The sequence below is a fragment of the Methylobacterium sp. Leaf88 genome (assembly GCF_001422795.1).
Taxonomy (GTDB): Bacteria; Pseudomonadota; Alphaproteobacteria; order Rhizobiales; family Beijerinckiaceae; genus Methylobacterium.
Genome location: NZ_LMMK01000024.1, coordinates 111407 through 165958, shown reverse-complemented (window position 1 = coordinate 165958; position 54552 = coordinate 111407). Strand labels below are relative to the sequence as shown.

Annotated in this window: 53 protein-coding genes and 1 riboswitch (1 of these 54 running past the window's edge); of the genes, 30 read left to right on the top strand and 23 right to left on the bottom strand. The window is 72.4% G+C overall.

Annotation, left to right across the window (positions count from 1 at the left end):
• Both ASF20_RS15115 and ASF20_RS15110 read right to left on the bottom strand, forming a co-directional pair.
• Window positions 1-809: the 5' portion of a malonyl-CoA decarboxylase gene (locus ASF20_RS15115; RefSeq protein ID WP_056275340.1), read on the bottom strand. The gene continues 598 nt to the left of window position 1, outside the view; only the first 809 of its 1407 coding nucleotides appear in the window; it begins with the start codon at window positions 807-809; its stop codon lies off the left edge, out of view.
• Between the two features lie 152 nt (window positions 810-961).
• Window positions 962-1162, bottom strand: coding sequence for a hypothetical protein (locus ASF20_RS15110; RefSeq protein ID WP_056214779.1), 201 nt, complete (start codon window positions 1160-1162; stop codon window positions 962-964).
• Between the two features lie 494 nt (window positions 1163-1656).
• On the opposite strand from ASF20_RS15110, the gene ASF20_RS15105 reads away from it, so the two are divergent.
• Complete coding sequence (locus tag ASF20_RS15105; protein ID WP_056275337.1) at window positions 1657-2847, top strand: MFS transporter; 1191 nt, start codon at window positions 1657-1659, stop codon at window positions 2845-2847.
• A 7-nt stretch (window positions 2848-2854) separates the two neighbouring features.
• Here the strand turns inward: ASF20_RS15105 and cobD are convergent, their stop codons facing one another.
• Window positions 2855-3859 carry a threonine-phosphate decarboxylase CobD gene (cobD, locus tag ASF20_RS15100; RefSeq protein WP_056275335.1) on the bottom strand — a complete coding sequence of 335 codons (1005 nt, stop codon included), beginning with the start codon at window positions 3857-3859 and terminating at the stop codon, window positions 2855-2857.
• A 12-nt stretch (window positions 3860-3871) separates the two neighbouring features.
• Between cobD and cbiB the strand changes: the two genes are divergently transcribed.
• Together cbiB and ASF20_RS15090 are read left to right on the top strand one after the other, a co-directional pair.
• On the top strand, window positions 3872-4873 hold the full coding sequence (gene cbiB, locus ASF20_RS15095) for an adenosylcobinamide-phosphate synthase CbiB (RefSeq protein WP_056275689.1): 1002 nt from the start codon (window positions 3872-3874) through the stop codon (window positions 4871-4873).
• Window positions 4870-6012: a DUF3616 domain-containing protein gene (locus ASF20_RS15090; protein ID WP_056275333.1), complete on the top strand. Its 1143-nt coding sequence runs from the start codon at window positions 4870-4872 to the stop codon at window positions 6010-6012. Before cbiB ends, ASF20_RS15090 begins: the two co-directional genes overlap by 4 nt.
• Here the strand turns inward: ASF20_RS15090 and ASF20_RS24170 are convergent.
• The 5 genes from ASF20_RS24170 to cobU all read right to left on the bottom strand — a co-directional run bounded on the left by ASF20_RS24170 (window position 5999) and on the right by cobU (window position 9500).
• Window positions 5999-6136 carry a hypothetical protein gene (locus ASF20_RS24170; RefSeq protein WP_156648088.1) on the bottom strand — a complete coding sequence of 46 codons (138 nt, stop codon included), beginning with the start codon at window positions 6134-6136 and terminating at the stop codon, window positions 5999-6001. The genes ASF20_RS15090 and ASF20_RS24170 overlap by 14 nt on opposite strands.
• Before the next feature lie 67 nt (window positions 6137-6203).
• Entirely contained in the window at window positions 6204-7658 is a 1455-nt protein-coding gene (locus ASF20_RS15085) for a cobyric acid synthase (protein WP_200927237.1), read from the bottom strand.
• Window positions 7655-8371, bottom strand: coding sequence for a hypothetical protein (locus ASF20_RS15080; protein WP_056275330.1), 717 nt, complete (start codon window positions 8369-8371; stop codon window positions 7655-7657). Before ASF20_RS15080 ends, ASF20_RS15085 begins: the two co-directional genes overlap by 4 nt.
• The gene (cobO, locus tag ASF20_RS15075) at window positions 8371-8970 is read right to left on the bottom strand and encodes a cob(I)yrinic acid a,c-diamide adenosyltransferase (RefSeq protein WP_056275327.1); all 600 of its coding nucleotides are present in this window, start codon (window positions 8968-8970) and stop codon (window positions 8371-8373) included. Before cobO ends, ASF20_RS15080 begins: the two co-directional genes overlap by 1 nt.
• Window positions 8967-9500: a bifunctional adenosylcobinamide kinase/adenosylcobinamide-phosphate guanylyltransferase gene (gene cobU, locus ASF20_RS15070; RefSeq protein ID WP_200927236.1), complete on the bottom strand. Its 534-nt coding sequence runs from the start codon at window positions 9498-9500 to the stop codon at window positions 8967-8969. The genes cobO and cobU overlap by 4 nt, the downstream gene beginning before the upstream one ends.
• Window positions 9501-9585: 85 nt before the next feature.
• Window positions 9586-9779: riboswitch (cobalamin riboswitch) on the top strand.
• Between the two features lie 37 nt (window positions 9780-9816).
• Between cobU and ASF20_RS15065 the strand changes: the two genes are divergently transcribed.
• From ASF20_RS15065 to cobJ, 9 genes are read left to right on the top strand one after another with little or no spacing between them, the layout of a single operon-like run.
• Window positions 9817-9993, top strand: coding sequence for a CbtB-domain containing protein (locus tag ASF20_RS15065; protein WP_055947494.1), 177 nt, complete (start codon window positions 9817-9819; stop codon window positions 9991-9993).
• Between the two features lie 27 nt (window positions 9994-10020).
• Window positions 10021-10791, top strand: coding sequence for a CbtA family protein (locus ASF20_RS15060; protein WP_056275324.1), 771 nt, complete (start codon window positions 10021-10023; stop codon window positions 10789-10791).
• On the top strand, window positions 10784-11224 hold the full coding sequence (locus ASF20_RS15055) for a DUF1636 domain-containing protein (RefSeq protein ID WP_244476444.1): 441 nt from the start codon (window positions 10784-10786) through the stop codon (window positions 11222-11224). Before ASF20_RS15060 ends, ASF20_RS15055 begins: the two co-directional genes overlap by 8 nt.
• Window positions 11221-12255, top strand: coding sequence for a cobalamin biosynthesis protein CobW (gene cobW, locus ASF20_RS15050; protein WP_056275317.1), 1035 nt, complete (start codon window positions 11221-11223; stop codon window positions 12253-12255). The genes ASF20_RS15055 and cobW overlap by 4 nt, the downstream gene beginning before the upstream one ends.
• 9 nt (window positions 12256-12264) lie before the next feature.
• Window positions 12265-15618 (top strand): cobaltochelatase subunit CobN, encoded by a 3354-nt coding sequence (cobN, locus tag ASF20_RS15045; RefSeq protein WP_056275314.1) that lies wholly within the window; start codon window positions 12265-12267, stop codon window positions 15616-15618.
• Window positions 15615-16955, top strand: coding sequence for a hypothetical protein (locus ASF20_RS15040; protein ID WP_056275311.1), 1341 nt, complete (start codon window positions 15615-15617; stop codon window positions 16953-16955). Before cobN ends, ASF20_RS15040 begins: the two co-directional genes overlap by 4 nt.
• On the top strand, window positions 16952-17584 hold the full coding sequence (locus ASF20_RS15035) for a precorrin-8X methylmutase (protein ID WP_055947476.1): 633 nt from the start codon (window positions 16952-16954) through the stop codon (window positions 17582-17584). Before ASF20_RS15040 ends, ASF20_RS15035 begins: the two co-directional genes overlap by 4 nt.
• Complete coding sequence (locus ASF20_RS15030; protein ID WP_056275308.1) at window positions 17584-18375, top strand: precorrin-2 C(20)-methyltransferase; 792 nt, start codon at window positions 17584-17586, stop codon at window positions 18373-18375. The genes ASF20_RS15035 and ASF20_RS15030 overlap by 1 nt, the downstream gene beginning before the upstream one ends.
• The gene (gene cobJ, locus ASF20_RS15025) at window positions 18372-19148 is read left to right on the top strand and encodes a precorrin-3B C(17)-methyltransferase (RefSeq protein ID WP_056275307.1); all 777 of its coding nucleotides are present in this window, start codon (window positions 18372-18374) and stop codon (window positions 19146-19148) included. Before ASF20_RS15030 ends, cobJ begins: the two co-directional genes overlap by 4 nt.
• Before the next feature lie 20 nt (window positions 19149-19168).
• Here the strand turns inward: cobJ and ASF20_RS15020 are convergent, their stop codons facing one another.
• Window positions 19169-19900 (bottom strand): cobalt-precorrin-6A reductase, encoded by a 732-nt coding sequence (locus ASF20_RS15020; RefSeq protein ID WP_156648087.1) that lies wholly within the window; start codon window positions 19898-19900, stop codon window positions 19169-19171.
• Window positions 19901-19928: 28 nt separating this feature from the next.
• Between ASF20_RS15020 and ASF20_RS15015 the strand changes: the two genes are divergently transcribed.
• Genes ASF20_RS15015 through ASF20_RS15000 form a run of 4 tightly spaced genes read left to right on the top strand, consistent with a single transcriptional unit; the run spans window position 19929 to window position 23690 of the window.
• Window positions 19929-21167, top strand: a complete 1239-nt coding sequence (locus ASF20_RS15015) for a bifunctional cobalt-precorrin-7 (C(5))-methyltransferase/cobalt-precorrin-6B (C(15))-methyltransferase (RefSeq protein ID WP_056275679.1) — start codon at window positions 19929-19931, stop codon at window positions 21165-21167.
• 20 nt (window positions 21168-21187) lie between these two features.
• Window positions 21188-21604, top strand: coding sequence for a cobalamin biosynthesis protein (locus tag ASF20_RS15010; protein WP_244476443.1), 417 nt, complete (start codon window positions 21188-21190; stop codon window positions 21602-21604).
• Window positions 21601-22383: a precorrin-4 C(11)-methyltransferase gene (gene cobM / locus ASF20_RS15005; protein ID WP_056275301.1), complete on the top strand. Its 783-nt coding sequence runs from the start codon at window positions 21601-21603 to the stop codon at window positions 22381-22383. Before ASF20_RS15010 ends, cobM begins: the two co-directional genes overlap by 4 nt.
• Window positions 22380-23690: a cobyrinate a,c-diamide synthase gene (locus ASF20_RS15000; protein ID WP_056275299.1), complete on the top strand. Its 1311-nt coding sequence runs from the start codon at window positions 22380-22382 to the stop codon at window positions 23688-23690. Before cobM ends, ASF20_RS15000 begins: the two co-directional genes overlap by 4 nt.
• 15 nt (window positions 23691-23705) lie before the next feature.
• On the opposite strand, the gene ASF20_RS14995 is transcribed toward ASF20_RS15000, so the two are convergent.
• Entirely contained in the window at window positions 23706-24107 is a 402-nt protein-coding gene (locus tag ASF20_RS14995; RefSeq protein ID WP_056214719.1) for a helix-turn-helix transcriptional regulator, read from the bottom strand.
• 481 nt (window positions 24108-24588) lie between these two features.
• On the opposite strand from ASF20_RS14995, the gene ASF20_RS14990 reads away from it, so the two are divergent.
• On the top strand, window positions 24589-24924 hold the full coding sequence (locus ASF20_RS14990) for an antibiotic biosynthesis monooxygenase (RefSeq protein ID WP_056214716.1): 336 nt from the start codon (window positions 24589-24591) through the stop codon (window positions 24922-24924).
• 483 nt (window positions 24925-25407) lie between these two features.
• Complete coding sequence (locus tag ASF20_RS14985; protein ID WP_056275297.1) at window positions 25408-26910, top strand: exopolysaccharide biosynthesis polyprenyl glycosylphosphotransferase; 1503 nt, start codon at window positions 25408-25410, stop codon at window positions 26908-26910.
• 40 nt (window positions 26911-26950) lie between these two features.
• On the opposite strand, the gene ASF20_RS14980 is transcribed toward ASF20_RS14985, so the two are convergent.
• Window positions 26951-27439, bottom strand: coding sequence for a Fur family transcriptional regulator (locus ASF20_RS14980; RefSeq protein WP_056275295.1), 489 nt, complete (start codon window positions 27437-27439; stop codon window positions 26951-26953).
• 132 nt (window positions 27440-27571) lie between these two features.
• Here ASF20_RS14980 and ASF20_RS25290 point away from each other — a divergent pair, with 132 nt between their 5' ends.
• Genes ASF20_RS25290 through ASF20_RS14970 form a run of 3 tightly spaced genes read left to right on the top strand, consistent with a single transcriptional unit; the run spans window position 27572 to window position 29460 of the window.
• Window positions 27572-27703: a hypothetical protein gene (locus tag ASF20_RS25290; RefSeq protein WP_280136505.1), complete on the top strand. Its 132-nt coding sequence runs from the start codon at window positions 27572-27574 to the stop codon at window positions 27701-27703.
• Window positions 27704-27712: 9 nt separating this feature from the next.
• Window positions 27713-28597, top strand: a complete 885-nt coding sequence (locus tag ASF20_RS14975) for an ABC transporter ATP-binding protein (protein WP_056275291.1) — start codon at window positions 27713-27715, stop codon at window positions 28595-28597.
• Between the two features lie 38 nt (window positions 28598-28635).
• Window positions 28636-29460, top strand: a complete 825-nt coding sequence (locus ASF20_RS14970) for a metal ABC transporter permease (protein WP_156389722.1) — start codon at window positions 28636-28638, stop codon at window positions 29458-29460.
• Window positions 29461-29509: 49 nt separating this feature from the next.
• On the opposite strand, the gene ASF20_RS14965 is transcribed toward ASF20_RS14970, so the two are convergent.
• Entirely contained in the window at window positions 29510-30112 is a 603-nt protein-coding gene (locus ASF20_RS14965; RefSeq protein ID WP_274534725.1) for an exopolysaccharide biosynthesis protein, read from the bottom strand.
• Between the two features lie 334 nt (window positions 30113-30446).
• On the opposite strand from ASF20_RS14965, the gene bcsS reads away from it, so the two are divergent.
• Window positions 30447-31166, top strand: coding sequence for a cellulose biosynthesis protein BcsS (bcsS, locus tag ASF20_RS14960; RefSeq protein ID WP_244476442.1), 720 nt, complete (start codon window positions 30447-30449; stop codon window positions 31164-31166).
• Here bcsS and ASF20_RS14955 read toward each other — a convergent pair.
• Entirely contained in the window at window positions 31138-32778 is a 1641-nt protein-coding gene (locus ASF20_RS14955; protein ID WP_082501372.1) for a cryptochrome/photolyase family protein, read from the bottom strand. The two genes, bcsS and ASF20_RS14955, sit on opposite strands and share 29 nt — an antisense overlap.
• A 234-nt stretch (window positions 32779-33012) precedes the next feature.
• Here ASF20_RS14955 and ASF20_RS14950 point away from each other — a divergent pair, with 234 nt between their 5' ends.
• Together ASF20_RS14950 and ASF20_RS23445 are read left to right on the top strand one after the other, a co-directional pair.
• Window positions 33013-33879, top strand: coding sequence for a formyltransferase family protein (locus ASF20_RS14950; RefSeq protein WP_056275288.1), 867 nt, complete (start codon window positions 33013-33015; stop codon window positions 33877-33879).
• Between the two features lie 50 nt (window positions 33880-33929).
• Window positions 33930-34100: a DUF2256 domain-containing protein gene (locus ASF20_RS23445; RefSeq protein WP_181017229.1), complete on the top strand. Its 171-nt coding sequence runs from the start codon at window positions 33930-33932 to the stop codon at window positions 34098-34100.
• A gap of 111 nt (window positions 34101-34211) precedes the next feature.
• On the opposite strand, the gene ASF20_RS24165 is transcribed toward ASF20_RS23445, so the two are convergent.
• From ASF20_RS24165 to ASF20_RS14930, 4 genes are read right to left on the bottom strand one after another with little or no spacing between them, the layout of a single operon-like run.
• The gene (locus ASF20_RS24165; protein WP_056275287.1) at window positions 34212-34796 is read right to left on the bottom strand and encodes a nucleotidyltransferase family protein; all 585 of its coding nucleotides are present in this window, start codon (window positions 34794-34796) and stop codon (window positions 34212-34214) included.
• A gap of 5 nt (window positions 34797-34801) precedes the next feature.
• Entirely contained in the window at window positions 34802-35827 is a 1026-nt protein-coding gene (locus tag ASF20_RS24160) for a molybdopterin-binding protein (RefSeq protein WP_056275284.1), read from the bottom strand.
• Window positions 35824-36525 carry an XdhC family protein gene (locus ASF20_RS14935; RefSeq protein ID WP_056275281.1) on the bottom strand — a complete coding sequence of 234 codons (702 nt, stop codon included), beginning with the start codon at window positions 36523-36525 and terminating at the stop codon, window positions 35824-35826. The genes ASF20_RS24160 and ASF20_RS14935 overlap by 4 nt, the downstream gene beginning before the upstream one ends.
• A gap of 9 nt (window positions 36526-36534) precedes the next feature.
• Window positions 36535-36858: an XdhC family protein gene (locus tag ASF20_RS14930; protein WP_056214682.1), complete on the bottom strand. Its 324-nt coding sequence runs from the start codon at window positions 36856-36858 to the stop codon at window positions 36535-36537.
• A 195-nt stretch (window positions 36859-37053) separates the two neighbouring features.
• On the opposite strand from ASF20_RS14930, the gene ASF20_RS14925 reads away from it, so the two are divergent.
• From ASF20_RS14925 to ASF20_RS14915, 3 genes are all read left to right on the top strand, one after another.
• Complete coding sequence (locus ASF20_RS14925; RefSeq protein WP_056275278.1) at window positions 37054-38205, top strand: branched-chain amino acid ABC transporter substrate-binding protein; 1152 nt, start codon at window positions 37054-37056, stop codon at window positions 38203-38205.
• A 298-nt stretch (window positions 38206-38503) separates the two neighbouring features.
• Window positions 38504-38776: a translation initiation factor IF-1 gene (infA, locus tag ASF20_RS14920; protein ID WP_056178999.1), complete on the top strand. Its 273-nt coding sequence runs from the start codon at window positions 38504-38506 to the stop codon at window positions 38774-38776.
• 428 nt (window positions 38777-39204) lie between these two features.
• Window positions 39205-39492, top strand: a complete 288-nt coding sequence (locus ASF20_RS14915) for a helix-turn-helix domain-containing protein (RefSeq protein ID WP_056275275.1) — start codon at window positions 39205-39207, stop codon at window positions 39490-39492.
• 36 nt (window positions 39493-39528) lie between these two features.
• On the opposite strand, the gene parC is transcribed toward ASF20_RS14915, so the two are convergent.
• Both parC and recO read right to left on the bottom strand, forming a co-directional pair.
• Window positions 39529-41778, bottom strand: a complete 2250-nt coding sequence (gene parC, locus ASF20_RS14910; protein WP_056214674.1) for a DNA topoisomerase IV subunit A — start codon at window positions 41776-41778, stop codon at window positions 39529-39531.
• Between the two features lie 53 nt (window positions 41779-41831).
• The gene (recO, locus tag ASF20_RS14905) at window positions 41832-42572 is read right to left on the bottom strand and encodes a DNA repair protein RecO (RefSeq protein ID WP_056275272.1); all 741 of its coding nucleotides are present in this window, start codon (window positions 42570-42572) and stop codon (window positions 41832-41834) included.
• Window positions 42573-42701: 129 nt separating this feature from the next.
• Here recO and ASF20_RS14900 point away from each other — a divergent pair, with 129 nt between their 5' ends.
• The 3 genes from ASF20_RS14900 to ASF20_RS14890 all read left to right on the top strand — a co-directional run bounded on the left by ASF20_RS14900 (window position 42702) and on the right by ASF20_RS14890 (window position 46226).
• Window positions 42702-43118 (top strand): hypothetical protein, encoded by a 417-nt coding sequence (locus tag ASF20_RS14900; RefSeq protein ID WP_056275269.1) that lies wholly within the window; start codon window positions 42702-42704, stop codon window positions 43116-43118.
• Window positions 43119-43222: 104 nt separating this feature from the next.
• Complete coding sequence (locus ASF20_RS14895) at window positions 43223-43942, top strand: gamma-glutamylcyclotransferase (protein WP_056275266.1); 720 nt, start codon at window positions 43223-43225, stop codon at window positions 43940-43942.
• 286 nt (window positions 43943-44228) lie between these two features.
• Window positions 44229-46226 carry a HAMP domain-containing methyl-accepting chemotaxis protein gene (locus ASF20_RS14890; protein WP_056275262.1) on the top strand — a complete coding sequence of 666 codons (1998 nt, stop codon included), beginning with the start codon at window positions 44229-44231 and terminating at the stop codon, window positions 46224-46226.
• Between the two features lie 402 nt (window positions 46227-46628).
• Here ASF20_RS14890 and dnaE read toward each other — a convergent pair whose 3' ends face one another.
• From dnaE to proS, 4 genes are all read right to left on the bottom strand, one after another.
• Entirely contained in the window at window positions 46629-50138 is a 3510-nt protein-coding gene (gene dnaE, locus ASF20_RS14885) for a DNA polymerase III subunit alpha (RefSeq protein WP_056275258.1), read from the bottom strand.
• Window positions 50139-50548: 410 nt separating this feature from the next.
• Window positions 50549-51262, bottom strand: coding sequence for an ABC transporter ATP-binding protein (locus ASF20_RS14880; protein ID WP_056214652.1), 714 nt, complete (start codon window positions 51260-51262; stop codon window positions 50549-50551).
• A gap of 13 nt (window positions 51263-51275) precedes the next feature.
• Window positions 51276-52580, bottom strand: coding sequence for a lipoprotein-releasing ABC transporter permease subunit (locus tag ASF20_RS14875; protein WP_056214648.1), 1305 nt, complete (start codon window positions 52578-52580; stop codon window positions 51276-51278).
• 8 nt (window positions 52581-52588) lie between these two features.
• Window positions 52589-53914, bottom strand: a complete 1326-nt coding sequence (gene proS, locus ASF20_RS14870; RefSeq protein ID WP_056275255.1) for a proline--tRNA ligase — start codon at window positions 53912-53914, stop codon at window positions 52589-52591.
• Window positions 53915-54552: the final 638 nt, after the last annotated feature.

Genomic DNA, 54552 nt, shown 5'->3' with positions numbered 1-54552 from the left:
GTGGCGGCCTTCAGCGGCAGGGGCTCGCGCTCATGGGCCAGGATCGGCGCGATGGCGGGGGCGATGCCGGCGGTGAGCGCGACCTCGACGAAGATCAGCGGCTCGTCGACCAGGGCGGGATGGAAGAACGCGAAGCAGCGCCGATCCGTCGGCTCGATCCGCCGGCGCAGGTCGTCCCACCCGGTGATCTCGTGCACCGCCTCGTAGCGGATGATCTTCTCGAGGATGTGGGCCGGGGTCGTCCAGTCGATGTGGCGCAGGACCAGGAAGCCGCGGTTGAACCACGAGGCGAACAGGTGCTCGAAATCGCTGTCGAGACTGTCGGCGGCGTCGATGAGGTCGGGGTCGGCCTCCTCCTGACGGAGCTCGCGGCGCAGCCCGAACAGGTCCTCGCGCATCCGCACCAGGGCGCGGGTCCCGTCCTTGGCGAGGTTCAGGCGGCGGATGAGTTCCTGGCTCCGCGGCTCGGCCGCATCGTGGAGGGCGCCCAGGGCCGCCCGGGTTGGATCGGCCCGGTAGGCCGCGATCGCCTCGTCCACGGCGGCATGGTCGGCGGCGAACTCGGTGGCGACGAGGCGCAGAAAACCGGTACGCTCGGGCCGGGCCAGGGTGGCGTAGCGTTCGAGGATCAGCCGGGCCAGGGCCACCCCGGAGGCCTCGCCGCGCCGGGAGATCAGATCCTCGCAGAGCTTGACCAGTTCCTGAGCGGTGACACGGGCCGCCAGGTCACCCCGCCCGATGCCGATGAGATCCCGGCCCCGGTCGCTGATGGTCTGGAGCAGATCGCCGAAGAAAGAGATCGCCGCCATGGCACGCCGCCTGCCCCCTCACTGGCGCCCGACCTGGGCGCACCGGCGGCCCCGCGCGTCGTGGGGTCCCGGCTTGGCCGCTACCTTAGGGCGGCTCCACGCGCAGGACCAGAGACCGTGGCCGTAAAGACGCGCAGGGCGGGGGCGCGGCCCTAATCCTGGCCGGAAGCCGGGGCGATCTCCGCCTGGTCCGCCCGCTCGCGCCAATCCACGACCCCGTGCTGCCGGGCGAAGCGCAGTTCGGCGGCGCGCAGAGCGCGCATCGGATCCCGGGCGCGGGTGATGTCCACCGAGCCGACCGTGAACGGCACACCCAGGATCTGCTTGGCAAAGTTGACGCGGTAGGTCGCCATTCGAAACTCCCTGGACGATGAGCGCGGCCTTGCAGGAGCGCCGACTTGACCTCCGCGAACGCCGCGACTCACCGGGTCCGATTTCAATCAGAGCGCAAGTTGCGCAGAATTCCAAGTGCAGGGTGCAGGAAGGAAAGCCGCAACACAGGTCGCCCATAACATTCGGTATATGGGACGACTGAAATTCCGCGCACATACCCCGCGACGACGTGGCCGAGCGGGTGGCGGCAAGACAAAGCCTCCGTGCGCGAAAGAGTAGGGTCCAGGTCGGGCCGGACGATCAGGGGCGACGAAGACCGATTCCCATCCCTCGTCCCACCGTTCCGGGTTGCCGAAGCCAGTGCGCAGGCCTAACCGGGCAGCGGATGCCCCCGTCGGCGCCCGGATCCCATCGCGGCCCCGGCTCCGCCGCCCCCCGAGATCCCGCGCATGACCCTCCAAGCCTGCCCGCCCCCCTGCCTGTCCGCGCGCGGAGTCGCCGGGGGCCGCCCCGCATGAGCGGCGGAGCACAGGCCGATACGGCCGGACGCCACGGGTTCACGCCGCGGGCCCGGCTCGGGCTGACCCTGATCGCGGGCGGGGCCGTCGCCAACATCTACTACAACCAGCCCCTCCTCGGGCTCCTCGTCGGGGAGTTCGGCGAGCGTGCCGCCCTCTGGGTCCCGACCGCCTCCCTCGTCGGCTATGGGCTCGGCATCCTCGGCCTGGTGCCGCTGGGGGACAGCCTGTCCCGCCGGAGCCTGATCATCGGCCAGACCCTCGGCCTCGCCGTGGCGCTCCTGGCCGCGGCGCTGAGCCCGAACCTCGCCTGCCTGGCCCTGTCCAGCCTCGTCATCGGCATCCTCGCCTCGGCGGCGCAGCAGGCGGTGCCCTTCGCCGCCGAGCTGGCGCCGGACGCCACCCGCGGCAGCGTGGTGGGCCAGGTGATGACCGGCCTCCTCACCGGCATCCTGCTGGCGCGCACGGCCAGCGGCCTCGTGGGCGCGCAGTACGGCTGGCGGGCGGTGTTCTTCGCCGCGGCGGTCGTGGCGCTGGGGATGACCGGCATCGCCGCCGCCACGCTGCCGAAGATTCCGCAGACCCGGCCCCTGCGCTACCGCGCCCTGATGCTGACGATCCTCCACCTCGTGCGCAGCCAGCCGGTGCTGCGCCGGTCGAGCCTGTCGCAGGGGCTGCTCTTCGCCAGCTTCAACGCCTTCTGGGCGACCCTGGCCCTGCTGGTCGAGGCGCCGCCCTTCAACCTGACGGCGGCCGGGGCGGGGATGTTCGGCGTCATCGGCGTCGCGGGCGCCTTCGTGGCCCCGCTCTCGGGCCGCTTCACGGACCGGCGCGGCCCGCGCCCGATGGTGGTGGCCGGCGCCCTCTTCGTGGTCGCGGCCTTCGCGGTGCTGTGGGCGGGCGGCGCCTGGTCCCTGATCGCGGTGGGCCTCGGGGTCCTCCTGATCGACATCGGCCTCAACGCCGCCCTCATCGCCAACCAGACCCGGGTCTACGCCCTCGTTCCGAGCGCCCGCGGGCGGATCAACACCGTGCTGTTCACGGTGATGTTCGTGTTCGGGGCGTTCGGGGCCTTCGCCGGTTCCCAGGCCTTCCTCATGGCCGGCTGGTCCGGCGTCTGCGCCGTCGGCATCCTCCTGGCGGGCGCGGGCTTCCTCGTGAACGTGCTGGAGCCGAGGGGCGCCTGATCGTCCCTTACCGGAGGATCCGCGACAGCCGGCACCAGGCCGCCTTGTCCGGCGGCAAGCCGAAGCGCAGGCGCGCGGGGGTCCCGGCGAAGCGCCGGACATAGATCCCGGCCGCGCCGAGGCGGTCGAACAGGCCGGGCGCGTCGGGAAAGTCGGCGGTGCGGAACAGGCAAGTGCCGCCGATGGGCGTCCCGCCGGCCCGCAGGATCATCCGATCGAGGCGCGCGGCATCCGCGGCCCGGGCGGTGGCGGCCTCCCGCCGCCAGGGCGCATCGGACAGGGCGGCGCGCCCGATGGCCAGCGCCGGGCCCGAGACCGCCCAGGGCCCGAGCGCCTCCGCGAGGGCGGCGACGAGGCCCGGTTCGCCGAGGGCGAAGCCGAGCCGGATGCCGGCGAGACCGTAGGTCTTTCCGAAAGAGCGCAGGACCACGAGGCCCGGGCCGAGGGAGGGCCCCAGGGTCTCGATCGGCTCCAGGTCGGCGAAGGCCTCATCGACGACGAGCAGGCCCCCGCGGCCCGCCAGGTCGTTGGCGAGCGCCCGCAGCGTTCCGGCCTCCCAGGTCCGTCCGTCCGGATTGTTGGGGTTCACGACGACGACCACGTCCGTGTCCCGGGCCGCCCCGAGCCCCGGGACGGTCACGACGGCGTGGCCGGCCCGGGCCCAGGCGGCGGCGTGCTCGGCATAGGTAGGCCCCACCACGGCGACGCGGGCGCGTGTCACGAGGCGCGGCAGGGTCTCGATCAGGATCTGGGTTCCGGGCGCGGCGACGATCCGGTCCGGATCGGCCACCCCGTAGGCGTCGGCGGCGGCCGCGCGCAGGGCGCCGAGGTCGGCGGCCGAAGGCAGGCGCCGGAAGGCGCTGGCGTCGAGGGCCGGACACGGATAGGGCACCGGATTGATCCCCGTGGAGAGATCCAGCCAGGGCTCGAGCGCTTGCGGGAAGAGGCGTCGAGCGGCATCGAGATCGCCGCCATGGGCGATTCCGTCACCCATCCCCGGGCCGCGCGCCATCACCGAGACCGCATGTCCTGGACCGCCCTCACCCATCCGCCCGATACGCTCATCGTCCTGGTGCTCGCCCTCGCCGTCGAGGCGGCAGCCGGCTATCCGGATCGGCTCTACAGGGCGCTCGGCCATCCTGTCACCTGGATCGGCGCGCTGATCGCGACCCTCGACCGCCACTGGAACCGGGGGGCGCCGGTTCGCCGCCGGCTCGCGGGCGTGGCCGGGCTCCTCGTGCTTCTGGGGGTCGTCGGCAGCCTCGCCCTGACCCTCACCGCCCTGGCCGGCGCCGCCGGCCTCCTGCCCGCGCTCCTCGTCCTCGCCCTGCTGGCGGCGAGCCTGCCGGCCCAGCGCAGTCTGCACAGCCACGTCGCCCGCGTGGCGGCCGATCTGCGGTGCGAGGGCCTCGCGGGCGGACGCCGCGCGGTGTCGATGATCGTCGGGCGCGATCCCGAGACCCTGGACGAGGCCGGCATCTGCCGGGCGGCCATCGAGAGCCTCTCCGAGAACTTCTCCGACGGCATCGTGGCGCCGGCCTTCTGGATCGGGGTCGGCGGCCTGCCCGGCGGCGCGCTCTACAAGGCGATCAACACCGCCGACAGCATGATCGGCCACCGCACCCCGCGCCACGAGGCCTATGGCTGGGCCGCCGCCCGCCTCGACGATCTCGTGAACCTTCCGGCCTCGCGGCTGACCGCCCTGCTCCTCGTCGCGGCCGCGGCCGTCCATGCCGGCGCTTCGCCCGGCCAAGCCTGGCGGGCGGTGCGGCGGGATGCCGGCCGCCACCGCTCGCCCAATGCCGGCTGGCCGGAGGCCGCCATGGCGGGGGCTCTCGGCTTGGCGCTCGCCGGCCCCCGAACCTACGGCACCACCCGCGTCGCGGATGGCTGGATGGGCGACGGGCGCACGGAGGCGACCCCGGCCGACGTGGAACGGGCGCTTGCGCTCTACCGCACGGCGTGCGGATTCCTGTTCGGGCTCGCCCTCCTCCTCCTGGTCCTCCTCAAGGTCGCCCTCGCATGATCCGGTCGAAGACGACACGCCTCGGGCGACGGGGAGCCCTGGCGCTGGCCGCCCTCGGCCTCGCCGCTCCGACCCCCGGCCGCACCGCCGAGGGCATGCCGACGCCCTACACCGTCACCCGCGATTTCGACGGCGAGACGAAGGGCGACGGGGCCTACGACCTCAGCGGCATGGCCTGCCGCCCGACCGACGCGGACGGCAGCCGCCTCTGCGTCGTGGTCAACGACGAGAACCGCGGCGCGCAGTTCGCCCGCCTCGCCGGCACCACGCTGACGCCCGGCGCCACCGCCTACGACCTCGGCACGGCGCCCTCGCCGGCCATCCGGGGCACGCCCCCCGCGCAATCCCGATGCAGCGGCGGTCCGGGCAGGTTCGATCAGCTCGACGGCGAGGCCGTGGCCTATGCCGAGCCCTTCTTCTACGTCACCGGGTCGCACGGCTGCACCCGGGGCAAGCGCAGGTACAAACTGTCGTCGATGATCCTCACGCGCCTGCGGCCGAACGCCGACGGCACCGCCGCCGCGGAGACAGTGAGCACCTACCGCCTGTTCGACGCCCTGATGGCCTCCGCGCCCGTGCGCGACTCCGTGCTGCGCGACCTGGAATTCGATTGGAACGCCTTGCCGCCGGAGGGCACGCCGCAGCCGAACGGCCTGAACGTCGAAGGGCTCGCGGTCGTGGGCGGGCGCCTTTACGCGGGCCTGCGGGCACCGAGCCTCGCGGGCAAGGCCTTCCTCGTCTCCGTACCGGTCGAGGCGCTGTTCGCGGATGGAAACGCCGCCCTGTCGGCCGAAATCGGCACGATCCCCCTGGAGGCCGGACCCGATGCGGGCGTCCGCGACCTCACGATCCTGCCCGACGGACGGATGCTGGTGCTCACGGGCTCGTCCCGCAACGGCCTGCCCGTTCCCTTTCGGCTGTCCCTCGTCGACCTGCCCTCCGGCGCCCTGACCCCCGTCGCCACCCTCGCGCCGGTCCGCGGCGAGAACGAGAAGGGCAAGGTCATCGACGGCAAGGCCGAGGCCGTGGTCCCGCTCGGATCGGGCCGGGTCCTCGTCCTGTTCGACAGCCTTCGGAACGGGGCGCCGCACGCCTACGCGGTGCCGATCCCGGAGAGGGGCGCGCCTACGCCCCCCTGAGGCTCGGGCCGGCTTCCGCCGCGCCCCGGCGCGCGGCGTCGCGGCGGAGCGCCGAGAGCACGACGAACATCAGGCTCGCGCCGAGGCCGAGGCCGGGGTCGATCCGGGGCGGGGACGGGATCATGGAGGCTTCCTCGCCGCACCCGTCGTGAGGCAGGCGTTCCGGCGCCAAGCCTAAAACCGTCGGGACGCTACGAGGCCAGGGCGAGCAGCGCGTCGCAGGCGACATGCGCCTCGCAATGATCCGCGAGCCGGTCGAGTACCGCCTCGATGCCGGCCTCGTAGGCCAGCCCGCTCGGGGCCGCCCCCAGGCGACCGAGCCAGGCGCCCCGCTGGCGGTCGTCGGCGAACAGGCCGTGCACGTAGGTGCCGGTGACGCGGCCGTCGGCCGAGACCGCGCCGTCGAGGCGCCCGTCCGCGAGCCGGATCGCCGGACGCGCGGTGTCCGGCCCGGAGGTGTCGCCCACATGCATCTCGTAGCCCGAGAACGGCACGCCGTCCGGCTGGCTCGTGCCGGTCACGGCGGCCAGATGCTTCACCGGCGTCATCACGGTCTCGACGTCGAGGAGCCCGAGACCCGGCACGGAGCGGGGCGCACCCTCGATGCCGTGCGGGTCGTCGATGCGCCGGCCGAGCATCTGGTAGCCGCCGCACAGCCCGAGCACCCGCCCGCCGCGCCGGACATGGGCGCGCAGGTCGATGTCCCAGCCCTCCGCGCGAAAGGCGTCGAGGTCGTCGATGGTGGTCTTCGAGCCCGGCAGGAGCACGAGGTCGGCCACCGGGATCGGCTCGCCCGGGCGCACCAGCACCACCGCCACGTCGGGCTCGGCCCGAAGCGGGTCGAGGTCGTCGAAATTGGCGATGCGCGGCAGCACCGGCACGGCAACGACCCTGCGCCGGGCCGATCCGGAGTCCGAGCCCGCGAGGCCGAGGGCGTCCTCCGCCGGCAGGCGCGCTGCGTCGGGAAAGTGCGGGATCAGCCCGAAGCTCGGCCAGCCGGTCGCCTGCGCGATGGTGGCCATGCCGTCGGCGAACAGGCTGGGATCGCCGCGGAAGCGGTTGACGAGGAAGCCCCGGATCATCGCGGCGTCCTCCGGGTCGATCACCGCCTTGGTGCCCACGAGGCTGGCGATGACGCCGCCCCGGTCGATGTCGCCGAGCAGGATCACCGGCGTGCCGGTGGCGCGGGCGAATCCCATATTGGCGATGTCGCCGGCCCGCAGGTTGACCTCGGACGCCGAGCCCGCCCCCTCCACCACCACGAGGTCGGCTTGCGCCTTCAGGTACGAGAAGCTCTCCAGCACGGAGGCGAGGAGACGCGGCTTCCAGGCCTGATAGTCCCGCGCCCTGGCGGTGCCGACCATGCGGCCCTGGACCACGACCTGGCTGCCGGTCTCGCTCTGGGGCTTCAGCAACACCGGGTTCATGTGCACCGAGAGCGCCACCCCCGCCGCCCGCGCCTGCAACGCCTGGGCCCGCCCGATCTCGCCGCCATCGGCGGTGACGGCGGCATTGTTCGACATGTTCTGCGGCTTGAAGGGCCGCACGGCGAGCCCGCGCCGCGCGAAGACCCGGCACAGCCCGGTCACGATCAGCGACTTGCCGACATCCGAGCCGGTGCCCTGGATCATGAGGGCGCGGGTCATGGCTGCGGGCCGTCCGACGGGGATGCGGCGCAGGCCGGATCGGCGGGCCGCGCGGCGCGACGAAAGGCCAGGATGGCGGCCCCGTAGGTCTCGACCACCTCCGAGAACGGCACGCGCTCCGCCGTGAACAGCACGGCCCGGTGCCGGAACAGATGGTCGGGAATCGCGAGGTCGCCGCAGGTCGACGCCGGGGGCGGCGCCTGCTCCCACCCTTGCGGCAGGGGCTGCCACAGGAGTTCCGCCCCGATGGTCTGCCGCGTCGTGCCGAGGGCCTGGACCGCCCGGCCGAACGGCGTGTCGGTGGTCTCGAGCAGGCGGTTCATCTCCGGGGTCAGGCGCTCGGGCACGTACCAGTTGTCCGCCTCCGACAGGACGTGGTCGCCGCAGGCGAGCCGCACCTGACGGTAGCGGAGGACGGTGTCGGGGCCGGCATTCAGGCGCCGGCGCGTCTCCTCCGAGGCGGGCTTGTCCGCGCCGCGCTGCCGATTCGCCGCGAGCCGCGGCGTCGCGGCCATACCGTGCTCGGCGCACCAGCCTTCGAGGGTCGCGGTGGCGGAGCGGCTGGCGAGCAGCCGGGCGTTCAGGCCCTCCACCACCGCCAGGGCCTCGACGCGGCCGAGATAGCTGGCCGGCCAGGCCGGCGCGGTTTCAGCGCAGGCCGGATGGATGCCCGACAGGACAAGGAGCCCGACCGGGCCGAGGACGAAGCGCATCAGAATTCGATGCCCACCTGCGCCTTCACCCCGGCGGCGAAGTGATGCTTCACGACCGCCATCTCGGTGACGAGGTCGGCGGCCTCGATCAGGGCCGGCTTGGCGTTGCGGCCGGTGACCACGACGTGGAGGTCCGGTCGGCGCGCCCGGAAGGCCGCCACCACGGCCTCGAGATCCAGGTAGTCGTAGCGCAGGGCGATGTTGAGCTCGTCCAGTACCACGAGGCGGATCGTCGGATCGGCCATGAGGTCGAGGGCCTTGGCCCAGGCGTGCTCGGCGGCGGCGATGTCGCGGGCCTTGTCCTGGGTTTCCCAGGTGAAGCCCTCGCCGAGGGTGTGCCAGTCGATCCGGTCGCCGAAGGCCGTGAGGGCGTGCTTCTCGCCGGTGTCCCAGGCACCCTTGATGAACTGCACCACGCCGACGCGCCAGCCGTGGCCCAGCGCCCGCAGCATCAGCCCGAGGGCCGCCGTGGTCTTGCCCTTCCCCGGCCCGGTGTTGACGATGAGGAGCCCCTTCTCGATCGTCTTCTCCGCCACCTCGGCATCCTGGACGGCCTTGCGCTTCTCCATCTTTTCGCGATGGCGGTCGGCGTCGGTCATGGGGTGGCTCCGGGTTGGGGTTTCACGATCAGGGGCAGGCCCGCCACCGTGAGGACGACGCGGTCCGCCTGGGCCGCGAGGCGCTGGTGCAGGCGCCCCGCCGCATCGCGGAAACGGCGGGCCAGCGCGTTGTCCGGCACGATCCCGAGGCCGACCTCGTTGCCCACCAGGACCACCGGGCCGGGGGCCGCCGCGCAGGCCGCGAGCAGCGCGGCGGTGGCGGCGTGCACGTCGGCCTCCGCCAGGATCAGGTTGGTGAGCCAGAGGGTGAGGCAATCGACCAGCACCGGCCCGGTCGCGGCGGCGACCGCCTCGGGCAGGGCGAGCGGCACGTCCTGCGTGATCCAGCCGTCCGGGCGGCGGGCGCGGTGGAGCGCGATGCGCTCGCGCATCTCGTCGTCCCAGGCCTGGGCGGTGGCGAGGTAGAGCCAGGGCCGAGGCTGCGCCTCGATCAGCCCCTCGGCATGGGCGCTCTTGCCGGAGCGCGCGCCGCCGAGCACGAGGGTCAGTCTGGGTGGAGGATGCGGCATGCGGCCTGCTGTGCCCGAAATCGAGGTCCCGGGTCAAAGGCGGGAATCCGATCCGGGCCGCGTTGTCAGCGGATCGGCAACCGCGTAGAAGCGTGGATCGGACGGTGCCCCGGCGACGGGGTGAAAAGGGAATGCGGTGAGGGGGCGACCTCGAAACCGCAGCTGCCCCCGCAACTGTGAGCGGAGACGGGACTGCCATCAGCCACTGGAGCGATCCGGGAAGGCGGCAGGACCAGCGACCCGCGAGCCAGGAGACCTGCCGTCCTCCCGCTCGATGCTTGACGGCCGCCGGCGGGGCGGCCAGGAGATGAACCCGATGTCGACCAACACCCTCGTCCTGACCGGCACCCGCACCAACGAGCGCCTCGGCGCCGTGCTTGTGGCCGCCTTCCTCGGCCTCGGCCTCGTGTTCATGGCAGGCTTCGCCCCCGCGATGGCGCTGCACAACGCGGCGCACGACTTCCGCCACAGCCAGAACTTCCCCTGCCACTGAGCGTCTCCGCTTAAGGCAGACAATCCCATGATCATCCGGCTCGTGTCGGCGGCCCTGGTCGCCGGCTTCCTCGCGGCCGTCGTCGCGACGGGCCTGCAGCTCGCGCTCACCTCGCCGCTCATCATCGCGGCCGAGCGCTACGAGACGCAGGCCTCCGCCGCCCCCGTTCGGCCGACCCCCGCCTCGCTGATCGTCCGCGTCCATGGCGGTCACGATCACGGCACCAAGGATCCCTCGGTGGCGGGCGGCGAGGTCGCGCCCGACTGGCAGCCCGGCCCCGGCCTGCCGCGCATGGCCTTCACCGCGCTCGCCACCCTGGTGGGCGGCGTCGGCTACGCGTTCCTGCTCGGTGCCGTGCTCCTGGCCTGCAACCGCGAGCCCAGCCCCGAGACCGGCCTGCGCTTCGCCATCGGCGGCTTCCTCGCGGTGGCGCTGGCCCCCGCCCTCGGCCTCGCGCCGGAACTCCCCGGGATGGAGGCCGCGCCGCTGGCCGACCGCCAGTTCTGGTGGGTGATGACCGCCGCGGCCACCGCCATGGGGCTCTACCTCATCGCGATCCGGCGGGCGCCGGTCACCATCGCGGGCGGCATCGTGCTCCTCGTCGCGCCCCATCTCGCGGGTGCGCCGGAGGCGAGCCACGCCGCCTCGAACCTGCCGGCCTCCTACGCCGCGCAGTTCGCGGCGCGCTCGCTGGGCATCGCCTTCGTGTTCTGGGCGGTGATCGGGTTGGCCTATGGCTGGGCCTGGGGGCTGTTCGGCAAGACCCGGCCGACCCACGCGCGGCCGACCCATGCCTGACCACATGCCCGACCCGCGGCCTGACACGGACCACGCCGCCGTCACCCTCTACGTCTGCGCCACCTGCCGGACGGCCGGCGACGCCTCGGAGCCGCGGGCGGGCGCCCGCCTGCTCGCCGCGCTTCAGGACGCCGTGAGCGCCGGCGGCCACCCGGGCATCACGGTCGAGAGCGTCGAATGCCTCTCGGTTTGCAAGCGCCCCTGCACGGTGGCGGTGGCCTCGCAAGGCCGCTGGACCTACATCTACGGCGATCTGGACCCGGTCGCGTCGGCCGGCACCATCCTGGACGGCGTGGCGCTCTATGCCGCGACGCCGGACGGCATCGTGCCGTGGAAGGCCCGGCCGCAGGAATTCCGCAAGGGCGTCGTCGCCCGCCTTCCCCCATTCCCGCCGCCCGTCGCGGCGCCCCCCCTTCCGGACGCCGCCGAATGACCCTCGTCGCCAAGATCCCCTGCACCATCGTCACGGGCTTCCTCGGGGCCGGCAAGACCACCCTGGTGCGCCACCTCGTGGAGAACGCGAACGGCCGGCGCCTCGCCATCATCGTCAACGAGTTCGGCGACATCGGCTTCGACGGCTCGTTCCTGGCCGCCTGCGGCATCGAGGGCTGCGGCGACGAGGACATCGTCGAGCTCGCCAACGGCTGCATCTGCTGCACCGTGGCCGACGATTTCGTGCCGGCCCTGAACAAGCTCCTCGACCGGGCCGATCCGCCCGAGCACATCCTGATCGAGACCTCGGGCCTCGCCCTGCCCAAACCCCTGGTCCAGGCCTTCCAGTGGCCGGCGATCCGCTCGCGGGTGACGGTGGACGGCGTGGTCGCGGTCATCGACGGCCCGGCCGTGGCTGCCGGCTTCTTCGCCGACGATCCGGCGGCGCTCGCCGCCCAGCGCGCGGACGACGCCAGCGTCGACCACGACAATCCCCTCGAGGAGGTGTTCGAGGACCAGCTCCTCTGCGCCGACCTCGTGGTGATGAACAAGGCCGACCTCCTCGACGAGGCCGGGCGCGCCAAGGTCCGGGCCGAGGTCACCGAACACCTGCCCCGCGCGGTGAAGATGGTGGAGGCCGAGCACGGCCGCCTCGACCCGCGCGTGATCCTGGGGATCCAGGCGGCGGCCGAGGACGACCTCGACGCGCGTCCCTCCCACCACGGCGAGGGCGAGGACCACGACCACGACGACTTCGATTCGGTGGCGCTGCCGGTGGCGGCCACGGCCTCGGCCGAAGACCTCGCCATCCGCGTCGCGCGCGCCGCGGAGACGGAGGGCGTGCTGCGCATCAAGGGCTTCGCCGAGATTACCGGCAAGCCGATGCGCCTCGTGGTCCAGGGCGTCGGTGCCCGCATCGCCCACCATTACGACCGCCCCTGGAAGTCCAGCGAGCCCCGCGACGGCCGCCTTGTGGTGATCGGCCTCAAGGGGTTCGACCAGGCCGCCGTCGCCGCCGCCTTGGCGGGATAAGCGCCCGCCATGCACCTGATCCGCATCGATACGGTCTCCCTCGACGAGGGCGAAGCCGCGATCGATCTCGGTCAGGCGCCGGGGGACATCGTCTTCCTGTCCTTCACCGATTCGGATCTCTTCGGCATGGCTGGCGCCCACGCGGCGGTCTTCCCGCCGGGTTCGGCCGGAGGCCCGACCCTGCGGCTCGCCAAGCTCGCGAAACTTCGCCACCCGATGTCGGTCGACCTCTACGTCGAGTCGGTGATCGCCCAGGCGCGGATGGTGGTGATCCGCTGTCTCGGCGGGCTCGATTACTGGCGCTACGGCATCGAGCGCGCCAGCGCGGCCGCCCGCGCCGCCGGGGTGGCGCTCGTGGTGCTGCCGGGCGACGACCGGCCCGACCCGCGCCTCGACGCCTATTCCACGAGGCCGGAGCTCGCCCCCGACTTCGACGCCTATTTCCGGGCCGGAGGCACGGCGAACCTGCGCCGCCTGGTCGGGCGCATGGCCGCCGCGATCGGATATCCCGCGGCGGTCGAGGCGCCCCTGCCCCTGCCCCGCGGCTTCGTCTGCTGCCCGGGCTGCGGCCCCGTCGCGGACGGGCAGGCCCGCGCCGCCGGACGACCATTCCAACCCGCCCCGGCCGAGGCGCCGCTGGCGCTGGTCGTGGTCTACCGGTCCAGCGTGCTCTCGGGCGACACCGCGCCGATCGCCGCGTTGGGCGCCGCGCTCCAGGCGCGCGGCCTTGCGGTGCTGGCCGTGGCGGTGTCGAGCCTGAAGGACCCCGCCGCGATCGCGCCCCTCCGGGCGGCCATCGCGGCGCATCGGCCCGCCATCGTCATCGCCGCCACCGCCTTCTCGGCGCGGGAGGATGCCGGGTTCGTCCTCGATGCCGCCGATTGCCCGGTCCTACAGGCCTTCAGCATCGGCGCGGCGCGGGACGCCTGGGCCGCCTCCGCCCGGGGCATGGGTGCGGCCGACCTCGCCATGCAGGTCGCCCTACCGGAATTCGACGGCCGGCTCTCCGGGTTTCCGATCTCGTTCAAGGAGGAGGGTCCGGAAACCGAGGGCTTCGCCGAGCGCCGTGCCGTGCCGCACCCGGAGGGCATCGCGGCCCTGGCCGAGCGTGCCGCCGCCTGGATCCGCCTTGCCCGGCTCCCCCGGGCCGAGCGCCGCCTCGCCCTGGTGCTTTCGGACTATCCCGCCCGCGGCGGCCGCGCGGGCTTTGCCGTCGGCCTCGACACGCCGGAGAGCGCGCGGGCGATCGTCGCGGACTTGGCGCAGGCCGGCTACGGCATCGGCGCATTGCCGGACGCCGAGGCACTGATGCGGGGTCTGACGCAGGGGCCGAAGGACTTCGCGGTAGACCTCGATGCCTACCGGGACTGGTTCGGCACGCTGCCCGAGACCGCGCGCGCGGCCCTCGACGCCGAATGGGGTCCGCCCGAGGCCGACCCGGTCTGCCGGGACGGCGCGTTCCGCTTCGCGAGCGTGGCCCCTGCGGGCGGGCGCCTCGCGGTCTTCCTGCAGCCCGATCGCGGGCGGTCGACGGACCGCAAGGCCGCCTATCACGACCCAGACGCGGTGCCGACCCACGCCTATCTGGCCTTCCACCTCGGGCTGCGCAGCCGGTTCGACGCCCTCGTTCACCTCGGTACCCACGGCACCGCCGAGTGGCTGCCGGGCAAGGCCGTCGCCCTTTCGCCGGATTGCTGGCCGGCCCGCGCCGTCGGGGCGCTCCCGGTGGTCTATCCCTTCATCGTCGACGATCCGGGCGAGGCCGCGCCCCTGAAGCGGCGCCTCGGGGGCGTCGCCCTCGGACACCTGACGCCGCAGACCGGCGTGACGGGGCTCGACCCCGACGCGGCGCGCCTGCGCGCGCTCGTGGAGGAATACTCCGCCGCCAGCGTCCTCGACCCGCGCCGCGCCGCGATCCTGGCGCGCACCATCCTGGACGAGGCGATGTCGGCCGGGCTGCTCGCCGGTGCCGGGATCGACGCCGACACGCCGATGCCGGACGCGCTCGCGGCCCTCGACGCGCATCTGTGCGACCTCGGCGAGGTGACCGCGCGCGACGGTCTGCACGTGTTCGGCCGGGCCGGGGCCGAGGCCTCTGAGGCGGTGGCCGCCTGCGCGGAGGGCGAGCGCCTCGGCCTGCTGCGTGGCCTCGACGGCCGCTTCGTGGCGCCCGGTCCCGCCGGCTCGCCGTCGCGCGGGCGCACCGACGTGATGCCCACGGGCCGCAACCTCGCCACCCTCGACCCGCGCAGCCTGCCGACCCGGGCCGCCACCACCCTGGGGGCCAGGGCCGCCGACGCCGTGGTCCTGCGCTACCTGCAGGACGAGGGCGAGTACCCGGCCCGGATCGTCATGGATCTCTGGGCTTCGCCCACCCTGCGCACCGGCGGCGAAGACGTCGCCCACGCCCTGGCCCTGATGGGCGTGCGCCCGGTCTGGGACCACGCCTCCACCCGGGTCACCGGTTTCGAGGTGCTGCCGCTGGCGCTCCTCGACCGGCCGCGCATCGACGTGACGGTGCGGGTCTCGGGCGCCTTTCGCGATACCTTTCCCGAGACCCTGTCGCTCCTCGCCCGGGCCGCCGAGGCGGTGGCAGCGCGGGAGGAAGAGGATGACGAGAATCCGCTGGCCGCCGCCCGCCGCCGGGGCGAGGCGCCGGCCCGAGTCTACGGCGCGGCGCCCGGGCGCTACGGCGCGGGGGCCGGCGGCCTCGCCCTCGACGGGGCTTGGGACAGCCGCGACGATCTCGGGCGGGCCTATCTCGCCGTCACGTCGCACGCCTATGGGGGCGCGGCGGACAGCGAGGATGCGGGCTTCGCCGCCCGGGTGGCCGGCGCCGACGCCTACGTGCACGCCTTCGACGTCGCCGAGCGCGACCTTCTCGACGGCGACGCCGCCGTGGAGGCGATGGGCGGCTTCTCGGCCGCCGCCGCCCTGACGGGGGCGAGCCCCGCCCTCTACAGCCTCGACGTCGCCACGCCCGAGAGCCCGAAGGCGCGCACCGCCCGCGAGGACGCCGCCCGTCTGATCCGGGGCCGCCTCGCCCATCCGCGCTGGATCGCGGCGCAGCTCCGGCACGGTTATCGCGGCGCCCAGGAACTGGCACAGGGGGTCGACGCGGTCTTCGTCCTCGCCGCCACCACGGACACGGTGTGCGACGCCGACCTCGACCGGCTCTACGGGGCGATGATCGCCGACCTCGAGACCTTCGAGACCCTGCGGGCGGCCAATCCGGAGGCGGCCCGCGCCATCCTCGAGCGCTTCGACGAGGCCCGCCGGCGCGGCCTCTGGACCACCCGGCGCAACGCCATGGCGGCCGACGAAATGGCGGCCGACGAGCTGCTGCGCGAGGCGGCGGAATGACCGCGCCCCGCCGCGTCGCCCCGGAGGCGCCGAGCCGGCGCGGCTGGTGCCCCAGCCTCGCCCGGCCGATGCCCACCGGCGACGGCCTGCTCGCCCGCGTCCACCCGCCCCTCGGGCGCCTCACCCCGGCCCAGGCCCGGGCGGTGGCGGCGGGCGCGCGCCGCTTCGGCAACGGCCATGTCGACGTCACAGCACGGGCCAACCTGCAGATCCGCGGCGTGACCGAGGGGACCCGCTGCGACCTCGCCGAGGCGCTGGCGGCCATCGGTCTCGGGGATGTCCGCCACGACGGGGGCCCGCAACGCCTGACCCTGACCCCGCCGCTGGCCGGGCTCGAACCCGAGGCGGTCCCGGCCCTGGCCCAGGCCATCGAGGCGATCGGGCGGGTGATCCCGGGCCTGCCGCCGAAGTCGCTGGTGGCCGTCGAGGCAGCCACGCACGGGATCAGCCTCGGTTCGGCGGAGGCCGACCTTCACGCCGTCGTCACGCGCGCGGGTTTTGCCCTGCGCCTCGCCGGCGACGCGGCCTGGTGGCGCCTGCCCGACGGTGCGGCGCCGACCATCATCGAGGCGGCCCTGCGCCTGCTGGCGGCGAGCGGGCAACGGCGGATGCGCGATGTTCCGGCGGCGGCCCGGGCGGAGACCCTGGCTCGCTTCGGCCTGCAGCGCATCGCCGGGCCGGCCGAGTCGGCCGCCCTGAGCCCGGGCTTGCTGGCCCTGCCACCCCTCTCTCTCCCGGACAGCGAGTCCCGGCGATTCTCGCCCCCGAGGGCGGAGGGGCGCGTCGCCCTCCTCGTCGACGCCCCCTTCGGCCGCTGCACCGCCGACGCCCTCGACAGTCTCGCCGAGACGGCGGAGGCCTCCGGCGCGGCCGACCTGCGCCTCTCGCCGACCCGCGGCCTCCTCCTCGTCTGCGCCGACGCCGCCGTTGCCGAAGCCGCGCGGGAAACCCTGGCCGGGGCCGGCTTCCTGACGTGGGCCGACGATCCGCGCAGAGCGGTGGCGGCCTGCCCAGGCGCGCCGGCCTGCGCGTCGGGCTCGACCCCGACCCTGCACGACGCGGCCCGCCTGGCCGAGGCGTTCCGGCCCTTCGCGGCGCGCGGCCTGCGCGCCCATGTCTCGGGCTGCCCCAAGGGCTGCGCCCATCCGGGCGCCGCCGACCTCACCCTCGTCGGGCGGGACGGGTGGTACGACGTGGTGCTGTCCGGGCGGCCGGATGCCTTGCCGGCGACGCGCCTCCCTTTCGAGGCCGCGCTGGAGCGCGTAAGGAGGGCGGATTCGGCACATTCCCTCGCCCGGATCTTCCCAGAACACCCGCCAGGACCGCGACCGTCATGAGTTCCCGCCTCGACTACCTGCGTGACGGAGGGGCGATCTATGCCCGCTCCTTCGCGATGATCCGGGCCGAGGCCGATCTCGCGCGCTTCCAGGGCACCGCCGAACGGGTCGTGGTGCGGATGATCCACGCCTGCGGCATGACCGACCTGCCGCGCGACGTGGAGGCCTCCCCCGACTTCGCGCAAGCTGGCGAGGCGGCCCTGAAGGCCGGCGCGCCGATCCTGTGCGACGTCCGCATGGTCGCCGACGGCGTCACGCGGGCGCGGCTGCCCGCCGACAACCGGGTGATCTGCACCTTGAGCGATCCGCGCGTGCCGGACCTCGCCGCCGCCATGAACACCACCCGCTCGGCCGCCGCCATGGAGCTCTGGCGCGAGCACCTGCCCGGCAGCGTCGTGGCGGTGGGCAACGCCCCGACCTCGCTGTTCCGCCTCCTCGAGCTTCTCGACGAGGGCGTGCCGCCCCCCGCCGCCGTCATCGGCATCCCAGTCGGGTTCGTCGGCGCCGCAGAGTCGAAGGAAGCCCTCGCCCGCGACGGTCGGGTGCCCTTCATCGTGGTCCATGGCCGGCGCGGCGGCAGCGCCATGACGGCCGCGGCCATCAACGCGCTCGCGCAAGAGATCGAGTGATGGATTCCGGCGAGCGCCTTCCCCCCGATGCGGCGGAGCGGACCGAGATCCCGCGCGCGGTGAGCACCGGCACCCTGTTCGGCGTCGGCATGGGCCCGGGCGAGCCGGACTACCTCACCGTGCGCGCCATGCGGGTGCTGGAGCGGGCCCCGGTGCTGGTGCATTTCTGCAAGAAGGGCCGGCGCGGCAACGCCCGCACCATCGCGGACGCCGTGCTCACCGCCGAGCCGGGGCGCGAATGCCCCCTGGTCTACCCCTACACCACCGAGCTCCACCCGGAGCACCCGGACTACGTCGCGGCCCTCGCCGCCTTCTACGACGACGCGGCCGGGCGCCTTGCCGACCATCTCGGTGCGGGCCGGGACGTCGCCATCCTGTCGGAGGGCGATCCGTTCTTCTACGGCTCGTTCATGCACCTGTGGCGGCGCCTGAAGGACCGCTTCCCCGTGGAGGTCGTGCCCGGCGTCACCGGGATGTCCGGCTGCTGGACCCGCGCCGGCACCCCGATCACCTGGGGCGACGACGTGCTGACCGTGCTGCCCGCCACCCTGCCGCACGCCGCCCTGGTGGAGCGCCTGCGCGCCACCGACGCCGCCGTGCTGATGAAGCTCGGCCGCCACCTGCCGAAGGTGCGGGCGGCGCTCGCCGAGGCCGGCGTGCTGGAGCGCGCGGTCTATGTGGAGCGCGGCACCATGGCGGGCGAGCGGGTGATCGCCCTCAAGGACAAGCCCGACGACGAGGCGCCCTACTTCTCGATGGTGCTCCTGCCCGGCGAGGGACGCCGGCCGTGAGCGGCTCGACCTCGGCTTCCGGGTCCGTCGCGATCGTCGGCCTCGGCCCCGGCGATCCGCGCCTGCTGACAGCGGCCGCCCAGGAGGCCCTGGCCCAGGCGCAGGATCTCATCGGCTACATTCCCTACGTCGCCCGCGTGCCCGAGCGGCCGGGTCTCGTCCGCCACGCCAGTGACAACCGGGTGGAGGTCGACCGGGCCCGCCACGCCCTCGAACTCGCCGCCTCCGGCCGGCGCGTCGCGGTGGTCTCCGGCGGCGATCCCGGCGTGTTCGCCATGGCGGCGGCGGTGTTCGAGGCGGTGGAGGCCGGCGATCCGGCCTGGGCCCGGCTCCCCATCACGGTGGAGCCCGGCATCACCGCGATGCTGGCCGCCGCCGCCCGCCTCGGCGCGCCCCTGGGCGGCGATTTCTGCGCGATGTCCCTCTCGGACAACCTCAAGCCCTGGGAGGTCATCACCGCCCGGCTGGAGGCGGTGCTGCGGGCGGATTTCGTGATCTCCCTCTACAACCCGATCTCCTCCGCCCGGCCCTGGCAGCTCGGCAAGGCCCTCGATCTGGCCGCCGAGATCCGGCGCGGCGACACGCCGGTGATCTTCGCCCGCGCCGTCTCGCGGCCCGACGAGGCGATCCGGGTGCTCACCCTCGACGAAGCGCGGACGACCACGGCCGACATGGCCACCATGGTGATCATCGGCGCCTCGGCCACCCGCCTGATCCCGCGCGGCGACGCCACGCCGTTCGTCTACACGCCGCGCAGCGTGCCGGCGGCGTGATGCGCGGGTCGGCGCGGGCCTCAGAGGGCGGCGATCCCCCCGAGGGCCGCCGCGACGTCCGGTACGCTCGGCACGTCCGGCTTCTCCGGGCGGTCGACCATCACGACCGGCAGCCCCAGCGCCCGCGCCGCGGCGATCTTGCCGTAGGTGGCGCCGCCCCCGGAATTCTTGCTGACCAGGACCTCGATCGCGCCCTCGGCCAGGAACGCCGCCTCGGCGGCCGCGTCGAAGGGGCCACGCGCCTGGACCGAAGTCAGCCGCGGGACCGCCAGGGCGATATCCTCAATGGCGCGCACGATGTAGTCGTGCTGCGGCGCGCCGGCGAAGGCCCCGACCTCCTGCCGGCCGATGGTGAGGAAGACCCGGCGCGGCGCGGGGCCGAGCGCCCGGGCGGCCGCCGCCATGTCGGGCACCGTCGTCCAGCGGTCGCCGGCCACCGGCCTCCAGGCCGGACGGCGGATCGCCAGCAGGCGCGTGCCGGTCCGGGCGCAGGCCTCGGCGGCGTTGGCGCTCATCCGGGCCGCGAAGGGATGCGTCGCATCGACCACGAGGTCGGTGCGGTCCTGGGCCAGCCACGCGGCGAGCCCCTCCACACCGCCGAACCCGCCGATCCGCGTCGGCACGGGTTCCGGCTTCGGCCGGCTGGTGCGGCCGGCGAGCGACAGGGTGACGGCATCGCGCCGGCCCATGGCCAGGAGCCCGCGCACCAGGGCGCTCGCCTCGCCGGTGCCGCCCAGGATCAGTATCCGCATGCTCCCCCCACCCTCGGGGCCGTTCTCCATGACCGGTAACGCCGTGTCCACCAGCCCGCCGGCCGCCCCCTGGCTCACCATCGTGGGCATCGGCGAGGACGGACGCGCGGGCCTCAGCCCCGCCGCCGCCGCCGCCCTCGACGGCGCGCGCCTCGTCTATGGCGGACGCCGGCACCTGGCGCTGGCCGCGCCGCTCGCCGCCGAGACGCGGGTCTGGCCGAGCCCCATGGCGGACGCCTATCCGGGACTCCTCGCCCGGCGCGGCACGCCCACCTGCATCCTGGCGACCGGCGATCCGTTCCACTACGGCATCGGGGCCGAGATCGCCCGCATCGTCCCGGCCGCGGAGATGCGGGTCTTCTCCCAACCCTCGGCCTTCAGCCTCGCCTGCGCCCGCCTCGGCTGGCCCCTGGCGGAGACGGGCTGCCTCACCCTGCACGGCCGGGCACTGCCCCGGCTGATCCCGCATCTCCAGCCCGGCGCCCGCCTCCTCGTCCTGACCTGGGACGAGACCACGCCGGCGGCGGTCGCCGCGCTCCTGGCCGAGCGCGGCCTCGGCGCATCCCGCCTCACCGTCCTGGAGGCCATGGGGGGGCCGCGCGAGCGCCGGCGCAGCGCGACGGCCGCGGGCTTCGACCTCGTGGGGATCGACCCCCTGAACACCCTCGGCATCGAGGTCGTCGGCGCGGCCGCGGCCCAGGTGGTTACCGTGAGCCCCGGCCTCGACGACGCCTGGTTCGAACATGACGGCCAGCTGACCAAGGCCGACATCCGGGCGGTGACGCTGGCAGCCCTGCGCCCCCGCGCCGGCCAGACCCTGTGGGACATCGGCGCCGGAGCCGGCTCCATCTCCATCGAGTGGATGCTGCGCCACCCGAGCCTGCGGGCCATCGCCGTCGAGGGCAACCCGGCCCGGGCCGCCCGCATCGCCCGCAACGCGGCCCGCCTCGGGGTGCCCGATCTGCGCGTGGTGGAGGGCCCGGCGCCCGCGGCCCTGGCCGGCCTGCCGGCCCCCGACACCGTCTTCATCGGCGGCGGCGTCACCGCGCCGGGTGTCCTCGACGCCGCCGTCGCCGCCCTGCCCCCGGGCGGATGCCTCGTCGCCAACGTGGTGACCCTGGAGGGCGAAGCCGTGCTGCTCGCGGCCTTCGCGCAGCGGGGCGGGAGCCTCAAGCGCCTGACGGTCGCCCATGCGGATCCGGTCGGGCACCTGCACGGCTGGCGCGGGACGATGCCGGTGACGCAATGGGCCTGGGTGAAGGCATGAGGGGGGATGGCACGGCGCCGGTGGAACCCGGACCGGGCGACCTCGTCGCCGGAATCGGGTTTCGCCATGCGACCGCGCCCGCCGAGATCCTCGCCCTGGTCGCGCAGGCCTGCGACGCCGCCGGCCTTCCGCGCGCCCGCGTCGTCCGCCTCGCCACCGCCGGCGACCGGGCCGGGGAGCCGGCGATCCGCGCCGTCGCCCAGACGCTCGGCTGTCCCCTGGAGGCCGTCCCGCCCGAGGCCCTGATCGCCGTGGACGCCGCCGTGGCCACCCGCTCGCACCGGATCGAGGCCTCGCGCCGGGTCGGCTCGGTGGCGGAGGCCGCCGCCCTCGCCGCCGCCGGACCGGGTGCGACGCTGCTGCTGCGGCGAATCGCCAGTGCCGGGGCGACCTGCGCCCTTGCGCTTCGCGCACAATCCGTCACGCAGGAGCCATGACCGTACACTTCATCGGCGCCGGCCCGGGCGCCGCCGACCTCATCACCGTCCGTGGCCGCGACCTCATCGCGCGCTGCCCCGTCTGCCTGCATGCCGGGTCCCTCGTCGCGCCCGAGATCCTGGGCTGGTGCCCGCCGGGCGCCCGCATCGTCGACACGGCCCCCCTCGACCTCGACGCCATCGTGGCCGAATGCGCGGCCGCCCACGCGGCGGGCCAGGACGTGGCGCGCCTGCATTCGGGGGACCTCTCGATCTGGAGCGCCCTCGCCGAACAGACCCGCCGCCTGACCCAGGCCGGCATCCCCTTCACGGTGACGCCGGGCGTACCGTCCTTCGCCGCCGCCGCCGCGCTCCTGCGGCGCGAGCTCACCGTTCCGGGCCTCGCCCAGTCCGTCGTCCTCACCCGCACCTCCGGGCGCGCCAGCGCCATGCCGGCGCGCGAGACCCTGGCGGCCTTCGCGGGCACCGGCGCCACCCTCGCCCTGCACCTCTCGATCCACGTCGTCGACGCGGTGGTCTCCGAGCTGACGCCGTTCTACGGCGCCGATTGCCCCGTCGCGGTGGTGTTCCGCGCCACCTGGCCCGACGAGCGGGTGCTCACCGGAACCCTGGCGACGATCGCGGGCCAGGTGGCCGAGGCCGGGCTGGAGCGCACGGCGCTGATCCTGGTGGGGCCCGCCCTCGACCCGGCGGAGTTCCGGGAGAGCGCCCTCTACGCCACCGATTACGACCGGCGCTTCCGGCCGACGGGCGAGCGCGCAAACGGAGACCGACCGTGAGCGTGCCCGGTCTCCTCGTCGCCGCGCCCCGTTCGAGCTCGGGCAAGACCACCGTGACCCTGGCGCTGATGCGGGCGCTGGTCCGGCGGGGCCTGGCCGTGCGCGGCGCCAAGTGCGGGCCGGACTACATCGACCCCGCTTTCCACCAGGCGGCCACCGGCCATCCGAGCTTCAACCTCGACAGCTTCGCCATGCCGGGGCCGATGCTCGACGCCGTGGCGGCCCTCTCAGCTCTGGGCGCCGACCTCGTGATCGCCGAGGGCTCGATGGGGCTGTTCGACGGCATCGTGGCACCGGAGGGGCGCACGGGCGCCAATGCCGACATCGCCGCGCGCTACGGCTGGCCGGTGATCCTCGTCCTCGACGTCTCCGGCGCCGCGCAATCGGCCGCCGCCCTCGCCCTCGGGTGCCGATCCTACGATCCGCGCATCCGCATCGCCGGGGTGATCCTCAACAAGGTCGCGAGTGCCCGCCATCGCCGCCTCGTGGAGGCAGGCCTGAGCCGCATCGGCATGCCGGTGCTCGGGGCGCTGATGCGGGATGCGAGCCTCGTCCTGCCCGAGCGCCATCTCGGCCTCGTCCAGGCCCGCGAGACCAACGACCTCGATGCCCGGCTCGACCGGCTCGCCGACCTCGCCGAGGCCGGCCTCGACCTCGACGCGATCCTGGCCGCCGCGGCCGGCGCGGCCCCCGCCCCGGGCGCCGGCATCCTGCCCCGGCCGCCGGGCCAGCGCATCGCCATCGCGTCGGATGCGGCCTTCTCGTTCCTGTACCCGCACATGGCGGCGGGCTGGCGGGCGGCGGGCGCCGAACTCGTGCCCTTCTCGCCCCTGGCCGACGAGCCGCCCCCGGCCGATTGCGATGCCGGCTGGCTGCCCGGCGGCTATCCCGAGCTCCATGCCGGCGCCCTGGCGCAGGCCAGGCGCTTCCTCGACGGATTGCGGGTGTTCGCCCGGGGAAAGCCGGTGCACGGGGAGTGCGGCGGCTACATGGTCCTGGGCGAGAGCCTGGAGGATGCGCAGGGCATCACCCACGCCATGGCGGGCCTGCTGCCGGTGGCGACCTCCTACAAGACCCGCCGCCTGCACCTCGGCTACCGCGTCGCGACGCTGCTGGCCGAGGGCCCCCTCGGGGGCGCGGGCGCACGCCTCGTCGGGCACGAGTTCCACTATGCCAGCGAAACGAGTGCGCCGCCGACCCCCGAGACGGGGCTCGCGGCGGTGACCGATGCGGAGGGCGTACCCCTCGGCCACGCCGGACACCGGCGCGGCGCCGTGACGGGCAGCTTCTTCCACTGGATCGGTTAGGGGCTCGGCGAGCCCCTAACCGGCGGCGGCGGGCTCGGGTGCCTGCTTGCCCATCTTCGCGGCCGTCCGCACGATGGCGAGCACGTCGCGGCGCAGTTGATCGTCCTCGATCAGCGCGTAGGCCCGCAGCAACTCGATTGCGCCCTGCGCGCTGAGGAAGCCGAAGACATCGGACTGGGTGCCGCCAACCTCGTCTTCCTCGAAGAAGGCCGAGACCGGAACTTCGAGAAGACGGGCGATCTCGCGCAGGCGCCCGGCACCGACGCGGTTCTGCCCCTTCTCGTACTTCTGGACCTGCTGGAAGGTCACGCCCACGGCGGTCCCGAGCGCCGTCTGGCTCAGGCCGCGCGCCTTGCGCAAAGCGGTGATCCTCAATCCGACGAGGCGATCGACGTCGGTAGTCTGCTTAGGCATCATCTCTCGATTCAGTCCCTATAGAAATTTTCAGCCCCCGCCCGGACCAGCCCCGGGGACGATGAGGTTGGAGCGCTTTCGTACGAAGGCGTGCAGGATTCCTTAAGTTCATTCGCCACGAAACCAAGGCAGTCGATCAACGATTGAACGTGGTGGTAGAGACTATCCTTGTCTGCAGTCGAACGCCACTAGATGTTTACTCCGCATGAGCATCGGAGGTGACCGTTCTGAGAGCTTGACCACAAAGCTGGCACGGATTGCAAGCGCGACGTTGCGATCGTCCCTCGCGAGTTTCGCTGCACCGCGAACGCACCCACGGCTCCGAATGCCTGACGAACCGGGCGCGGCCCGGCTTTCATCGGGCGGTCCGCGCCGGGCCGGAGCGCGGCGCATCCGCCGCACCGGATGGCTTTTCGTGCCCCTATGCCCCAGGTTAGAGGTGTCGCACGGGATCGTCCGAGACGCCGAAAAACCCAGGTGGATCATGTATATCGCAATGAATCGCTTCAAAGTCGTCAAGGACGCGACGGAAGACTTCGAGCAGGTTTGGCTCGGCCGCGACAGTCATCTCGGCGAAATGCCGGGCTTCGTGGAGTTCCATCTCCTCCGCGGTCCTGAAGGCGAGGACCACGTGCTGTACGCCTCCCACACCATCTGGTCGTCGAAGGCGGATTTCGAGGCCTGGACCCGGTCGGAACAATTCCGGAAGGCCCACGGCCGCGTGCCGTCGACCAAGCCCCTCTACCTGGGCCATCCTCAGTTCGAGGGGTTCGAGACGATCCAGACCGTCGCACGGCCCGATTCGGACGCCGCCGCCTGATGCGTGGGGACCTCTCGCGGCAGCCGCGTGGCCGGTCGGATCGACCCGGCGTGACGTGTCCCGGGTCGAGACGTGGCGGGGCAACCCGGCGAGGCGCGGCCGGCCCGCCGCGCCGGCCGCGCCTGAACCAGGGGCGTCGGGCGGAGGCCGGGATCGATCCCCAGCGCCCGGGCGCTCCGGGTCGAACGATAGTCGTGCGCAACCCTCTGCGCGGGACCGACGTTGTGGGGCGGTATGCGCGACCGGACGCATCCGCAGGATCGCGGGACAGCGCCTCAAGGGCCCACCGGAAGAGGTCCTTCTCGGAGCAACCTGTCGAACGCGCGACCCCGTCGCGGTCGAGACCCCGCGCCGCGCCGTCGGACGAGAGCAACGGACTCCGGGCCCGTGTCTTGCACCGATCGTCTCGGCATCCCTAACCGGTCCGTAATTTCGGTTCAGTTTCGGACAGTCTTCGCATCAGGACGGGACAGAGCGCTCCAGATGTTTCATGACCGAATCCCAGCCGCTCTCGAGAAGCTTCCGGTGTCGCGGGCGCGCCACGATGTCTGGGCGGCGCTTCTCCCCCGACGCAGCCGCACCGCGTTTCGGATCGGGCTCTCGGCCGCGACCGCCATTGCCGATATCCTCGTCATCGTCAGCGTCGCCGCGGGGATCGACGCCGCCTACCGGACGGCCTTCGACGGCACCGGGCCGGTGGCGGGACACAGCGGCAGCTTTGAGCTCGCCGCCCTGGTCGCCCTGTTCGTGCTGCTGACGAACCTCGTCCGCGAGGACTACCATATCGAGACGCTGCTCGCCCGCCGGCCGCACCTGCGGCGGGCGACGACGGTCTGGATCGGGGCCTGGGCCGTCGTGCTGCTGATCGGCTTCGCCACGAAGACGACCCATGAGTATTCGCGCCTGGTGTCCCTGGGGATGTTCGCCGGCGGCCTCCCGGCGATGCTGTTCGCCCGCGCGACGATGCTGCGCCTCGTCCGCAGCGCGGCGACATCGACATCGGGCAACACCAACCGGGTCCATCTGGTCGGCTACGAGGAGGATATCGCGCGCTTCTATGCCCACAACGACCCCGAGGCCCTCGGCCTGCGCGTGATCGGCACGAGTTATCTGCGCCAGGTCGACCCGACCGGCGACGCGGCGGCCCGGCACGCCCAGAGATCGGAGGATCTCGATCTCGCGGTCTCCGTGGTGCGCTTCCTGCGCCCGGACGATGTGTTCATCCTCCTGCCCTGGTCGGACGCCTCGGACATCGAGCGCTGCATCGACGCTTTCCTGCGGGTGCCGGCGGCCCTCCACCTGCGCCCCGGCTCGGTGATGGATCGCTTTCCGGACCTCGCCCTCGCCCGGGTCGGCCGCCTCTCGGGCATCAATATCGGGCGTCGCCCGCTCCAGGCCGGCGAGTTGTTCCTGAAGCGCAGCCTGGACCTGACCCTGGCCCTGATCGCCCTGGTGCTGCTGAGCCCGCTCTTCCTCGTGGTGGCGGCGCTGATCAAGCTCGACAGCCCGGGTCCGGTGTTCTTCCGGCAGAGGCGGTACGGCTTCAACCAGCAGCCCTTCGGCGTCTTCAAGTTCCGCAGCATGAAGGCCGCTCCGGAGGAGGTCTTCAAGCAGGCGACCCGCAACGACAGTCGCATCACGCCGATCGGCCGCGTCCTGCGGCGCTCGAACATCGACGAGCTGCCTCAGCTCATCAACGTGGTGCTCGGCGAGATGTCCCTCGTGGGGCCGCGCCCCCACGCCCTGGCGCATGACCGCAGCTTCGAGAACCGCATCGCCCTCTACGCGCGACGCCACAACGTGATGCCGGGCATCACCGGCTGGGCGCAGGTGAACGGCCTCCGGGGCGAAACCCTCACCGACCTCGACATGCAGCGGCGGGTCCAGCACGACCTGCACTACATCGACAACTGGTCGATCTGGTTCGACCTGCGGATCCTGTTCATGACCGTGTTCTCGCCCCGCGCCTACGAGAACGCGTGCTGAGCCGACGAGCGGCCCGGCGCGAGGCCGCGGGCGTGCCCGCTCACTCCGCGGTGGTCCGGCCGAGGCAGGCACCGCACTCGCCCTCGACCTCAAGGATGCGGCTCGTCGGCTTGAAGCCGGCCTTGGCCAGGGTCCGGCCGAGCTGATCCTCCACTTCCGGCGAGGTGGTCTCGTCGATGGTGCCGCAGTTCCGGCAGATCAGGAAGACGAGGCCGGCGCCCTCGGTGTGGGAGTGGCCGCAGGACACGAAGGCGTTACGGCTGGCGATCCGGTGCACGAGTCCGTGCTCGGTGAGGAAATCCAGGGCACGGTAGACCGAGACCGCCGCCACGCGCCGCCCCGGCTCGCTCAGGGTCTCGGCGATGTCGTAGGCGCCCATCGGCCGCGTCTGCCCCGCCACGGCCGCCAGCACGTCGCGACGCAGGCGGGTGAATTGCAGGTCGCGCTCGCGACACAGGCGCTCCGCCCGGGCGATCGCTTCCTCCGCCCCGCCGCAACCGTGGTCATGCGTCGCCGCATGGTCGTGCATGATCTGCCCCGTGAACCCGGCCCGTTGAACTGCCCGAGTGTTACAGTGTATCACCGCCAACATAAGCCGGCGCTCCCGTTCGGGCAAATGATCCATCGGTGACCCGAGCCCCGCCGTGACCCAAGCCCCGCCGTGATCCAAGCCCCGCGCCCCCCTGCCGCCCTCCGCCACTCGCTGTTCCAGGCCGGCGCGTCCTTGCGCTTCGCGGTGGCGCTGGTCCTGACCCTCCTGCTCTGGGCCGCCATCCTGTGGGCCTCCCGATGAGTCGTGACCATGAGCTGTGATCTGCCCGGCGCCATCACGCTCCACGGGCTGACCCTGGGCTACGACCGCCACCCGGCGGTCCACCACCTCGACGGGGTCATTCCGCCCGGGGCCCTCCTCGCCCTGGTCGGGCCGAACGGGGCCGGCAAGTCGACCCTCCTGAAGGGCATCGTCGGCGAGATTCCGTGTCTCGAGGGCCGGATCGCCCGTCCGGGCCTCGAGGAGGCCATCGCCTACCTGCCGCAGGCGGCGGAGATCGACCGCAGCTTCCCCCTCAGCGTCCTCGATCTCGTGGCCATGGGCCTGTGGCGGCGCCTCGGCCCCTGGCGGAGCGCGCGCCGGCATCGGGCGACGCTGCTGGACGCCCTCGCCGCCGTAGGCCTCGCCGGATTCGAGGCGCGCCTGATCGGCACCCTGTCGGGCGGCCAGTTCCAGCGGGCCCTGTTCGCGCGCCTGATCGTGCAGGAGGCCCGCGTCCTCCTCCTCGACGAGCCGTTCACGGGGGTCGACGGACGCACCACGGCCGACCTGCTGGCCCTGGTCCGCGCCTGGCACGGGCAGGGCCGCACCATTGTGGCCGCCCTCCACGATCTCGGACAGGTGCGGAGCCACTTCCCGCACACGCTCCTGCTCGCGCGGGAGCGCGTCGCCTGGGGACCGACCGAGCGGGTGCTCACGCCCCAGAACCTCGCCCGCGCCCAGAGCCTGTCGGAGGCCTGGGACGAGGATGCCGCGGTTTGCGGCCGGCACGAGGAGCCGGGCCCGCCCCACGACCACGACCACAGTCCCGACCACGACCACAGTCCCGACCATGACCACGGCCCCGATGGGCGCCATGCGCATCCGCATGCCCACGACCATGGGGCGGTACGCGACCGGGGGCACGCCGCGTGATCGACCTCCTCTTCGGTCCCTTCGTCGAATTCGGCTTCATGCGCCGGGCCCTGGTCGGCTGTCTCGCCCTGTCGCTCTCGGCCCCGCCCGTCGGCGTGTTCCTGATGCTGCGGCGCATGAGCCTGATGAGCGACGCCATGAGCCACGCGATCCTGCCCGGGGCGGCGGCGGGCTTCCTAGTGGCGGGGCTGTCCCTGCCGGCCATGACCCTGGGCGGCTTGGCCGCCGGCCTCGCGGTGGCGCTGCTGGCCGGCTTCGTGACCCGCTCCACCGTGATCAAGGAGGATGCGAGCCTCGCGGCCTTCTACCTGATCTCGCTGGCCGGCGGCGTCCTGCTGGTCTCCCTGCGCGGCTCGCAGATCGACCTGCTGCACATCCTGTTCGGCAGCGTCCTCGCCCTCGACGACCCGGCCCTCTGGCTCCTCGGCGGCATCGCCACCGTGACGCTGTTCGGGCTGGCGGCGATCTATCGGCCCCTGGTGATGGAATGCGTCGATCCGCTGTTCCTGCGCACGGTCAGCCGGGCCGGCGGTCCGGTGCACTACGCCTTTCTCGGCCTCGTGGTGATGAACCTCGTCGGAGGCTTCCAGGCCCTCGGCACGCTGCTGGCGGTGGGGCTGATGCTGCTGCCGGCCATTGCGGCGCGGTTCTGGGCGGCGGACCTGTCGGGCATGATCCCGGTCTCGGTCCTGATCGCGATGCTGTCGAGCGTGGTCGGGCTCAGCGTGTCCTACCAGGCCGATCTCCCGACCGGGCCCGCGATCGTACTCGCGGCGGGCGGCTTCTACCTGGTCTCGATGCTGATCGGGCGCCGGGGCGGCCTGGTCCGCCGGCTGGTGCGGGCGCGCCATCTCGAAGCCTGACGGGCGCAGCGCCCCTCGGAGCGCGGCGATCCTCGGCGCGGTCCGTCCGTCAGAGAGCGAACAGGCTCATGAGGCCGGAGATGATCGCATAGACGAAGCCGGCATTGAGGAGGACGCCCACGGCGCCGATGGCGAGCCCCCCCAGAACCACGACGCCGTCGCGCTCGACGAGGCCGAGGCCGACGAGGCAGATGGCGAGGCCGAGGGGGATCTGTCCCACGATCGGCGCGGCCACGATCAGGGCCAGCGACAGGGTGAGCAGGATGAGGCCGACGCCGCGCATGCCGAGGGCGGTCTCGAACAGGCTCATGCGCGGGCGCGACCAGTGCTCAAGGCGGCGCAGCAGCGGCACGGCCCGGCTGGCGGCCCGCTCGACGTCGCTGCGGGCGACGGACCGGCGCAGCAGCGCGCGGGGCAGCCAGGGCGAGGCCATGCCGGCTGTGATCTGAATCGCAACCAGCAGCAGCAGAAGACCGCAGACCAGGGGGATCGGCGGCGGCATCGGCAGGCAATTGGGCAATCCGAGGATGACGATGAGGAGCGCGAAGGCGCGATCCTTCAGGACGGCGACGATCTCGCCGACGGTCAGCCGTTCCCCTTCCTGCTCGGCGAGCACGGTGAGAACCTCGGAAGTTCTGGCAGCTGGTGACAAGAAAGCTCGGCCATTGGCGACGGTCCTGAGCCGGGCTGTAGCCGAGATGGGCGCCGAGGCCAAGCGGCGCATCCGCGCGCCGGGAAGGCCCCGAAATGCGGTCCTCGAACGGATCCACCCGGTCCTGGAAATCGACTCGCACTCAAATAATCAATCTCAGGTTGCGAAGAATCTCGGTTAGTTGCGATGAGGTATCTTGACCAGATGTGTTCTGTGCGATGGATCAAAATACAATCAGAGAGTTATAATTTTTATGTTATATAGATTCTAGATTGATTCCGGGGCCCGGTGCCATGACCGCCAGGGCGTCCTCGGGGTCGAACCTGGGACGCCCGTGCGCGCGACGACCACAGCCCTGTCCGAGGCGAAGCGAAAGCCCAAGCGGTTCGTCGTGCCGGCCGCCTGCGCCGCCGGTCTCCTCGGCACGCCGGCCCTGTCCTCCTCGCCGGCCTCGCTCGTCCTGTTCGGAAGCCTGGAGGCGAGCCCCTCCGTCTTCGTGACCACCGGGGCGAAGCTGGCGCTGGACCGGGTCGACCGGGAGGGATTCGTCGCCCTGGGGAGCCTCGGCGGCCAGCGCCGCCGCGAGGGCGCCGCCACGCGCGACACCGCGATCGGCGCCGTCGTGCTCGGCTACCAGTGGTTTCGCGACTGGGGCGTCGTGGCGGCCTATGCGGGGCCGGAGGGATCGATGGAGGTGGTGTCGGGCTGCGGCTGCGTGCAGGCCCTGCCGCCCCGCTTCGGCCTGCGCCTCCACGGCGAGGTGTGGGCCCACCCCACCGACGCGACCCTGTTCGCCGCCACGCTGGTGACCGGCACCACCCGCATGAGCACCTGGGGTCGCCTCGCCTGGGGCTATCGGCACTGGGGCGCCTATCTCGGACCCGAGATCGCCTTCTCCGGGGACGGGACCGGCTACCGGAAGTGGAACGTCGGCCTGCACGCGACGGATTTCGCCCTCGGCGGCTTCAGCCTGCGCCTCTCGGCCGGGCTGCAACTCGCCAGCGATCAGGACCCCGGCCCCTATCTCAGCCTTTCCGTCTGGACGCCCTGGTAACCGTGTCGCGGGCCGGATGGCGGGCCAGCTTCGACCGGGGCGGCGCCAGGGCGAGGGTGCCCTGGTCGGCCGGGGCGGCCGGCGGCGCCGCGTCGAGCCCGTCGAGGAAGCGCGCCGCGTCGTCGAGGATCGCGGCGCGCTTCGTCGGGTCCATCCGCGCCAGGGTGCGGTAGGGCATGGCGAGGCGCGGATTGTCCGCCAGGCGCTCCGCGTGCCGGATGAGGAAGTTCCAGTAGAGATAGTTGAACGGGCAGGCCGATGGACCGGTCTTCTTGGCCACGTCGTAGGCGCAGCCCCGGCAGTAATCCGACATGCGGTTGATGTAGGCGCCCGAGGCCGCGTAGGGCTTCGAGCCCATCACGCCGCCATCGGCCCAGAGCACCATGCCGTGGACGTTGGGCAGCTCGACCCATTCGTAGGCATCGGCGTAGACGACGAGGTACCATTCCTCCACCTGCTCGGGGGCCAGGCCGGCGAGCAGGGCGAAGTTGCCCGTCACCATCAGGCGCTGGATGTGATGGGCGTAGGCGTGGGTGCGGGTGGCGCCGATGCACTGCGCCAGGCAGTTCATCGCGGTCTCGCCGGACCAGTAGAACCACGGCAGATCGCGGGTGGCCTCGAGGGCGTTCGACGCCGCGTAGTCCGGCATCCGGGCCCAGTACAGGCCGCGCACGTATTCGCGCCAGCCGAGGATCTGGCGGATGAACCCCTCGACGCAGTGAAGCGGGGCCTCCCCGGCGCGATAGGCGCGCTCCGCCGCCCGGCAGACCTCCTCCGGCGTCAGCAGCCCGGCATTCAGCGCCGGCGCGATCAGCGCGTGGTACAGGAACGGCGCGTCCGCGCGCATCGCGTCCTGATAGTCGCCGAAGGCCGGCAGGCCGACGGCGAGGAAGTGCTTGAAGGCGGTGATGGCCTCGGCCCGGGTGACCGGCCAGGCGAAGGCGTCGGTCTCGCCGAAGTGATCCGCGAAGTCGCGCTCGACCAGGGCGATGACCTCCCGGGTCACGGCATCGGGCGGGAAGCCGACGCGCTCGGGCACGCCGTGGCCCTTCGGCAGCCCCTTGCGGTTCTCGGGGTCGAAGTTCCAGCGGCCGCCGGTCGGCTCGGTCCCCTCCATCAGCAGGCCGGTGCGGCGGCGCATGCCGCGGTAGAACGTCTCCATGCGCAGGCTCCGGCGGTCGCCGGCCCAGGCGGCGAAGTCGGCGCGGGGGCAGAGGAAGCGGTTGTCGTCGCGAATCTCCACGGGCGGGCCGAGATCGGCGCGCCAGCCCTCCATCATGGTCCAGACCCGCCACTCCCCGGGTTCGGTGACGACGACGCGGTCGACCGCGTGGCGCGCAACGGCGCGTTCCAGCTCACCGGTGAAGCTGCCGGTGTTGCCCGGGGCATCGAGGCGGACATAGTCGACGGTGATGCCCTCCGCCTCCAGCTCCGCCGCGAAGTGGCGCATCGCCGAGAACAGGAAGGCGATCTTCTGCTTGTGGTGGCGCACGTAGGTGGCCTCGGCCCGCACCTCGACCATCAGGACGACGTCGTGGTCCGGATCGAGATCGGTGAGGGTGGCGATGCGGCGGGTGAGCTGGTCGCCGAGGAGGAAGCGGAGCGTGCGGATGGCGATCAGCCCTCGGCCTGCCGAAGAGCCCGAAGGGCGTCCCGCGGCGGGCGCCGGCCGGGCGCTCGTCCGCCCGCGTCGCCGATGACGATCTCCCGCCTCATGCGCGCTCCCATATTCATGCCCGCTCCCAATTCGCTCCCGATGCGGTAGGTATGGCGGATGCCGGGGACGGAGAGCCGTCCCCGCGCGGGATCGACCGATCCGTGACGTCGCAGGACCGTCGGGAGCCGCATGAAGTTCGCCTTTGCCGGAATCGATTTCCTCGGCGGCGTGTTCGAGGCCCTGCTCGGGGCGGGCTGGACGCCGATCAAGCTGTTCACCCGGCCCTGCGACGGGATCTACGATCACAACGAGGCGGTGGTGGCTCAGGCCCGCCGCCACCGCGTGCCGATCCAGATCTCGCGGATGCGGCCGGAGGACCTCGCCGGGCTCGCGGAGACGCAGGGCGGGGACTGGGCCCTGGTGGTGGCGGGCTATCCCTGGCTGATCCGGGGCTGGCGCGGGCGGTGCGCCTACGCGCTCAATTTCCACCCCTCCCCGCTTCCCCTGGGCCGCGGACCCTACCCGCTCTTTAAGGCGATCTCCGACGGGCAGCCGGACTGGGGCGTCACCGCCCACGTGCTGGCCGAGGACGGCTTCGACACCGGCGACATCCTGGCCCAGGAGCGCTTCCCGCTCGCCGCCCTGGAATCGCACGAGACCCTGCTGGCCAAGTGCCAGATGGCGGCGCGCCGCATCGCCGCCGGCCCGATCGCCCGGGACCTGCCTGCCCTGTGGCGGACGCCCGCTCCCCAGGGCACCGGCTCCTACTGGCCGCGGGTGACGGATGCGGATCGCACCCTCGACTTCCGCGCCGAGGTCGAGGCGATCCTGCGCCGGGTCCGCGCCTTCGGCACGATCGAGACGATCGCCCGGGTCGGCGAGTCCCGGGTCTACGTGGCGGCGGCCGAGGGCTGGCGCGAGGCGCATCGGCATGCGCCGGGGACGGTGGTGCAGCGCTACCGCCGCCACGTCGTCATCGCCGCCCGCGACGGCTACATCCAGCTCACCCGCTGGAGCCCGGTCCCGGTCAGCGAGGCCGGACAGCTGGGGCGGTAGGCTGCCCTATATCGGAGCGACCCCTCCACGAAAGCGATCGAGCAGACCCCATGGCGCGGATGCGCAAGAAGGCCGATCTTCCCACCAAGATCTGCGTCCAGTGCGGCAAGCCCTTCGCGTGGCGCAAGAAGTGGGAGCGGGTCTGGGACGAGGTCCGCTACTGCTCGGACCGCTGCCGGGCCGAGGCCAAGCGCGCGCCGGCACGGGCGGCGCAGGACTGATACGGGCTCCGCCCGACCGGAGCGGTGCCCGTCTCGGCCAGCCTGCGCGGCGCTGGAGCGAGGCCCAAATCCGCCATCCCGAAGGGATCAAACGGATTTGTAGGAGCCCCCTCAGCGGAGGGCCGCGAGACCGTCCGGCGTGTCGACGTCCAGGCGCACACCCGCATCCATCGCGCATTCGAGCACGTCGGCGCGTCCGGCGAGCAGCCGTCCGGCGCCCTGGTCACCCGAGAGACCGGCGAGGGCGGGAGCCAGGAGACCTAGGTTCAGGAGGACCGGGTTGCCGCGCACGCCCGCATGGATCGGCACCACCGCCGCGGGGGCCGGCTCCGCCCGGCGGAAGGCGTCGGCCAAATCCTGGAGGTGGCGGGCGGTCACGCGCGGCATGTCCCCGAGGAGCACGATCGCGCTCCCCGCCGCCGGCAGGGCCGCGAGTCCGGCCTGGAGCGAGGTGGCGAGACCGTCCGCATAGGCCGGGTTCACGACCCGGGCGAGGTCGAGCCCGTCGAGGGCGGCGCCGACCCGGCCGGCATGGGCGCCGAGGACCGCAACCACCGGGCCGAGCCCGGAGGCGATCGCGGCCTCCGCGGCGTGGCGAACGAGCGGCCGCCCGGCCAGCGGCTGCAGCAGCTTCGGCTCCGCGCCGAAGCGCGTCCCGCGCCCGGCCGCCAGGAGGATGAGACCGAGTTCAGGCATCGTTCTCAGGCATCGTCTTCGGCCGGGTCGCCGCCGGAGCGGGGCTGGGGCCGCGACCCGATCTCCATGAGGAGCCCGCCGACACCGAGGGCGACGATGTCGGCCCGGGTCACTTCGAGGCCGGCGAGCAGCCGGTGCAGCACCCAGTCGAAGCCGTTCTCCTTGGGCGAGCGCGCACAGCCCGGCGCGCCGATGACCGGCACCGCGGCGACCCGTCCGACCAGGAGGAGGTTGCCCGGGTCCACCGGCATGCCGAGATGCGCGACGTGGCCGCCCGCCGCCTCGATCCCGGCGGGGATCACGTCGCGCCGGTCGGCGATGGCCGAGGCGCCGAACACCACCACCAGCTCGGCGCGATCCTCCGTGACCGCGGCCCGGATCGCCTCGGCCACGGCCTCGCGGCGATGGGGCACCCGGGCGTCGGTGACGAGGGCGGCGCCCGTCGGGGCGAGGCGGTGGCGCAGGTTGGCGAGGGTCTTGTCGATGGTCGTGGGCTTCAGGCCGGGCAGCAGGGTCGAGACGACGGCGACCCGGGTCAACCGGTAGGGCGCCACCGCGAGCGCCCCCGCGGGTGCGGCGCCGCAGGCCCGGTCGAGGGCGGCGCCCGGGACCGCATAGGGGATGATCTTGACCGTGGCGACCATCTCGCCGGCCACCACGGGCTTGTAGGGCGCGAGCGTCGCCACCGTGATCGCCTCGTCGACGCCGTTGACGGCGTCGACGGCGGCCCGGTCGATGTGCAGGAGCCCGGCGGTCGCCGCATGGAGGTTGCAGCGGCCGGTGAAGGGCAATTCGCGGCGCAGGTACGGACCGGCGAGATGCGCGGCGAGGCGTTCGGCCGCCGGATCCTCGGCCACGTCGCCCGGCTCGAGGGTGACGGCCACGAGTTCGGACAGCCCGGCGGCCGCGAGGCGCGCGGCGTCCTCGGCCGGGATGACCCGGCCCTTGCGCAGGGTCACGTCGTGGGACCGCACCGTATGGGCGGCGATCAGCCCGGCAGCCTCGCGCGTCGGGACGGCCCCGAACTTCACGCGGCGGCTCCGGTGCGGGGGGTGCGCTGCGCGGCGATGATCTGCGCCAGGATCGAGACCGCGATCTCGGCCGGGCTGACGGCCTGGATGGGAAGGCCGATCGGCGCCGCGATCCGGCCGATCTCGGCCTCCGCGAACCCCGCCTGGGTCAGCCGGGCGACGCGGGCCGCGTGGGTTTTGCGCGAGCCGAGGGCCCCCACATAGAAGCACCCCGCCCGGAGGGCTGCGGCCAAGGCCGGGTCGTCGATCTTCGGATCGTGGGTCAGGGCGGCCACGGCGCAGTAGCGGTCCAGGGGCGGGACCGGACCGGCCAGGGCGTCGTCCGGCCATTCGGCCACGAGGTCGATGCCGGGGAAGCGTTCCGGCGTCGCGAAGGCGGTGCGCGGATCGATGACGGTGACGGCGAGATCGAGGGCGCGCGCCATCGGGCACAGCGCCTGGCTGATATGGACGGCACCGATCACCACCAGACGCACCGGGGGCGCCTGCACGGTGAGGAAGACCGAGCGGCCGTCCGCCTCGGCGAGGCCGCTCTTGCCGGAGGCGAGGTGGCGGGCGAGGAGGTCGCCCAGGGGATCGCCGGCGATCTCGGCCTCGCGCACCACCCGCTGGGCCCCGCCGTCGAGGTCAGTCACGAGGATGGCGGCGCGGCGCGCGGCGCGCTCGGCGTTGAGGATGGCGAGGGTCTCGAGCTGCATGCCGGCGCCTCAGGCCACGGACTCGACGAAGACGCGGATGCGCCCGCCGCAGGACAGTCCGACCCGCCAGGCGGTCTCGTCGGCCACGCCGAATTCGATGATGCGCGCCTGCCCGTCGGCAATCGCCTCCAGGCCCTCGGTGATCACCGCGCCCTCGACGCAGCCGCCCGAGACCGAGCCGAGGAAGTTGCCCTCGCCGTCGACCACGAGGTGACTTCCCACCGGCCGCGGCGCCGAGCCCCAGGTCTCGATGACGGTGGCGAGCGCCACCGCGCGCCCCTCGCGACGCCAGGCTTCGGCCGCGCCGAGAATGTCGTTGTCGGTGGAAAGCATGGTCCTGGCGAACTCCGGCGCGGGATCCGGCCCGCTGCGTGGAACTGGAATGAAAACCCGGTAGACCGAGGTAAGGTCCCGCGCCGCCGTGGCAATGCGCACCGGGCGGCGCGGCCACCGGGGCGTGTCTTCCCGCACCGACCGGGCGCCCCTATCGTGGGGCCGCGTCACCCGCCCCGATGGAGCCCTGCCCCGATGCCCAGCCTCCGCGCCACCGCCTTCGCCTTCGCCGGCCTGCTGATGGGTTCGGCCTCCGGCTCCGCGGAGGCCCAGGTCCGCATCGGGCTGTCGGCGCCGCTGACCGGCCCGGATGCCGCCTTCGGACAGGGCCTGCGCCTCGGCGCCGAGCAGGCGGTGGCCGATCTCAACCGGGCCGGCGGTGTCGACGGGCAGCGCCTGGTCTTGGTGGTCGCCGACGATGGCGGCGAGGGCAAGCAGGGTCTCGCCGTCGCCCGGCGGTTCGCCGCCGAGCGGGTCGGCCTGGTGGTCGGCCCCTTCAATGCCGGCGTCGCGGGGCTGGCGATGCCGGTCTACGAGGAGGCCGGCATCGTCGCCGTGACGCCGGGCACCGGCTCTGCCGCGCTGACGGCCAAGGGCCTTTGGAACGTGTTCCGCACCGTGCCGAACGAGGCCGAGCAGGGGCGGCTCGCCGGCGCCTACCTCCTCGGCCGTCACGGCGGCCAGCGCATCGGCCTCGTGCACGACAAGAGCCCGTTCGGGCGCGGCCTCGCGGAGGGCGTGAGCCGCGTGCTCAAGGCCGCGGACCAGCCGGAGGCGGCCTTCGAGACCCTGACCCGCGGCGAGCGCGACGTCTCCGGACTGGTGGCGCGCCTGAAGCGGGCGCGGGTCGAGGTGGTGTATTTCGGGGGCCTTGCGCCGGAGGCGGCCGTGCTCCTGCGCGGCCTGCGCGACGGCGGCGTGACCGCGCCCCTGGTGGGCAGCGACGGCCTCCTCGATCCGGCCTTTCCTCAGGCGGCCGGCCCGGCGGCCGAGGGCACGGTGATGACCCTCACCGCCGACCCGCCCCGGCTGCCCGAGCCGAAGACACTTGATGCGAAGGCGACGAAGGGTCCCCGCAGCCCGGACGCGAACGCGGTGGCCGCCCAGGCCTATGCGGCCGTCGAGGTCCTGCGCCAGGGCGTCCTCGGCGCCGGATCGGCGGAGGGCCGGGCGGTGGCGGCCTACCTGCATGAGGGCCGGGCCCTGCGGACGGTTCTCGGCGACCTCGCCTACGATGCCCGGGGCGACCTGAAGCCCGATCCCCGCCGCCCGGCCACGGTCCTGCAGGCCTGGAAGCGGATGCCGGATGGGCGGATCGACTTTGCGGGCAACGACGTCACCCCGTGAGTCGAGTCTGCCCGCCGCCGCCGGAGCGCGCCGGCCGGACGCGCGACGGAGCGAAATCGCGGGCCAAATCTTGATCTTTCCGAATCACGCCGGATCCGCGCGCGACTTGTGCCGGGTTCATCACCGGCCTGCATCGGGAAAAGCTTGCTTCCGGCCGATCCGGACATTATGTCGGGGCAACGCTCGCCGGTGTTGCGCATCCGATGGGATCGGACCCGCCGCCCGCCGCGTTTTGCCGAACGGCTTCGTTTTGTGTCCCGGGTCGCCCCTTTTCAGGCCGTCCGGCTGGAGAGTGTGGATGGCGAAAGAAGAGTTGATGCAGTTCGACGGTCTCGTGATCGAGATCCTGCCGGACGCGCGCTACCGCGTGCAGCTCGACCAAGGGCACGAGATCGTGGCCTACACGGCCGGCAAGATGAAGAAGAACCGCATCAAGACTCTGGCCGGCGACCGCGTCACCGTCGAGATGTCGCCCTACGACCTGGAGAAGGGCCGCCTCGTGTTCCGGCACAAGGACGAGCGCTCCTCCGGTCCGCGCCCGCCCATGCGGGGTCAGTTCCGCCGCCGCTGACTCAAGCGGCGCGACCCGGCTTCTCGACTTGTAGGGATTCCTGTGCGGCAAGACTCGGTTTCCCGGGCCTTGCCGTCTGTGTTTGGCCCGGTTGACGACTGTCTGCCGGTCCTTGACGGATCTCCACCGAGCTCCTCGACCTGTCTCCTGCCATTGACGGACATGCGCCAACGGCGCGGTCTTGGGCATGGCCAGCGTGCTCCCTACGGTCATCGAGACGAGGTCTATCTGCGCTCTGCCGAACGCGTCATGACCGACGTCGCGCGAAGTGCGGTGGTGGATTTCCTCGCGGCCCATCCGCAGGCGCGCGAGGTGATTCCGGGGCCTAGCGGCCTTCGGAAGGTTCGCGTTCCCTTGACCGGGCGCGGCGAGCGCGGCGGCGCCCGCGTGATCTCGTTCTCTGGGGGCGATGAGCGAGGGACGACGCGATGTTCGCCGAGTTGGCGCTGAGCCTGAAACAGGCGGCCGCCCATGCGCGCGGGGACATCGGAGCCGGGTTCGGCATCCACGTCCCGCAGGACATCGACGTCGCCGCGATCCGAAAGGCGACGGATCTCTCACAGGATGCCTTCGCCCGTCGGATCGGTGTCGCCGTCGGCACCCTGCGGAACTGGGAACAGCGCCGTCGCCAGCCCGAAGGACCGGCCCGCATGCTCCTGGCGCTCCTCCAGCGAAACCCGCGCCTCGTCGAGGAAACGCTCGGCCAGACGCCCTGAAATTCGCGTCCAGGCGCCAGGGGCCGACCGCGCCTTCTACTTCCCGAACCGCTCGAACTTCGGGAAGCTCCGGGTCATCAGGGCACCGGCATCCGAGCGGTGGCCCAGCCATTTCTCCAGAATCCCCGCATTGGCGAGACGCGCCTCGCCGCCCGCCTCGCGCCAGGGCAGCCCTTCGGCCAGGGGGAAGACGTGGGCGTCGGTGAGCGTGGTCTGGCGGCAGCGCTGCAGGCGCACGCCCTTGCCGCGCACCATCTCGGGCAATTCGCTCAAGGGGAAGACCAGCATCAGCCGGTCGGCACTGCACACCGCCACGTGGTCGCCGGTGGCCGGCACCAGCACGGCGGCCGTCGCCGGCGCGTCGAGGCCCATGATGCCCTTGCCCTTGCGGGTGTTGGCCACGAGCGCATCGGCCGGCGCCAGGAAGCCGCGCCCGTCGGTGGCCGCGACCAGGACCTTGGCGCCCGGCTGGTAGGGGATGGCCGCCACGATCTCGGTGCCGTCGTCGAAATCCACCATCAGGCGGATCGGGTCGCCGAAGCCGCGCCCGCCCGGCAGCTTGGCCGCCTCCAGGGTGAAGACCTTGCCGTTCGAGGCCAGCACCAGGATCTTGGCCGTGGTCTCGCTGGGAAAGGCGAGCTTGAGGCCGTCGTCGCCCTTGAAGGCGACGCCCGAGAGGTCGGCCACGTGGCCCTTGAGGGCCCGGATCCAGCCCTTGTTGGAGACGATGACGGTGATCGGCTCGCGCTCCACCAGGGCGGCGGCGAAGTCGATGCCGGCGGTGTCGGGCGGGTTCTCCAGGGTGGTGCGCCGGGCGCCGATCTTGGTCTCGGGACCGAAGGTCTTCTTCACCGCGCGGATCTGCTTGGTGATGTCGGCCCATTGCAGCTTGTCGGAGCCGAGCAGCCCCTCGATCCCCTCCTTCTCCAGGGTCAGGGCGTCGAGCTCGCGCTTCATCTCCATCTCCTCGAGCTTGCGCAGCGAGCGCAGGCGCGTGTCGAGGATGGCGTTGGCCTGCACCTCGGTGAGTTCGAAGCGCTTCATCAGGGCGGGCTTCGGCTCGTCCTCCTCGCGGATGATGCGGATCACCTCGTCGAGGTCGAGATAGACGATGAGCAGGCCGCCCAGGATCTCCAGGCGGCGGTCGATCTGGCCGAGGCGGTGGCGCGACCGGCGCTGGAGCACGACGCGGCGGTGGTCGAGCCACTCGCGCAGGGCCTCGGCGAGGCCGATGACGCGGGGCACCAGCCCGCCCACCAGCACGTTCATGTTGAGCGAGATGCGGGATTCGAGCTCGGTGAGCCGGAACAGCGATTCCATCAGGATGACGGGATCGACGTTGCGGGCGCGCGGCTCCAGCACGATGCGGACGTCCTCGGCCGATTCGTCGCGCACGTCGGCGAGCAGGGGCAGCTTGCGCTCCTGCAGGAGCTCGGCGAGCTTCTCGATCAGGCGGGCCTTCTGCACGCCGTAGGGGATCTCCGTGACCACGATGGTCCAGGTGCCCCGCCCCAGATCCTCCTTGGCCCAGCGCGCCCGCACGCGGAAGCCGCCGCGCCCGGTGCGGTAGGCCTCGGTGATCGATTCGGCGCTGTCGATCAGGATGCCGCCGGTGGGGAAGTCCGGCCCCTTCACGAAGGTGAGGAGCTGGGCGGAGGTCGCCTCGGGATGGCCGATCAGGTAGAGCGCCGCGTCGCAGAGCTCGGCCGCGTTGTGGGGCGGGATCGAGGTCGCCATGCCCACCGCGATACCCTGGGAGCCGTTGGCCAGCAGGTTCGGGAAGGCGGCGGGGAGCACCACCGGCTCCTCCTCCTGCCCGTCGTAGTTCGGGCGGAAATCCACCGAATCGTCGTCGAGGCCTTCGAGGAGGAGGCGCGCCACCTCCGTCATCCGGGCCTCGGTGTAGCGCTGGGCGGCGGCGTTATCGCCGTCGATGTTCCCGAAATTGCCCTGCCCGTCGACCAGCGGATAGCGCTGCGCGAAGTCCTGCGCCATGCGCACCAGGGCGTCGTAGGCCGCCGTGTCGCCGTGCGGATGGTACTTGCCGATGACGTCGCCCACGATGCGGGCGCATTTCTTGAAGGCCGAGGTCGGATCGAGCTTCAGGAGCCGCATGGCGAACAGGATGCGGCGGTGGACGGGTTTGAGCCCGTCGCGGGCATCGGGCAGCGCCCGGTGCATGATCGTCGACAGCGCGTAGGCGAGGTAGCGATCCTCGAGCGCGGTCTTCAGCTCGACGCTCTCGATGCCATCGGGACTCGATGGCGGCTCGAAGGGCTGGCCCATCACGAACTCCCGGGCCTCAGACGACCCAATTCAGAACAAAACACGAACGGAATTTAGGCGCTTCCCGTGCCCAATGCAACGAAGCGCGCGCGCTCCTCGGGCACGGGGATCGCGCGCGGTCCCCAGATGTGCTGGTCGAGGAAATACCCCGTCAAGGTAAACCCCGCGGTAACGTCCCGGGCGTCCGGCGTCATCGGCAGGGACGCACCCGGCGCCCGGGCCCGCAGGAAGTCCGGCAGCGCCAGGAGCCGGTCGCGATAGGGCTCGCCGGCCGAGGCGCTCACCGCCCGCCCGCTGCGGGGCGAGACGTAGATCAGCGCGTCGTTGCCTCCCGTGGCGGCGCAGGCCGCCAGGTCGAGCCCGAAGCCGAGCTCGGCCAGGATGGCGAGTTCGAAGCGGACCATCAGCGGCGGGGCGATGTCCGGGTCGTGCAGGTGCGCCACCAGGAGGCCGGCCGCCTCGAACAGTTCGGGATGGGGGTCGCGCTCGGGCAGCAGGCGGAGCAGGCCCGCGAGATGGCTCATGCCGTAGAGGGCGAGCCCCGACCCCATCAGCCGGGCGGCGACGGATTCGACGGGCTCCACCGCGAAGGCGCCCAGGCTCTCGTCGAGGCGCGCCCGCCAGGTGGCCTGCACCCGGTTGCCGGCCTGCAGCACCGGCTGCATCCGGCGCGAGCGCCCGCCATGCACGAGCCCGAGGTGGCGGCCGTGGGTCCGGGTCATGAGTTCGAGGATGACGCTGGTCTCGCCCTGGCGGCGCAGGCCGAGCACCAGGGCCTCGTCGGTCCATTGCATGCCCGTGTCTTACGGCGCCGTCGAGACGATGCAAGCGCGCTGCGTCCATTCCGGTTGCAAGTGAACGCGGTTTCCCCCAAGGCGGGAAATTCGATAGGCTCGCCATCACACTGAGTCGAGCCTGCCCCGATGTCCCTGCCCGTGCGCGCGGCCCGCCGCCGCCCCGCCCTGGTCCTCGCCGCCCTGCTGCCCCTCGCGGCCTGCGGGCCGCGGGCGGGCATCCCGACGCCCGCCGCGACCGCGCCCCTGCGGGAACGGCTCGCCGCCTTCGCCCTCGGGCAGGCCGCGTTCGGCGCGGTCTCGCTGATCCCGGTGCGGTTCGCGCACAGCCGGGTCTCGCAGCCGTTCCAAGACGCCGGCCGCACGCTCTACTGCCTCTCGAGCCGGATGACGGGACGCACCTTCGGCCGCGCCGAGCGGCCGAAGATCGTCGTGCAGGAGGCCGGCGGCGTCCTCACCCGCGTCGACGAGGATCCGGAGATCTGCGAGGGGCACCGGACCGAGCCGCTGCCGGAACTGGAGGCTTTCGCGGCCGGCCGGGGCTGAGGCACGCCCCCCGGCGCGGCCGGTCTTGCGCTTCGGCGCGGCCGGTCTTGCGCTTCGGCGCAGCCGGTCTTGCGCCCCGGCCTGCCCGGTGGTTCGCTGGCCCCATGCCCGACCAGCCCCTCGCCCTGACCCTCGCCCTCATCGCCCGTGCCCATCCGACGCCGGTGGCGGACGACGCGACGGCCCTCGCGCTGCTGAGCGATGCCGAACTGGCCCCGGGCCTCGCCGCCGCCCTCGCCGCCCGGCCGATGCCCGCGGAGGGCTTGTGGGTGTTCGGCTACGGCTCGCTGATCTGGCAGCCGGAATTCGCCTATTCCGAGCGCCGGGTCGGCACCGTGCACGGCTATCACCGGCGCTTCTGCCTCCTCCAGCGCCGGTTCCGCGGCAGCGTGGACAATCCCGGCCTCGTCCTGGCCCTCGATGCGGGCGGCTCCTGCGAGGGGGTCGCCTTCCGGCTGACCGGTGCGGAGGCCGCCGAGACCCTGCTGCCGGTCTGGCGCCGCGAGATGCGCGGCAACGGCTATCTCGGGCGCTGGGTCCCGGTGGAGACGGCCGCCGGCACGATCCAGGCGCTGACCTTCCTGGTGAACCCCGAGAGTGACCGCTACACCGGCCCGATCCCGGACGACGCGATCGCGGACCGGATCGCCGCCGGGGCCGGCCATCTCGGGCCGAGCGCCGAGTACCTGTTTCGCACGGTGGCCGCCTGCCTCGAGGCGGGCATCCGCTGCCCGCACCTCCTCACCCTGCAGGCGATGGTGGCGGAGCGCCTGCGGGCGCGAGTCCGGGCCGGCACCGCCGGCCCGTCGGCGGCCGGCGCCTGACGCGCCCTTTCGGACCCTCGACGCGCGGGTTCCGCCGGAACGACGGGGCGTGGCGCGCGGGTGGGGCGTCGGGCGGTCCGTTCGTTCGACCCCGATCGACCGGACATGCCCGCGATCGGTGATCCGCGTGACGTTGCTGGTCCAAAAATGCTCACCCTGATTGTATAGCTGGACAATATTAGTTCAGATAGATCTGACGATTTAGATAGATAATGTAATTTAAGACATTTTTATTGGTCAACACCTAGGAGACATGCACAAACCACGCAACGGATCAGGCCTCTCGATGACATACGGTATCCGCGCTCGCCTCTACGCCGGATTCGGCAGCCTGATCCTGATCACCGGCGGAATTGGCCTGACCGCGCAGTATCAACTCGGCTCCATCGTGGCCGAATACGCACGGGTCGCTCGCCTCGAGGAGGGGGCACGCAACGTCTTCGCGATGAACGGCCTCGCGGAGCGGCTGTCCGGGCAGGCTCTGGATCTGCAGTCGAGCCAGACGCCCGATCAGATCGAGCAGGTCGAGCAGACACGCCAGGCCATCACCACGGTGCTCCAGCGCCAGGTCGACATCGCGGTGTCGGAGGAGCGGCGCGCGATCTACGCCAGCATGCGGGACCAGTCTGCCGCCCTGAAGGACGATATCCAGCGCCTCGGACAAGCCGGTCTGGCGCTGACGGACAGCAAGACCAAGCTGTTCCGAACCGGCGACGAGCTGACGCGCGTGGCCGGCCTCCTGATCTCCGACATCCGTCAGAACGGGTCCGCGGCGCAGATCGCTCAGGTCGCGACGGTCGACAGCGCGGTGCTGCTGATGCGGGTCGCGAACTGGCGTTTCCTGGCCACCCGCGATCCCCAGGGTCCCGCGACCTTCGCCACGAACAGCCTCAAGGCCGACACCGCCATCAGGACGCTGAAGGAGCTCGACACGGGCGGCGCGTTCACGCGTCCGATCAAGCGGTTGCAGGACACGGTCGCCGCCTACATCGACGCCTTCAACGCGGCGGCAGCCGCCATCGAGGCGACGCGGGCGGCCCATGACGACACGCTCAAACCGCATGCGGCGGCCCTGATGCAGGCGGGCCTGGGAGTCCGGGCGAAGATCGAGTCGGCCGTGAGCGAGATCATCGCCGACACGGACGCGAGCGTGAGCCGGGCCCGCGTCCTGCAGATGGCCTTCGTCGGCCTGGCGCTGGCGGTCGGCGGCGCCCTCGCCGTCCTGATCGCCCGCAGCATCATCCGGCCGATCTCCGGCATGACGGACGCGATGAGCCGCCTGGCCGCCGGCGAGACGGCCGTCACGGTGCCCTCGCAGACGGCGGGGGACGAGATGGGCGCGATGGCCAAGGCCGTCGACGTGTTTCGCCAGAACGCCATCGCGCGCATCGACCTGGAGGCGCAGCAGGTCGCCGCGCTGTCGGCGCGCCAGCGCCGGGCGGACCGGGTCGACGAGCTCGTCCAGAGCTTCGAGCAGACCATCTCGGGCAACATCGGCATCGTCACCTCCGCGGCGACCGAACTCGACGCCACGGCCCGGTCGATGACCCAGGTGGCGGAGAGCACCAGCGGGCAGGCGCTCGCCTCGAGCGCGGCCGCGCGGGAAACCGCGACGAACGTGCAGACCGTGGCCGCGGCCGCCGAGGAGATGGTCGCCTCCCTGCAGGAGATCGAACGCCAGGTTCAGCAATCGAACGCCGCCGCCGGTGCCGCGGCCCGCGAGGCGGAAGCGACGGACGCCAGCATGGGCAGCCTGATCCAGGCCGCCGACCGGATCGGAGAGGCCGTGACGATGATCTCCGGCATCGCCAGCCAGACCAACCTGCTGGCGCTCAACGCCACCATCGAGGCGGCGCGGGCCGGCGAGGCGGGACGCGGCTTCGCGGTGGTCGCCGCGGAGGTCAAGGAGCTCGCCGGCCAGACCGCCCGGGCCACCGACCAGATCGGCGGGCAAATCGCGGCGATCCAGCAGGCGACCGCCCAGGCCGTCGCGGCCATCCGCCAGATCGGCCAGACCATCGTGTCGGTGAACGCGATCACCGAGAGCATCGCCGCGACGGTGGTGGAGCAGACGGCGGCCACCGGCGAGATCTCCCGCAACGCGGCCGAAGCGGCCCGCGGAACCCAGGACGTCTCGACGAACGTCGCCCAGGTCCTCGCCGCCTCCGGCGACACCGGCTCCGCGGCCCAGCAGGTGCTGATGGCGGCGGGCGAACTCTCGGTCCAGTCGGTCACCGTGCGCCAGGAGGTCGAGGGCTTCCTCGCCGCCATCCGCGCGGCGTGAGACGGCTCCGCTTACTCACACCGGGGCCTTGATCGGGCTAAGTCGGAGGCGCGCAGGACAGGCCCGCGCACCCCCTGATCGGAGCCCGGATCCGGCCTCCCGAAGCCCGGCATGCCGAAGGATCGATCGGGTCCGATGCGATAGGGCGTCCGCGCGATCCCTCCGGTGGGGTGGGTCGAAACAAGCCCCCGCTTTCATCCGGGAGAGGGTTGGGGTGAGGGGTTCGCCCCTCCGACGTGGTCACGCGCCTTACCCCGTTCCCCTCCCTCCAGGAGGGGGACCTGCGCGAGAGGCGCCGGAGGAATCCACCGAAGACCGTCCAAGACCGGATGAGCGGAAGCGTCGGTCGGGCTCCCGGCCCGGCCGATGCGAGGCCCGGTGCCCGAGGGCCGGGCCGGCGCCTCAGTTCACCTCGACCTGCACCACGCCCGGCACCGCCCGGAGCGCTCCGGCGATCTGGGGCGTCGCCTGGTACCGGCCCGGCAGCTTGACCTCGACCTCGCGGGCGCCGTCGAGGAGGAGGATCAGGGAGACCTCGCCCTCCCCGCGCACCTGCAGGCGCTGCTGCACGGATGGGATCGGGCGCTCGTCCTGCAGGTAGACGCGCATGCCCTTCTGGTGGCGGGCCACCGCCACGTCGAGGGGCTCGGCGGTCATGATGCGGGCGCGCACGTCCTCGCCCTCGAGGTTGGCCTGGAGCTGGAGCACCAGCGGCCGGCCTGGCTCGAGGATCTCGCGGTACTGGCCGAGGCCCTCCGAGAAGATGATCGCCTCGAAATGCCCGGTCTGGTCGGACAGGATGACGATGCCGAGCTTGTTGCCGGTCTTGGTCCGGCGCTCCGAGCGGTCGAGCACCGAGGCCGCCACGCGGCCGACGCTGGTGGTGCCGGCCCGGACGGCGCGGCAGAACTCGGCCCAGGTCTGGACCCGGAGCTTGCCGAGGAGGTCGCCGTACTCGTCGAGGGGATGGCCCGACAGGAAGAAGCCGATCGCCTCGTATTCCTTCTTCAGCTTGTCGGCCATCGGCCAGGGGTCGTAGGGCGGCACCCGCAGGGTGACGTCGGCGGCGGTGATGCCGCCGAACATGTCCTCGATGCCGGTGCTGGCCGCCTCGGCCGCCCCTTGCGCCAGCTTCATCATCGGTTCGATGGCGGCGCAGGCCCGGGCGCGATCCGGCTCGATGGTGTCCATGGCGCCGGCCGCCACGAGGTTCTCCAGGGTGCGCTTGTTGAGCATGCGCGGGTTGAGGCGGCGGGCGAGGCAGGCGAGATCCTTGAAGGGCCGGTCCCCCCGGGCCTCGATCAGGGCCTCGACCGCCCCCCGGCCCACGCCCTTGATCGCCGCGAGCGCGTAGTGGATGCGCCCCTCGCGCACCTCGAAGCCGACGCCCGAGGTGTTGATCGAGGGCGGCTCGACGGTGATCTTCAGGCGCTGGGCGTCCTGGCGGAACTCCGCCAGCTTGTCGGTGACGTCGATGTCGAGCTGCATCGCGGCGGCCAGGAACTCCACCGGATGGTTCGCCTTGAGGTAGGCGGTCTGGTAGGTCAGCAGGGCGTAGGCGGCGGCGTGCGACTTGTTGAAGCCGTAATCGGCGAACTTGGCGAGCAGGTCGAAGATCTCGTTGGCCTTGGCCTTGGTGAGGTCGCGCTCGACGCAGCCCTTCACGAAGCGGTCGCGCTGGGCGTCCATCTCGGCCTTGATCTTCTTGCCCATGGCGCGACGGAGCATGTCGGCCTCGCCGAGCGAGTAGCCGGCCAGGACCTTGGCCACCTCCATCACCTGTTCCTGGTAGACGATGATGCCGAAGGTCTCCTTGAGGATCGGCTCCAGCTTCTCGTGCGGGTACCAGCTCGCCTCGTTGCCGGCATCGCGGCCGAGCTTGCGCTCGCAATAGACCGGGATGTTGGCCATGGGGCCCGGGCGGTAGAGCGCCACCAGGGCGATGATGTCCTCGAAGCGGTCGGCCTGCATCTCGACCAGGGCCTTGCGCATGCCGGCCGATTCCACCTGGAACACGCCCACCGTCTCGCCGCGCTTCATCGGCGCGTAGGTCGCCGGGTCGTCGAGGGGCAGCGAGGCGAGATCCACGATGATGCCGCGCCGGGCCAGGAAGTCCGTGCAGCAGCGCAGCAGCGTCAGGGTCTTCAGGCCGAGGAAGTCGAACTTCACCAGGCCCGCGGCCTCGACCCACTTCATGTTGAACTGGGTCACCCGCATGCCGGTCTTCGGGTCGCGGTAGAGCGGCACCAGCTGTTCGAGGGGACGGTCGCCGATGACCACGCCGGCGGCGTGGGTCGAGGCGTGCCGGTGCAGGCCCTCGAGCTTCTTCGAGATTTCCATGAGCCGGGCGACGATCGGCTCCTCCTCGATCGCCTGCTGGAGCTTCGGCTCGCCCTCGATGGCCTGGACCAGGGTGACGGGATTGGCCGGGTTCTGCGGCACGAGCTTGGTCAGCTTGTCGACCTGCCCGTAGGGCATCTCCAGCACGCGGCCGACGTCGCGCAGCACGCCGCGGGCCAGCAGGGTGCCGAAGGTGATGATCTGCGCCACCTGCCGCTCGCCGTAGCGCTGCTGCACGTAACTGATCACCCGCTCGCGGCCCTCGACGCAGAAGTCGATGTCGAAATCCGGCATCGAGACGCGCTCGGGGTTGAGGAAGCGCTCGAACAGCAGGCCGAAGCGCAGCGGGTCGAGGTCGGTGATGAGGAGCGACCAGGCCACCAGGGAGCCGGCGCCGGAGCCGCGGCCCGGCCCCACCGGAATGTCGTGGTCCTTGGCCCACTTGATGAAGTCCGACACGATCAGGAAGTAGCCGGGAAACTTCATGCCCACGATGACGTCGAGCTCGAAGGCGAGACGGTCCCGGTAGACCTGCTCGGACATGCCCGGCGCGGTGCCGTGCTGGGCGAGGCGCCGTTCGAGGCCGGCCTCCGCCTGCCGGCGCAGCTCCGCCGGCTCGTCGAGGGGGGGCGCCGCCGGGACTTCGGGGGTGCCCTCGGGGGCGGCGGCGTCGAGGGCGGCGACCACGCCGAAATTCGGCAGGATCGGCTTGCGGGTGCGCACGCGGTAGGCGCAGCGCATGGCGATCTCGACGGTGGCGTTCAGGGCGTCCGGCAGGTCGGCGAAGAGCGCGGCCATCTCGGCGCGGGTCTTGAAGCCGTGGCGCGGGGTCAGCTTGCGGCGGCGGTCGTCCGAGACGAGGCGGCCGTCCGCGATGGCCAGCAGCGCGTCGTGGGCGTCGTAGTCGCCCTCCCGGGCGAAGAACGGCTCGTTGGCGGCCACCACCGAGAGGCCGTTCGTGTCGGCGAGCCGCAGCAATTCCCGCTCGACCATGCGCTCGTCGGGCAGCCCGTGGCGCAGGATCTCGACGTAGAGGCCATCCTCGCCGAAGGCCGCGCGCAGCTGCGCCAGGCGGCCGGCGGCGAGTTCGGCCCGGCCCTGCCGCAGGGCGCTGTCGAGGGGCCCGGTGGAACCGCCCGTCAGGGCGATCAGGCCGGCGCTCGACTCGGCCAGGGCCTCGACGCCGACCCGGGGGGCGTCGCCCAGCGCCCCGTCGAAATAGGCGCGGCTCGCCAGACGCAGCAGGTTGCCGTAGCCGGTCTCGTCCTTCGCCAGCACGACGATGTTGGCGCAGCCGGCCTGGCCCTGCCCGACGCGCGCCATCGGATCGGGCGCCTCGAAGGCGACGGTGAGCTGGAGGCCCGGGATCGGCTGGAGGCCGGCGCCGGCGGCCTTCTCGGAGAATTCCAGCGCCCCGAACAGGTTGTTGGTGTCGGTGAGCGCCAGGGCCGGCTGCCGGTCGGCGAGCGCCGCCTTCACGATGTCCCCGACCTTCAGGGCCCCTTCCAGCAGGGAGAACGACGAGTGAACGTGGAGGTGGACGTAAGCCGGGTCTTTCAGGATGCGCGCCATGAGACCACCAGCCCGAGTCGTGGTTTCCAATCCATGAGAATTCAGGGCCCGGACGCGTTTCCCTGTGGACCGCGCGACCCCTGTGACCCCGCCGCAACGCTAACGCAAGGGCGCCAGTGCGACAGCCCAGGCGGCGATGGACATCGCCAGGAGCCCGAAGGCCATGAACTCGACCGCACCCGTCAGGATCATCCGCTTGAACATTGGCCTCGCCTTTCGTTGACGCCCCGAGTTTTGTTCTTGTTTTGTTCTATGTAAAGCGAAACTCGTCGGCGCACCGCATCGTGGTTACGGCCCGGTAAATCCCGTCGCCTTGGCCAGCGGTCGCGGATCGGCCCCGCGTGCTCACGCGAAGGCGTCGGACCTCCGCGGCCCAGCGATCCGCCGCCATTGATACCCGTGCCCGGCCCTCAGGGCAGCTGCTCGATCAGCCCGTCCCGGATCGTCACGCGCCGGTCCATGCGGGCGGCGAGATCCATGTTGTGGGTGGCGATCAGCGCGGCGAGGCCGGAGGCGCGCACCAGCGCCACCAGGATGCCGAAGACGTGGGCGGCGGTGTGCGGATCGAGGTTGCCGGTGGGCTCGTCGGCCAGGAGCAGGCGCGGGCCGTTGGCGACCGCGCGGGCGATGGCGACGCGCTGCTGCTCGCCGCCCGAGAGTTCGGCCGGCCGGTGCTGGAGGCGCTCCTTGAGGCCGAGGAAGCTCAGGAGTTCGTCCGCCCGCGCCCGCGCCTCGCGCTGCGAGAGCCCGCGGATCAGCTGCGGCATCACCACGTTCTCCAGGGCCGAGAATTCCGGCAGGAGGTGGTGGAACTGGTAGACGAAGCCCATCTCCTCGCGCCGCAGGCGGGTGCGCTCGGCATCCACCATCGCGGCGGTCGGACGGCCGCCGATGTAGATCTCGCCGCCGTCGGGGCGCTCCAGCAGGCCGGCGAGGTGCAGCAGCGTGCTCTTGCCGGCCCCCGAGGGCGCCACCAGGGCGACGAGCTCGCCCGGCCAGATCGCGAAATCCGCCTGGCGCAGGATCTCGAGGGCCCCCGCCCCTTGGGCGTAGCGCCGCTCCACCTTGGCGAAGAACAGGGCCGGGACCGGCTGCGCGCCGGGCGCCTCGGCTGTCGTGGTCATGGATGCTCGGGCCTCAACCGTAGCGCAGGGCCTGCACCGGATCGAGCCGGGCGGCGCGCCACGAGGGATACAGCGTCGCGATCAGCGACAGGGCGATGGAGGTGACGACCACCACGGTGATCTCGTTGGCGTTCATCTCGGCCGGGATTTCGGCCAGGAAGCGCACCGTGGGGTCCCAGGCGGAAGGGAACAGCACCCGCTGGATCCCCTTGATGTTCATCGTGATCAGGATGCCGAGGGCCAGCCCGCTCAGGGTCCCCACCACGCCGATCAGCGCGCCGTTGATGAGGAACACCCGCATGATGGTGCCGGGGGTCGCCCCCATGGTGCGCAGGATGGCGATGTCGCTGGACTTGTCGCGCACGAGCAGGATCAGCCCCGAGATGATGTTCAGGGTCGCGACCACGACGATCAGGCTGAGGATCAGGAACATCACGTTCCGCTCCACCTCCAGGGCGCCGAAGAAGGTCCGGTTGCGCTGGCGCCAGTCGGTGAGGAGCACCGGGCGCTCGGCCGCCATCTCGAGGTCGGGCCGCATCGTGCCCACCGCCTCGGCATTGTCGAGGTAGATCTCGATCAGGCTGACATCGGCGTCCCGGTTGAAGAAGGCCTGGGACTCCGTCAGGGGCATGAACACGAAGGTCGAGTCGAACTCGGTCATACCGATCTCGAAGATCGCCTTGATGGTGTAGCCCTTCGTGCGCGGCGCCGTGCCGAACGGCGTCGAGGCGCCCTTCGGCGTCAGCAGGTTGATCTGGTCGCCGGCCTGGACGCCGAGGGATTCGGCCAGGCGCCGGCCGATGGCGACGCCCGACCCGTCGTCGAAGCCCTCCAGGCTGCCGCCCTTGATGTTGCTCGCGATGGCGCCGATCTTGTCGAGGTCCTCGCCCCGGATGCCGCGGACCAGCACGCCGCTGCCGGCGCCGCCATAGGGCGAGGAGGCGAAGGCCTGCCCCTCCACCAGGGGGATCGCCGCCCGCACCCCGGCGACCTTCGACAGGCGCTCGGACAGGTCGGCATAGTCGGTGAAGAGCTTGTCGATCGGGGCGACGAAGACGTGGCCGTTGATGCCGACGATCTTCGACAGGAGCTCGGTGCGGAAGCCGTTCATCACCGAGAGCACGATGATCAGCGTGGCGACGCCCAGGGCGATGCCGAGGAGCGAGAAGAACGCCACCACGGAGACGCCGCCGCCCCGGCGCCGGGCCCGCAGGTAGCGCCCGGCGATGATCCACTCGAACCCGGCGAAGGGGGGCGTGCTCCCGCGCCGGAACCGGGCGCGAAGGCCCGCAAGCCTGTCCGTGAGGGTCGCCGCCATGGGGTGCCTCAGAGCCGCTTCAGGCGGGCGAGCAGATCGATCGGGGCGATGCTTTCGCGCTCGCCGCCGGCCCGACGCTTCAGCTCCACCTTGCCCTCCGCGAGGCCGCGGGGGCCGACGATGACCTGCCAGGGCAGGCCGATGAGGTCGGCCGTGGCGAACTTGGCGCCCGGGCGCTCGTCGCGGTCGTCGTAGAGCACGCTGAGGCCGGCCGCCTCGAGGGTGGCCTGGATCTCGCCGCAGGCGGCGTCGGTGGCGGCATCGCCCGTCTTGAGGTTGATCAGCGCCACGTCGAAGGGCGCCACCGCGTCGGGCCAGATGATCCCGGCCTCGTCGTGGGAAGCCTCGATGATCGCCGCCACGAGGCGGCTCGGGCCGATCCCGTAGGAGCCCATGTGGACCGGGCGCTCGACGCCGTCGGGACCGGTGACCTTGGCGCCCATGGGCTCGGAATACTTGGTGCCGAAGTAGAAGATGTGCCCGACCTCGATGCCGCGCGCGGCCATCTGCTTGTCGGCCTGCACCTCGGCGAAGGCCGCCGGCTCGTGCATCTCGGAGGTGGCGGCGTAGAGCGAGGTCCAGCGGTCGACGGTGCCCTGGAGCGCGGCGACGTCCTCGAAGTCGGTGGTCACCGGCGGGACCTCGAAATCGAGGTACTGGCTGTCGCAGTAGACCTCGCTCTCGCCGGTCTGGGCCAGGATGATGAACTCGTGGCTGAGGTCGCCGCCGATCGGACCCGTGTCGGCCCGCATCGGGATCGCCTTCAGGCCGAGGCCCGCGAAGGTGCGCAGGTAGGCCACGAACATCCGGTTGTAGGCGTGGCGGGCGGCGGCCTGGTCGATGTCGAAGGAATAGGCGTCCTTCATGAGGAACTCGCGCGAGCGCATGGTGCCGAAGCGCGGCCGGACCTCGTCGCGGAACTTCCAGGAGATCTGGTAGAGGTTCTTCGGAAGGTCCTTGTAGGAGCGCACGCTGCCGCGGAAGATCTCGGTGACGACCTCTTCGGCGGTTGGGCCGAACAGCATCTCGCGGTCGTGGCGGTCGGAGATGCGGAGCATCTCCTTGCCGTAGGCCTCGTAGCGGCCGGATTCCCGCCAGAGGTCGGCCGACTGGATCGCCGGCATCAGGATCTCGATGGCGCCCGCCCGGTCCTGCTCCTCGCGGATCACCGCGCAGACCCTGTTCAGGACGCGCAGGCCCAGCGGCAGCCAGGCATAGATGCCGGCGGCCTCCTGGCGCACGAGCCCGGCGCGCAGCATGAGGCGGTGGGAGACGATCTCGGCCTCCTTGGGCGTCTCGCGCAAGGTCGGCAGGAAGTAGCGGGAGAGACGCATGAAAGGCCCTGGAAACAGCGTGCCAGCGGGTCGGCGGTACGCCGGGGCACACAACACATTGCATCGGGAAAACACAAGCGCGGAGGGGTGACACGGGTCCGCCGCGTGGCGTTTCGCCCTCAGGAGGCAGGGTGGTCCGGCCGAACGTTGCCCACGCGCCAGGCTCCGCCCGCAAGCACCGCCTCCCATTCCGGTAGAAAAGCGCAGGAATGTCTCACGAAGCAGGTGACAATGAGAATTGTTGTTCCTATAAGCGCGTCCGTGATGGATGCGCCGCCCAAGCAGTGGCGCCACACGGTCCGAGTCTCGGGAGGAATTTCAGCCGCCACGCCGTCAGCAATGCGTGAGACAATCGAGGCTGAGCAAACGACCATCTTCATAAAAGCAAGGCTTAGGCCTTGCTTTTTTTATGTCTCGACGCTTGCGCGAGGCTGTCGCCACTGCGTCGCGGTCCGACCGACGTCTCACGCCGACGCGCCGTCATCCCGGGGCCGCGCAGCGGAACCCGGGATCCAGAAACACAGGTGGCGCAAGACCTTGCACCGTCGGCGGTTCTGGATTCCGGGCTCGCCTGCGGCGCCCCGGAATGACGCGGTGCTGTCACTGCGGCCGTGGTTCGATGTCCCGCGTGCGCGACG

Excerpts from the sequence above, each read along its gene's own strand:
- ASF20_RS15110 (WP_056214779.1), bottom strand. The coding sequence starts at position 1,162 with ATGGCGACCTACCGCGTCAACTTTGCCAAGCAGATCCTGGGTGTGCCG.
- ASF20_RS15105 (WP_056275337.1), top strand. The coding sequence starts at position 1,657 with ATGAGCGGCGGAGCACAGGCCGATACGGCCGGACGCCACGGGTTCACG.
- cobD (WP_056275335.1), bottom strand. The coding sequence starts at position 3,859 with ATGGCGCGCGGCCCGGGGATGGGTGACGGAATCGCCCATGGCGGCGAT.
- cbiB (WP_056275689.1), top strand. The coding sequence starts at position 3,872 with ATGTCCTGGACCGCCCTCACCCATCCGCCCGATACGCTCATCGTCCTG.
- ASF20_RS15090 (WP_056275333.1), top strand. The coding sequence starts at position 4,870 with ATGATCCGGTCGAAGACGACACGCCTCGGGCGACGGGGAGCCCTGGCG.
- ASF20_RS24170 (WP_156648088.1), bottom strand. The coding sequence starts at position 6,136 with ATGATCCCGTCCCCGCCCCGGATCGACCCCGGCCTCGGCCTCGGCGCG.
- ASF20_RS15085 (WP_200927237.1), bottom strand. The coding sequence starts at position 7,658 with ATGACCCGCGCCCTCATGATCCAGGGCACCGGCTCGGATGTCGGCAAG.
- ASF20_RS15080 (WP_056275330.1), bottom strand. The coding sequence starts at position 8,371 with ATGCGCTTCGTCCTCGGCCCGGTCGGGCTCCTTGTCCTGTCGGGCATC.
- cobO (WP_056275327.1), bottom strand. The coding sequence starts at position 8,970 with ATGACCGACGCCGACCGCCATCGCGAAAAGATGGAGAAGCGCAAGGCC.
- cobU (WP_200927236.1), bottom strand. The coding sequence starts at position 9,500 with ATGCCGCATCCTCCACCCAGACTGACCCTCGTGCTCGGCGGCGCGCGC.
- ASF20_RS15065 (WP_055947494.1), top strand. The coding sequence starts at position 9,817 with ATGTCGACCAACACCCTCGTCCTGACCGGCACCCGCACCAACGAGCGC.
- ASF20_RS15060 (WP_056275324.1), top strand. The coding sequence starts at position 10,021 with ATGATCATCCGGCTCGTGTCGGCGGCCCTGGTCGCCGGCTTCCTCGCG.
- ASF20_RS15055 (WP_244476444.1), top strand. The coding sequence starts at position 10,784 with ATGCCTGACCACATGCCCGACCCGCGGCCTGACACGGACCACGCCGCC.
- cobW (WP_056275317.1), top strand. The coding sequence starts at position 11,221 with ATGACCCTCGTCGCCAAGATCCCCTGCACCATCGTCACGGGCTTCCTC.
- cobN (WP_056275314.1), top strand. The coding sequence starts at position 12,265 with ATGCACCTGATCCGCATCGATACGGTCTCCCTCGACGAGGGCGAAGCC.
- ASF20_RS15040 (WP_056275311.1), top strand. The coding sequence starts at position 15,615 with ATGACCGCGCCCCGCCGCGTCGCCCCGGAGGCGCCGAGCCGGCGCGGC.
- ASF20_RS15035 (WP_055947476.1), top strand. The coding sequence starts at position 16,952 with ATGAGTTCCCGCCTCGACTACCTGCGTGACGGAGGGGCGATCTATGCC.
- ASF20_RS15030 (WP_056275308.1), top strand. The coding sequence starts at position 17,584 with ATGGATTCCGGCGAGCGCCTTCCCCCCGATGCGGCGGAGCGGACCGAG.
- ASF20_RS15020 (WP_156648087.1), bottom strand. The coding sequence starts at position 19,900 with ATGCGGATACTGATCCTGGGCGGCACCGGCGAGGCGAGCGCCCTGGTG.
- ASF20_RS15015 (WP_056275679.1), top strand. The coding sequence starts at position 19,929 with ATGACCGGTAACGCCGTGTCCACCAGCCCGCCGGCCGCCCCCTGGCTC.
- cobM (WP_056275301.1), top strand. The coding sequence starts at position 21,601 with ATGACCGTACACTTCATCGGCGCCGGCCCGGGCGCCGCCGACCTCATC.
- ASF20_RS14995 (WP_056214719.1), bottom strand. The coding sequence starts at position 24,107 with ATGATGCCTAAGCAGACTACCGACGTCGATCGCCTCGTCGGATTGAGG.
- ASF20_RS14990 (WP_056214716.1), top strand. The coding sequence starts at position 24,589 with ATGTATATCGCAATGAATCGCTTCAAAGTCGTCAAGGACGCGACGGAA.
- ASF20_RS14985 (WP_056275297.1), top strand. The coding sequence starts at position 25,408 with ATGTTTCATGACCGAATCCCAGCCGCTCTCGAGAAGCTTCCGGTGTCG.
- ASF20_RS14980 (WP_056275295.1), bottom strand. The coding sequence starts at position 27,439 with ATGCACGACCATGCGGCGACGCATGACCACGGTTGCGGCGGGGCGGAG.
- ASF20_RS14975 (WP_056275291.1), top strand. The coding sequence starts at position 27,713 with ATGAGCTGTGATCTGCCCGGCGCCATCACGCTCCACGGGCTGACCCTG.
- ASF20_RS14970 (WP_156389722.1), top strand. The coding sequence starts at position 28,636 with ATGCGCCGGGCCCTGGTCGGCTGTCTCGCCCTGTCGCTCTCGGCCCCG.
- ASF20_RS14950 (WP_056275288.1), top strand. The coding sequence starts at position 33,013 with ATGAAGTTCGCCTTTGCCGGAATCGATTTCCTCGGCGGCGTGTTCGAG.
- ASF20_RS23445 (WP_181017229.1), top strand. The coding sequence starts at position 33,930 with ATGGCGCGGATGCGCAAGAAGGCCGATCTTCCCACCAAGATCTGCGTC.
- ASF20_RS24165 (WP_056275287.1), bottom strand. The coding sequence starts at position 34,796 with ATGCCTGAACTCGGTCTCATCCTCCTGGCGGCCGGGCGCGGGACGCGC.
- ASF20_RS14935 (WP_056275281.1), bottom strand. The coding sequence starts at position 36,525 with ATGCAGCTCGAGACCCTCGCCATCCTCAACGCCGAGCGCGCCGCGCGC.
- ASF20_RS14930 (WP_056214682.1), bottom strand. The coding sequence starts at position 36,858 with ATGCTTTCCACCGACAACGACATTCTCGGCGCGGCCGAAGCCTGGCGT.
- ASF20_RS14925 (WP_056275278.1), top strand. The coding sequence starts at position 37,054 with ATGCCCAGCCTCCGCGCCACCGCCTTCGCCTTCGCCGGCCTGCTGATG.
- infA (WP_056178999.1), top strand. The coding sequence starts at position 38,504 with ATGGCGAAAGAAGAGTTGATGCAGTTCGACGGTCTCGTGATCGAGATC.
- ASF20_RS14915 (WP_056275275.1), top strand. The coding sequence starts at position 39,205 with ATGTTCGCCGAGTTGGCGCTGAGCCTGAAACAGGCGGCCGCCCATGCG.
- parC (WP_056214674.1), bottom strand. The coding sequence starts at position 41,778 with ATGGGCCAGCCCTTCGAGCCGCCATCGAGTCCCGATGGCATCGAGAGC.
- recO (WP_056275272.1), bottom strand. The coding sequence starts at position 42,572 with ATGCAATGGACCGACGAGGCCCTGGTGCTCGGCCTGCGCCGCCAGGGC.
- ASF20_RS14900 (WP_056275269.1), top strand. The coding sequence starts at position 42,702 with ATGTCCCTGCCCGTGCGCGCGGCCCGCCGCCGCCCCGCCCTGGTCCTC.
- ASF20_RS14895 (WP_056275266.1), top strand. The coding sequence starts at position 43,223 with ATGCCCGACCAGCCCCTCGCCCTGACCCTCGCCCTCATCGCCCGTGCC.
- ASF20_RS14890 (WP_056275262.1), top strand. The coding sequence starts at position 44,229 with ATGACATACGGTATCCGCGCTCGCCTCTACGCCGGATTCGGCAGCCTG.
- dnaE (WP_056275258.1), bottom strand. The coding sequence starts at position 50,138 with ATGGCGCGCATCCTGAAAGACCCGGCTTACGTCCACCTCCACGTTCAC.
- ASF20_RS14880 (WP_056214652.1), bottom strand. The coding sequence starts at position 51,262 with ATGACCACGACAGCCGAGGCGCCCGGCGCGCAGCCGGTCCCGGCCCTG.
- ASF20_RS14875 (WP_056214648.1), bottom strand. The coding sequence starts at position 52,580 with ATGGCGGCGACCCTCACGGACAGGCTTGCGGGCCTTCGCGCCCGGTTC.
- proS (WP_056275255.1), bottom strand. The coding sequence starts at position 53,914 with ATGCGTCTCTCCCGCTACTTCCTGCCGACCTTGCGCGAGACGCCCAAG.